The 57,671-nt window shown below is 43.3% G+C and carries 49 protein-coding genes, 3 tRNA genes and 1 pseudogene (1 of these 53 cut by a window edge); 28 read left to right on the top strand and 25 right to left on the bottom strand.

The features are described from left to right. The 11 genes from ACJJIQ_RS04480 to ACJJIQ_RS04430 form a co-directional block, all read left to right on the top strand. Positions 1-356, top strand: the 3' portion of a protein-coding gene (locus ACJJIQ_RS04480; protein ID WP_445363821.1) for an outer membrane beta-barrel protein. It extends 286 nt beyond the left edge of the window; only the last 356 of its 642 coding nucleotides appear in the window; its start codon lies beyond the left edge, outside the window; its stop codon occupies positions 354-356. Between the two features lie 313 nt (positions 357-669). After that, a tRNA-Arg gene (locus ACJJIQ_RS04475) sits at positions 670-746 on the top strand. Positions 747-1,552: 806 nt separating this feature from the next. Continuing rightward, the gene (locus tag ACJJIQ_RS04470; RefSeq protein WP_445363820.1) at positions 1,553-2,350 is read left to right on the top strand and encodes a potassium channel family protein; all 798 of its coding nucleotides are present in this window, start codon (positions 1,553-1,555) and stop codon (positions 2,348-2,350) included. A gap of 70 nt (positions 2,351-2,420) precedes the next feature. Beyond that, on the top strand, positions 2,421-2,690 hold the full coding sequence (locus ACJJIQ_RS04465; RefSeq protein ID WP_445363819.1) for a hypothetical protein: 270 nt from the start codon (positions 2,421-2,423) through the stop codon (positions 2,688-2,690). Positions 2,691-2,792: 102 nt separating this feature from the next. Beyond that, entirely contained in the window at positions 2,793-2,939 is a 147-nt protein-coding gene (locus ACJJIQ_RS04460) for a hypothetical protein (RefSeq protein WP_445363818.1), read from the top strand. A 202-nt stretch (positions 2,940-3,141) separates the two neighbouring features. Continuing rightward, positions 3,142-3,218, top strand: a tRNA-Arg gene (locus tag ACJJIQ_RS04455). A 119-nt stretch (positions 3,219-3,337) separates the two neighbouring features. Continuing rightward, positions 3,338-4,321: a right-handed parallel beta-helix repeat-containing protein gene (locus tag ACJJIQ_RS04450; RefSeq protein WP_445363817.1), complete on the top strand. Its 984-nt coding sequence runs from the start codon at positions 3,338-3,340 to the stop codon at positions 4,319-4,321. Positions 4,322-4,478: 157 nt separating this feature from the next. Then, positions 4,479-4,793, top strand: coding sequence for a hypothetical protein (locus tag ACJJIQ_RS04445; RefSeq protein ID WP_413662626.1), 315 nt, complete (start codon positions 4,479-4,481; stop codon positions 4,791-4,793). After that, complete coding sequence (locus tag ACJJIQ_RS04440) at positions 4,793-5,335, top strand: hypothetical protein (protein ID WP_413662627.1); 543 nt, start codon at positions 4,793-4,795, stop codon at positions 5,333-5,335. The genes ACJJIQ_RS04445 and ACJJIQ_RS04440 overlap by 1 nt, the downstream gene beginning before the upstream one ends. A 621-nt stretch (positions 5,336-5,956) precedes the next feature. After that, complete coding sequence (locus ACJJIQ_RS04435; RefSeq protein WP_445363816.1) at positions 5,957-7,117, top strand: patatin-like phospholipase family protein; 1,161 nt, start codon at positions 5,957-5,959, stop codon at positions 7,115-7,117. Positions 7,118-7,701: 584 nt separating this feature from the next. Further along, entirely contained in the window at positions 7,702-8,349 is a 648-nt protein-coding gene (locus tag ACJJIQ_RS04430) for an MOSC domain-containing protein (protein WP_444941292.1), read from the top strand. Positions 8,350-8,750: 401 nt separating this feature from the next. Here the strand turns inward: ACJJIQ_RS04430 and ACJJIQ_RS04425 are convergent, their stop codons facing one another. The 3 genes from ACJJIQ_RS04425 to ACJJIQ_RS04415 form a co-directional block, all read right to left on the bottom strand. Next, positions 8,751-10,235: an APC family permease gene (locus ACJJIQ_RS04425; RefSeq protein ID WP_444941291.1), complete on the bottom strand. Its 1,485-nt coding sequence runs from the start codon at positions 10,233-10,235 to the stop codon at positions 8,751-8,753. Positions 10,236-10,518: 283 nt separating this feature from the next. Next, complete coding sequence (locus ACJJIQ_RS04420) at positions 10,519-11,682, bottom strand: serine hydrolase domain-containing protein (protein WP_445363815.1); 1,164 nt, start codon at positions 11,680-11,682, stop codon at positions 10,519-10,521. Positions 11,683-11,966: 284 nt separating this feature from the next. Next, the gene (locus ACJJIQ_RS04415; RefSeq protein WP_445363814.1) at positions 11,967-12,674 is read right to left on the bottom strand and encodes an alpha/beta hydrolase; all 708 of its coding nucleotides are present in this window, start codon (positions 12,672-12,674) and stop codon (positions 11,967-11,969) included. A 174-nt stretch (positions 12,675-12,848) separates the two neighbouring features. Between ACJJIQ_RS04415 and ACJJIQ_RS04410 the strand changes: the two genes are divergently transcribed. The 4 genes from ACJJIQ_RS04410 to ACJJIQ_RS04395 are packed head-to-tail and all read left to right on the top strand — an operon-like array spanning position 12,849 to position 15,464. Then, positions 12,849-13,934 (top strand): alkene reductase, encoded by a 1,086-nt coding sequence (locus ACJJIQ_RS04410; RefSeq protein WP_445363813.1) that lies wholly within the window; start codon positions 12,849-12,851, stop codon positions 13,932-13,934. A gap of 10 nt (positions 13,935-13,944) precedes the next feature. Then, complete coding sequence (locus ACJJIQ_RS04405) at positions 13,945-14,517, top strand: TetR/AcrR family transcriptional regulator (protein WP_444925391.1); 573 nt, start codon at positions 13,945-13,947, stop codon at positions 14,515-14,517. Positions 14,518-14,543: 26 nt separating this feature from the next. Further along, on the top strand, positions 14,544-14,846 hold the full coding sequence (locus ACJJIQ_RS04400; RefSeq protein ID WP_444941288.1) for a YciI family protein: 303 nt from the start codon (positions 14,544-14,546) through the stop codon (positions 14,844-14,846). Positions 14,847-14,855: 9 nt separating this feature from the next. Further along, positions 14,856-15,464 carry a DNA-3-methyladenine glycosylase I gene (locus ACJJIQ_RS04395; RefSeq protein WP_445363812.1) on the top strand — a complete coding sequence of 203 codons (609 nt, stop codon included), beginning with the start codon at positions 14,856-14,858 and terminating at the stop codon, positions 15,462-15,464. Positions 15,465-15,572: 108 nt separating this feature from the next. On the opposite strand, the gene ACJJIQ_RS04390 is transcribed toward ACJJIQ_RS04395, so the two are convergent. Further along, the gene (locus tag ACJJIQ_RS04390) at positions 15,573-16,262 is read right to left on the bottom strand and encodes a substrate binding domain-containing protein (RefSeq protein WP_445364788.1); all 690 of its coding nucleotides are present in this window, start codon (positions 16,260-16,262) and stop codon (positions 15,573-15,575) included. A 69-nt stretch (positions 16,263-16,331) separates the two neighbouring features. Next, a pseudogene (locus ACJJIQ_RS04385) lies at positions 16,332-16,469 on the bottom strand (helix-turn-helix domain-containing protein); the annotation flags it as partial. 100 nt (positions 16,470-16,569) lie between these two features. Here ACJJIQ_RS04385 and ACJJIQ_RS04380 point away from each other — a divergent pair. Further along, positions 16,570-17,679: an NADH:flavin oxidoreductase gene (locus ACJJIQ_RS04380; RefSeq protein WP_445363811.1), complete on the top strand. Its 1,110-nt coding sequence runs from the start codon at positions 16,570-16,572 to the stop codon at positions 17,677-17,679. A gap of 127 nt (positions 17,680-17,806) precedes the next feature. On the opposite strand, the gene ACJJIQ_RS04375 is transcribed toward ACJJIQ_RS04380, so the two are convergent. Next, positions 17,807-18,943: a serine hydrolase domain-containing protein gene (locus ACJJIQ_RS04375; protein WP_445363810.1), complete on the bottom strand. Its 1,137-nt coding sequence runs from the start codon at positions 18,941-18,943 to the stop codon at positions 17,807-17,809. Positions 18,944-19,028: 85 nt separating this feature from the next. Here ACJJIQ_RS04375 and ACJJIQ_RS04370 point away from each other — a divergent pair, with 85 nt between their 5' ends. The 5 genes from ACJJIQ_RS04370 (at position 19,029) to ACJJIQ_RS04350 (ending at position 25,251) form a co-directional block, all read left to right on the top strand. Continuing rightward, entirely contained in the window at positions 19,029-19,970 is a 942-nt protein-coding gene (locus tag ACJJIQ_RS04370) for an IS1595 family transposase (protein ID WP_445363808.1), read from the top strand. A gap of 588 nt (positions 19,971-20,558) precedes the next feature. Further along, positions 20,559-22,136 carry a phytoene desaturase family protein gene (locus tag ACJJIQ_RS04365; RefSeq protein ID WP_445363809.1) on the top strand — a complete coding sequence of 526 codons (1,578 nt, stop codon included), beginning with the start codon at positions 20,559-20,561 and terminating at the stop codon, positions 22,134-22,136. A 669-nt stretch (positions 22,137-22,805) separates the two neighbouring features. After that, positions 22,806-23,747: an IS1595 family transposase gene (locus ACJJIQ_RS04360; protein ID WP_445363808.1), complete on the top strand. Its 942-nt coding sequence runs from the start codon at positions 22,806-22,808 to the stop codon at positions 23,745-23,747. Between the two features lie 200 nt (positions 23,748-23,947). Next, on the top strand, positions 23,948-24,925 hold the full coding sequence (locus ACJJIQ_RS04355; protein WP_445363807.1) for a trypsin-like serine peptidase: 978 nt from the start codon (positions 23,948-23,950) through the stop codon (positions 24,923-24,925). A gap of 104 nt (positions 24,926-25,029) precedes the next feature. After that, the gene (locus ACJJIQ_RS04350) at positions 25,030-25,251 is read left to right on the top strand and encodes a hypothetical protein (RefSeq protein ID WP_413662641.1); all 222 of its coding nucleotides are present in this window, start codon (positions 25,030-25,032) and stop codon (positions 25,249-25,251) included. A 105-nt stretch (positions 25,252-25,356) separates the two neighbouring features. On the opposite strand, the gene ACJJIQ_RS04345 is transcribed toward ACJJIQ_RS04350, so the two are convergent. Then, entirely contained in the window at positions 25,357-26,472 is a 1,116-nt protein-coding gene (locus tag ACJJIQ_RS04345; protein WP_445363806.1) for a manganese-dependent inorganic pyrophosphatase, read from the bottom strand. A gap of 1,043 nt (positions 26,473-27,515) precedes the next feature. On the opposite strand from ACJJIQ_RS04345, the gene ACJJIQ_RS04340 reads away from it, so the two are divergent. After that, complete coding sequence (locus ACJJIQ_RS04340; RefSeq protein ID WP_413662643.1) at positions 27,516-28,103, top strand: hypothetical protein; 588 nt, start codon at positions 27,516-27,518, stop codon at positions 28,101-28,103. Between the two features lie 539 nt (positions 28,104-28,642). On the opposite strand, the gene ACJJIQ_RS04335 is transcribed toward ACJJIQ_RS04340, so the two are convergent. From ACJJIQ_RS04335 to ACJJIQ_RS04320, 4 genes are all read right to left on the bottom strand, one after another. Continuing rightward, complete coding sequence (locus tag ACJJIQ_RS04335; protein ID WP_445363805.1) at positions 28,643-29,512, bottom strand: hypothetical protein; 870 nt, start codon at positions 29,510-29,512, stop codon at positions 28,643-28,645. 260 nt (positions 29,513-29,772) lie between these two features. After that, a complete protein-coding gene (locus ACJJIQ_RS04330; RefSeq protein ID WP_445363804.1) occupies positions 29,773-31,095 on the bottom strand; it encodes a phenylacetate--CoA ligase family protein in 1,323 nt (440 codons plus the stop codon). Positions 31,096-31,114: 19 nt separating this feature from the next. Then, positions 31,115-31,972, bottom strand: a complete 858-nt coding sequence (locus ACJJIQ_RS04325; protein ID WP_444941278.1) for a TauD/TfdA dioxygenase family protein — start codon at positions 31,970-31,972, stop codon at positions 31,115-31,117. Next, positions 31,969-33,438, bottom strand: a complete 1,470-nt coding sequence (locus ACJJIQ_RS04320) for an aromatic amino acid lyase (protein ID WP_445363803.1) — start codon at positions 33,436-33,438, stop codon at positions 31,969-31,971. Before ACJJIQ_RS04320 ends, ACJJIQ_RS04325 begins: the two co-directional genes overlap by 4 nt. Positions 33,439-33,565: 127 nt before the next feature. Here ACJJIQ_RS04320 and ACJJIQ_RS04315 point away from each other — a divergent pair, with 127 nt between their 5' ends. After that, positions 33,566-34,429, top strand: a complete 864-nt coding sequence (locus ACJJIQ_RS04315) for a LysR family transcriptional regulator (protein ID WP_413662648.1) — start codon at positions 33,566-33,568, stop codon at positions 34,427-34,429. Positions 34,430-34,912: 483 nt separating this feature from the next. Here ACJJIQ_RS04315 and ACJJIQ_RS04310 read toward each other — a convergent pair whose 3' ends face one another. Together ACJJIQ_RS04310 and ACJJIQ_RS04305 are read right to left on the bottom strand one after the other, a co-directional pair. Then, positions 34,913-36,277, bottom strand: a complete 1,365-nt coding sequence (locus ACJJIQ_RS04310; protein WP_445363802.1) for an IS4 family transposase — start codon at positions 36,275-36,277, stop codon at positions 34,913-34,915. A gap of 195 nt (positions 36,278-36,472) precedes the next feature. Beyond that, complete coding sequence (locus tag ACJJIQ_RS04305; protein ID WP_445363801.1) at positions 36,473-36,856, bottom strand: hypothetical protein; 384 nt, start codon at positions 36,854-36,856, stop codon at positions 36,473-36,475. On the opposite strand from ACJJIQ_RS04305, the gene ACJJIQ_RS04300 reads away from it, so the two are divergent. After that, entirely contained in the window at positions 36,855-37,880 is a 1,026-nt protein-coding gene (locus ACJJIQ_RS04300; RefSeq protein WP_445362554.1) for an IS630 family transposase, read from the top strand. The genes ACJJIQ_RS04305 and ACJJIQ_RS04300 overlap by 2 nt on opposite strands. A gap of 115 nt (positions 37,881-37,995) precedes the next feature. Here the strand turns inward: ACJJIQ_RS04300 and ACJJIQ_RS04295 are convergent, their stop codons facing one another. From ACJJIQ_RS04295 to ACJJIQ_RS04270, 6 genes are all read right to left on the bottom strand, one after another. Beyond that, on the bottom strand, positions 37,996-38,442 hold the full coding sequence (locus tag ACJJIQ_RS04295) for a GNAT family N-acetyltransferase (RefSeq protein ID WP_444941274.1): 447 nt from the start codon (positions 38,440-38,442) through the stop codon (positions 37,996-37,998). 97 nt (positions 38,443-38,539) lie between these two features. Continuing rightward, positions 38,540-38,953 carry a DUF6882 domain-containing protein gene (locus ACJJIQ_RS04290; RefSeq protein ID WP_445363800.1) on the bottom strand — a complete coding sequence of 138 codons (414 nt, stop codon included), beginning with the start codon at positions 38,951-38,953 and terminating at the stop codon, positions 38,540-38,542. Between the two features lie 1,470 nt (positions 38,954-40,423). Beyond that, positions 40,424-40,831 carry a hypothetical protein gene (locus ACJJIQ_RS04285; RefSeq protein WP_445363799.1) on the bottom strand — a complete coding sequence of 136 codons (408 nt, stop codon included), beginning with the start codon at positions 40,829-40,831 and terminating at the stop codon, positions 40,424-40,426. Positions 40,832-42,655: 1,824 nt separating this feature from the next. Beyond that, positions 42,656-43,597: an IS110 family RNA-guided transposase gene (locus ACJJIQ_RS04280; RefSeq protein ID WP_413662913.1), complete on the bottom strand. Its 942-nt coding sequence runs from the start codon at positions 43,595-43,597 to the stop codon at positions 42,656-42,658. A 502-nt stretch (positions 43,598-44,099) separates the two neighbouring features. Then, complete coding sequence (csrA, locus tag ACJJIQ_RS04275) at positions 44,100-44,279, bottom strand: carbon storage regulator CsrA (protein ID WP_444893306.1); 180 nt, start codon at positions 44,277-44,279, stop codon at positions 44,100-44,102. A 1,352-nt stretch (positions 44,280-45,631) separates the two neighbouring features. After that, positions 45,632-46,255, bottom strand: a complete 624-nt coding sequence (locus ACJJIQ_RS04270) for an IQM protein middle domain-containing protein (protein ID WP_444893301.1) — start codon at positions 46,253-46,255, stop codon at positions 45,632-45,634. Positions 46,256-46,472: 217 nt separating this feature from the next. On the opposite strand from ACJJIQ_RS04270, the gene ACJJIQ_RS04265 reads away from it, so the two are divergent. The 4 genes from ACJJIQ_RS04265 (at position 46,473) to ACJJIQ_RS04250 (ending at position 52,338) form a co-directional block, all read left to right on the top strand. Beyond that, a complete protein-coding gene (locus ACJJIQ_RS04265) occupies positions 46,473-46,607 on the top strand; it encodes a hypothetical protein (RefSeq protein ID WP_444936263.1) in 135 nt (44 codons plus the stop codon). Between the two features lie 136 nt (positions 46,608-46,743). Next, positions 46,744-47,067, top strand: coding sequence for a hypothetical protein (locus tag ACJJIQ_RS04260; RefSeq protein WP_413662658.1), 324 nt, complete (start codon positions 46,744-46,746; stop codon positions 47,065-47,067). Between the two features lie 1,231 nt (positions 47,068-48,298). Next, positions 48,299-50,422: an ATP-dependent nuclease gene (locus ACJJIQ_RS04255; RefSeq protein ID WP_445363798.1), complete on the top strand. Its 2,124-nt coding sequence runs from the start codon at positions 48,299-48,301 to the stop codon at positions 50,420-50,422. Next, positions 50,404-52,338 carry a UvrD-helicase domain-containing protein gene (locus tag ACJJIQ_RS04250; protein WP_444897882.1) on the top strand — a complete coding sequence of 645 codons (1,935 nt, stop codon included), beginning with the start codon at positions 50,404-50,406 and terminating at the stop codon, positions 52,336-52,338. Before ACJJIQ_RS04255 ends, ACJJIQ_RS04250 begins: the two co-directional genes overlap by 19 nt. A 275-nt stretch (positions 52,339-52,613) precedes the next feature. Here the strand turns inward: ACJJIQ_RS04250 and ACJJIQ_RS04245 are convergent. The 6 genes from ACJJIQ_RS04245 to rplT form a co-directional block, all read right to left on the bottom strand. Next, positions 52,614-52,690, bottom strand: a tRNA-Pro gene (locus ACJJIQ_RS04245). A 114-nt stretch (positions 52,691-52,804) separates the two neighbouring features. Then, a complete protein-coding gene (locus tag ACJJIQ_RS04240) occupies positions 52,805-53,173 on the bottom strand; it encodes a MerR family transcriptional regulator (RefSeq protein ID WP_108733836.1) in 369 nt (122 codons plus the stop codon). Then, on the bottom strand, positions 53,154-53,459 hold the full coding sequence (ihfA, locus tag ACJJIQ_RS04235) for an integration host factor subunit alpha (protein WP_226648095.1): 306 nt from the start codon (positions 53,457-53,459) through the stop codon (positions 53,154-53,156). Before ihfA ends, ACJJIQ_RS04240 begins: the two co-directional genes overlap by 20 nt. Before the next feature lie 129 nt (positions 53,460-53,588). After that, entirely contained in the window at positions 53,589-55,964 is a 2,376-nt protein-coding gene (pheT, locus tag ACJJIQ_RS04230) for a phenylalanine--tRNA ligase subunit beta (RefSeq protein ID WP_445363797.1), read from the bottom strand. A gap of 129 nt (positions 55,965-56,093) precedes the next feature. Next, positions 56,094-57,107, bottom strand: coding sequence for a phenylalanine--tRNA ligase subunit alpha (gene pheS / locus ACJJIQ_RS04225; protein ID WP_282932052.1), 1,014 nt, complete (start codon positions 57,105-57,107; stop codon positions 56,094-56,096). Between the two features lie 193 nt (positions 57,108-57,300). After that, the gene (rplT, locus tag ACJJIQ_RS04220) at positions 57,301-57,660 is read right to left on the bottom strand and encodes a 50S ribosomal protein L20 (RefSeq protein ID WP_108733840.1); all 360 of its coding nucleotides are present in this window, start codon (positions 57,658-57,660) and stop codon (positions 57,301-57,303) included. Between the last annotated feature and the right edge of the window lie 11 nt (positions 57,661-57,671).

Genomic DNA, 57,671 nt, shown 5'->3' with positions numbered 1-57,671 from the left:
AAATTGATGAATATCGCGATGCCTATATCACCGATGATGAAACGGTTACAGTAGAAAGTTATCATCTGCATGTTATTGCCCAATATCCAATCCTTAACAAGACGACTGTAAATGCTCTTGTTGGCCTCTCCCATAACAAAATCGACAGCGAGTTCATACCAAGATCCAGCTGGATACCAGATAGCCCATTAAGCCCAACCTACTCCCAAAGCAAAAATGAAACGGACTTAGTCTACGGCATTGGAATAAAGTACGCTTTCACTGATAACTTTGCATGCAGGCTCCAATGGAAAACAATTGATAATGATACCCTGAGGATAAGCGGATTTGACTTGTCATTGGAGACGCGCTTTTAGGCGCTGAGATCGAAACCTGATAAGCCGGATGAGATTGACTGCCCCCTACTTTGTCATTGATCGGTACATTTCCTTTCAAGAGCCTCCAAGAGCCACGCAAGCGGGCCTTGCCCTCACTCTGTAAAACCACTTATCTACTCTTGATGGTGGGGTCTTATCATCCTCTTGGCCCGCTAGCCCTGGCAGCGAATTTACAACTAGTCAAAACTCACTCAAAGTGCCTAACATTTACCCAAGACAATGTTTTTTAAGGGTTTTTTTATTCTTTAGGTTGACTTGCACCAGGTGCATCTATAATATCCGCACCCGTAACGCGCTCGTAGCTCAGCTGGATAGAGTACCTGGCTACGAACCAGGCGGTCGGAGGTTCGAATCCTCCCGAGCGCGCCATACAAACAAAGGGCTTATGCTTAACGGCATAAGCCCTTTTTTGTTATAGCGCGGTAAAACCCGCATGTATATATCACCGCCAGCATTACCTTTATGCCTGAGTCGGCCCCACCGCCATCAACTCCCCCAGAACTCCACTGCTAGACATCTGTCACCAGGCCGTAATACAAGAACTTCTAGGAAGTATTCCTCACCTTGAACCCATTGCTGGGAGCTAGTGATGGAATTGGCGGTTCACTGCCAGAAACATAAATTGCCAGTGATACAGATAAATTTATATAAGCAGGGGCTGAGCCAGCTCCTCTTTCCCAAGAAGAAAGCCAGCGATTGGGCAAGCACTAGATTTTAACTGAGCTCCACCGGCAACAATTAAGTGGGCGAACCCCAGTCGACAAACTGTCAACGGAAAGCCATTATCAGGTGTAATAGAATTACGCATCAGCACTCTCTGCTGAAGAGCAATAATCATACCCCCTCGCGTACAGACTATTTTCGGTGTTAGATAAATTGAGGGGCGAGTTTCTCGATGATATAACCTACCTCCTCCACATCAACTCATGAATGCAAATGATACTCTCAACATCACCACCAACCCATAAGCAATACACCTTATAGTATCGACTCAATAATTCACAACTTAGCTAACGTTACTATGCTAATAGAAACGTAAGATCAAAACAGTCACCATAATCCAGATTGACTGATTGCAAGCAGCCCTCTTTTACACTTGCTGGCGCGATCATAATTATCCCAAAAGGAATGACGCAGGCATAAATTACATCGCTTATAGTTAATGAGCACAGAACATGACACGTTTCCTATCTTTTCTGACATGGAAAAAAATACTTGTCGGTTATTTTTCAGTAATCTTCATCTTTGCTGCAATATATAGTGAATGTGACTCCTGTATAAATGAAAAGCTCGATTTCACAAAAAGTATCTACTTCAGCATTGTAACAATAACAACTTTGGGCTATGGAGAAATTTACCCTGTCAATGAGCTCGGTTACCTACTAACCTCCATTGAAACACTGACGGGAATTGCAACATTTGGGTTACTATTGAATGAATTTACAAAATACCAATCAAACCGACAAGAAAAATTAAGACAAGAAAAAAGAGTCGAACAATTAAAAAATGCATACCATTATTTTCGAGTTCACATGGCCGATTTTTGTGCCGCGGCTATCAGCACTATAACTCACAAAGAACAAGCCCCGGCATCCTATGACATGATGGGTTTTAGAGCATACTTAGAGAACAACAATAATAGAAACGCAAATATCCTTAAGGAAGCCCTTCCTCGAGACTACAAGTTCAGAGCAATGGTCATGACGGAATACAAAATATATGCCCGACAAATAGAACTGGCTTGCTCAACGATAAATCTCCACGATACAAGGCTATTGGACTTCTTCTATACCCATATAAGCCAGTCTGTCCGACTTGAAGCTGTGAGTGAAGCATCAGAGACCTTATCAGAAACTCTATTCAATCTAATCAATGACATTATGGCAGGAGTCGATGCAAATGGAGGCAGGCGTGACCGAGACATATATATGGGTTATATCAATTCACTAGAGTCGCACGTTAACCAAAGCTAACAGACCACCAAAAGGTGATTCTAATACTACCTTGCTCACCCAAATAGATAGCACCGATGATTTCATAAATATGACTCAGGATGGCACTAACAATGTCGGAGTATCTATACAGATTGAAAGCTCACTGAGTACCGTTCAAATTTTACAAATCGGGGATCAAAATGAGAGTGGAATATCTCACAGCTTAAGCATTTCTGATTTTGCTAGCTCTACACAATTTGGTACTGGAAATATATCCAGACTTGGTCAGGGTGCAGGCGGTAATAATTTTGCTATTGGAGATCAAGTTAGTGAGCTAAATACCGTATCAGCCAATCAATCTAACAGTTCCTTTAACTAATTAAATATAAGCCAGCAAGGCATGCAAAATTCACAAACAGTGTTTCAGGCAGGCTCACAAATTAGCTCATGGACCACCCAAAGCGGCATGGAGAACTCTGCAATGTCGAATCAGCGCGGAATGAACCACGCTTTAACATCCCTTCAAAACGGGACCCTGAACAGCCTCACAGCTAACCAAAGTGGAACCTCACAACTTGCCAATGTAACCCAGCTGGGAACAAGCAATAGCGGAACGATCAGTCAGTAGTCGCCGCAGAGCCTCACAAGCCCTTTGTAACCTATAGAAAGCCCTACACAGCTTTCTACCCACGCCTCGGGAGCTGAATCCCTTTGTGAGAAAGCAGAAACAGACAAACAGGTTTTACGGTCACGAAACACCAAAAAAGCACTTCATGTGAAAAAAATGCTTGACTCTACCTACGCCAATCTATATTGTGCGCCTCCTCGACGCGCTCGTAGCTCAGCTGGATAGAGTACCTGGCTACGAACCAGGCGGTCGGAGGTTCGAATCCTCCCGAGCGCGCCATTTTCAAGGGGCTTACGTTTTTTGACGTAAGCCCCTTTTTTATTGCGACAACCTCAACACCAAAACACAGCTAGGCTTTGGATTATGGAAACAAGGAGAAGTTTTCAGGGGGTAGCGCCATGGATATCACGACTCTGAATGTACTTAAGCAGCTAGGTTTGTTAGCCGCAGTCTTTACCCTATCTACGGCCGCACTGGCCATTGAATGCGGCGACACTATATCTGAGCCCACCACTCTATCTCAGGACCTGAATTGCGAGTTGAGTATCGCCAATCCTGTAGCACTCACCATTGTAGGTCCATCAGGGAGCCTGAATATGGCGGGGTTTGAGCTTAGCTGCGTATCGCTGGACCCAACCCAAACAGATTTCTACGCAATAGACCTCCAGGGCACCGCAGCATATCTCAGCAACGGCCAACTAACCAACTGCACCAATGGTGTCATCACCTCCAGCTCAGGCTTCCACTCCATCTCCAATATGGAAATAAATAGCGCTGTAAGAAATGCAATTTTGCTATTCGGCAACGGCAATACCATCACCAACGTCGATATTACAGGTCCTGCTACTTCAACCATCTCTGATGGTATTGAGGTTTTTGGCGATTACAACACCATTAGTCGCAGTTCGGTACTAGGAGGCGGAGACGAAGGCATTGAAATCCTGGGAGACTATAACAATATCTCCTTTACTACCGTTTCTGGGTTTAGCGAGGACGGCTTCGAGATTGACGGCAACTTCACATTTGTATCTAACAGCATCATTGAGAATAACGGTGAAGCTGGAATCCTGATAAACGGTAATTTCAACAACATAGCAAGTAACAATGTGCCGGATAATGGGCAGGTGGGCATTAATCTAAGTGGCGGCTCAAGCAATTCGATTGCAAGCAACACGGTATCCAATAATGGGCTATCGATACTATCAAGCAATGGCGGTATTATCGTTACTGACTCGAATAGCTTAAACAACCGGATTACCGGGAATACCCTAAACGGCAACCAGCAATTTGACCTCGCAGATCCCTTTGACCCCGACTGCAATGAAAGAAATCTTTGGAGTGGAAACCAGTTCACTACTTCAGACCCCACATGCTTAGACTAACTACCCAAACTAGAGAAGTGGCTTGCGCTGCAAGGCCGGACACCTCCAGTCTCACGAAGGCTATATCCGGGATTTAAACAGAAGCAAATAAGACTCAAGTACCAAAATTACTGTTCAAAGTTAAACCAAGTTGAATCAAGAGTCTCAATAGTTAAAAATGCATGAGGAGCTGTCAAAATCAGAAGTAAGGGACTACATGACTGATATCCTCAAAGATATACTTCAGTTCGTACAGAATGTGGGGCTTAAGAATGGCCTCTTTGTCATATTTTTCATCTTTGCGCATTACCTCCTCTTCTGGATGTACAGTGGGCGCCTGAAGGACCGACAAGTTGAAATTGACCGGCTTGCAGCAGATAATAAAGAATATAGGGACAGGTTTTTAAAGTTGATGGACAACGCCTTCTCTTATTCACCTCCCACTAGGAAAAACGCGCCCAAGAAGCCAATTAATGAAAAGGAGTTTGAGTAGTGCTCTATCTATTGCCGGCAATTGCTCTTGTCTTCATTTTCGCGAAAATATATCAGCTTCTGGAAGTAAAGAAGCATGATCAACACTTATTTGAGTTTTGTCAGCTACGGAGAGATACGATCGGCTATCTCTCCGATTCTTATACCGACCTATCAAGAAATGATTACATAGCCTTACGCAAGATCAATGATGCACTCAGCACCATCATTGCCGGATATAAAGAGCACAGAACGGTTGTGTTTAATCTCAGGTTATTTTCAGAGTATGTCAATCAGCTAAAAGCCTTTGAGAAAAAGGCCGAGAAGATATCAACCAGCAATCCAGATATACAAGAGTTACTAAACAGAGTTCATCAGTCTATATTTAATGCCTTTCTGGCATTTACCCCCTACCTAAAATCAGAACTCGCGTTCAATGTAGTGATGAAATTGATCTCTCTGGGAGTAAATGCCGGGGCCAATTCATTCAGGGCACATTTGCTAAGCCTTAAAGAAGCCAAAACCCTGCTCAATACATTTAAAAAGCATTCCTCCCCTTGCTGAGCCCCTCTTTTTCAGCCACCGAGAGCTTTTTGGCTATTTGCATGGCAAGCGCTATCAAGGGCAAATTTGATACCAGCCAGTACGCCAAGCGCTGATATCAATCCTGCTGGGAGTCAGCCAATAAGGCTGGACTCTGTGGACACTCAAGATTCTATGCGTGAAAAGTAACTAAAGGCGGAATTTTCAGTCAAGCAAAAAGCACTGAAAAATTAATGGGTTAATACAGAAATACACTTATTTTTTGGAATGTTTAATATCCCAAATTAGGACAGCACTCCATCCAGCATCAAACTATTGATATTTAACTAAATAGTCATCTTCAGCTCATATTAAACCATTCGGTCATCATCGATATATCGATAATTTCGAAAAAATCGATATACGAAATAATCATTACCAGAAAACTGAAAATAAGGCGCACAGACCTAGAAATCGCACTTTTTTCTCACCGAAAGCCCTTACAACCGAGAAAAAACTACGGACCGCTCAACCCATAAAAAGTAATATCATACGTTTTTTCCGCCCCCGTTCTTACCCGGCAAAACCCGCTCTCTCCATTTAGTCAATATCAAAGATTCGGTGTCTATATCCTTGCGACGTAAATACCTTATAGGTGCAGAAATGGAACTCAGTTATTTCCTTATTATATGTACAGTGATCATTGTGATTTTCACTGCCTGCGCCTATCTGTACAACTATATCCTTACAGCAAGCGCAACATTTTATCGCTCACCAGTGCAAGAGGATGAGACTGCGATACGCAATCACCTCAATGATAAAGATACGATCAATATACTTGTCATTGACGGTGGTGGTATTCGTGGACTCATACCGCTATATGTCATTAAGCACTTGGAAAAAGCACTGGGGCAACCAGTTGACGAGCTTTTCGATGTGTTTAGTGGTGTCTCGACGGGCGCTGTCATTGTTACCGGGTTGAATGTCCGCTCATCTCACCTGGCTAAAAACTATGCCAATGTCGACTCAAAAACAGACTTGCTTATTAACCTATACAAGTCGAAAAGTAATTATCTGTTTTCAACCCCTTGGTATCATAAACTGCTTACAGCATCCGGCCTTTTTTCTCCAAAATATTTGGGTCGCCGTCTTCACAAAGTGATGGAGAAGCACTATACACCAGAGCTTAACTTCACCGATTTGAAAAATTATGTGATTATCCCCTCACTCAGTGTAAATACTGGTGAACTTCACCTCTTCAAAAACCGAGGAGGAGATACCAGTGAGCTTCCTACCAACAGCCTATACCAACTGGTCACAGCTGCAGTAAGTGGGGTTTCACTGTTTCCCCCAGTTGGCTTTATGGCTGACAGCAAAGAAGTGGGCCATAAATACTTTGCCGACGCAGGTATTTCTGCCAACAACCCTGCAAGTGTTGCGCTCCTGGATATCATCAAAGAGTTCCCTCACAAGAACTACTATGTGCTGATTCTTGGGTCTGGCACCTCCCCGCTAACCAGTTCGCAGGTGAAATATAAAGACCTGAAAAACTGGGGCATACTACAGTGGGCACGAGATGCTATCTCAAGTGTTCAAAGATCAATGGATGAGCAGCAATTGCACGCCCTGGAAATTGCTTCATTACTCTCCAACAATGTAAAGATCAAATATGACTATCTCAATGTAGAGGTAACTGAACCCCATGTCGGTCTATTCGAATACGACAATATCGACTCACTCAAGATTCACTCAGATCGACTCATTAAGAACAATAAACAGAAAATACAACAGGTAATTGACCAATTGGCCACTGCCAACGGATAAAAAGCTCATCACAATCTAAGGCGGCAACTCAAAAAAAGTTGCCGCCTAGCCTAAGGACAGAGGCATTCACTCTATCAAAAAATACACGCTTAGCACCCATCATCCGCTCACCCGCATGCCAGCAAACCAACCAACAAATATTTTACTGATTTATCGTTAGTGACATTACTCTTCAGAAGCAAAATCAAACGGCGTTTAACCATGCCAAAGTTTCGCTATCTAATCACAATTCTAATTACACTGACCTCTTGCCTCTTTGTGAATGTTAGAGCTGGAGAACTTCATGATCGTGAAGCTCGAAACAGGTGTATAAAAACCTGTAAGAATAGCTACTATGACTGCATTAGAGATAATGAAAATCAAGACTTGTGCGTAGAGAAGAAGATCCACTGCGATAATATATGCTATGAATACGAAGAAGATCGCTGGCGCTGGTATCGAGATGAATCTTCCAACCATTAACCAATAAGCAGATATGTGTTAGCCGTCCTATAGGATATCAAGACAACATTGGATAGCTGTGCAATAAGCGTATATTTTGCTAAGATCCAGGTCCTACATAAATTATCTACCAATAAGAAAATATGAAACTCCTTTCTATAAACGTATCCAAAAAAGTAGATTATGAATACAAAGGTAAGACTGTAACAACGGGGATCTTCAAGAAACCAGCCCAAGGAAAAGTTTTTGTTGGTAAGAATAATTTGGAAGGAGATGAGCAGGCAGACTTAAAAAATCATGGCGGCAAAGATATGGCCATATATGCGTTTTCTAATGACCACTACCCTTGCTGGGAGGACCTGTTAGGCAGAAAGGGCCTTAAGTATGGCGCATTTGGTGAGAATCTAACGGTAGAAGGGCTTCGAGAAGAAAATATCTTTGTTGGAGACCAATTCCGCATAGGCAGTTGTATCCTTGAGGTAAGTCAACCCAGAATACCCTGCTTTAAGCTAAGCATGGCCCTAGATAATGACGCTGCAGCCAAGATTCTCACTAGCAGCTTTAATTGCGGTGTATATTTTAGGGTTGTTAAAGAGGGGCATATAAAAGAAGGGGATTCGATTTGTAAGATAGCTAAAGCTCCAAACTCAATCGACATACGATCTATGTTCAGAGCTTTTTTTGATAAGCAATTTCCCAATACCAAGCAAGTACTCCAGGCTGCAAGTCAGCTACAACCCTTATCCAAAGAATGGAGAGAGAAAGCTGTAAGGCGGCTCTCTAAACTCTGACAATTGAGTAATTTATCACATCAGCCTACTAACTATGTTCCCTCCGAAAGTGAGCCTCCAGGAGGGCTATATAGTAAAAGTTAAAACCCGGCATTACCCCGGATTTAAATGTGTTAATCGTAGTTTTTTAGCGAAAAGTACTAACTTATTAAACAGACAAGAATTAATAGGCTTCCTCAAGTTGATATTACTGCGCGAGCTATGCTCGAACACCCCCTATTGCCATCTACCAATATATTTGCGGATAAAATGATAGCTATTATCAAGCATTCAATAACTTAAACGGATCCTGTCAGAATTGGCCTTGGCAAAAGGGTTTATTCATATACTTGGATGCGCCCAACACCCAAGAATCTTTTGCTAACATCACAGACACCAACCATTTAAAACCTTACATCAAGCTACAGCTTATTATACAACCTGCAAAATTTAACATAGGGCTTCGAAGATATTAACAAATAAAAAGCAACTGAAAAAATAATTACCGCCCCAGCGTACTGAATAAAATATAAAATCCATAAATATATAATAAACGGCAGAACTAACACAGATAATTTCTTAACCCCAATACTGGCAATATGCAACGATGCATAAATACAGATAAGTACTGACAAAGAGGCGCACACCAACAAAAGGGATGATGAAGTTATGGTAATCATGAGCACCCCCAGTACAGCAAAAACAGCAGCCCCAAAGTATCTCGTGCCAGGTTCAAGTGCTCCCATGCTAATGGGGGCGGCCATATATCCAACTATATGATAGCCAGATACGATCACCATAAGTGCTGCCCAACTATCAGCATGAGCAAGTACAACTGCTGCTATCAACCAATTAGTAAGCATCGAGCGCCTTGATAAATTATGTACAGGATCTAAAACAGCTAACCATCGCGGCATTTGCCCTACAGAGGCCATTGCAAATAGAATTCTTGACGAGGCCCCCAAATAAGTATATCCAGATGCCGAGGGACTTATCACACTGTCTGCAAGTAGTATCATTGCAAGGAAGTGCAAGCCAAGCAGTGTCGCCAAGTCCAAAAGCGGCGAGTCAAAATTAATCCCTTGCCAACCACCATTTTCCACCAGAAGATCGTTCGGCACTGAGGCCATAAAAGCATATTGCAATGCAAGATAAACAAGCGTCATTATTGTAATTGATAAAGTAACGGCCAAAGGAATATTACGCTTGGGATGTTTTATCTCACTGGCAAAGGCAACACTGATCTGAAAGCCATTAAACGAATATATTAGACCTGCCCCAATAACAGCGGAAAAAGCGCTTCCAAACCCAAACTCCTGATTAGAGTCAATTGAAAAATTTGACCCACTTGTATCACTACTAAATACAACTATAAGCAATACAACTATTGCAAAGGTGGGAGTAAATATCTTTAGAACAGTGACAACATTATTGATCTTGGCAAGAAACCGTATTCCATAATAGTTAATCAGCAAATATACAAAAAGAATACTTAACGCGAGAACCTTCCCCCACGGGGTCAAGGTGTGATTGTCAATTAACAAAGAGGAATCTATAGCAGATGAGAGATATTGGGTAGTTGCCTGCGCCTCGGTCGCAACAACCATTAATGTGCCAAACCAGTTAGCAAACGCAAATGGCATTCCAAAAATACTATTGTGCGACAATGCACTGGATTGAGCGAGGGCTCCTCGGACTGGGTAGAATGCAACGACACGGCTTAGGCACAAGCCAACCATCAAGACCAAAAGCGCCGCTAATATCCAGGCTCCAAAAGCCCAATTACCTGCATAGTTTGCCGTAAGCTGCGCACTAAACAACCAGCCCGAACCTATCATACAGGTGGCACTAAGCAGCGTAGCACTCAACAGAGAAACGCGTTTTTTTCCGCCTTTGGCACAACCCATATCGACTGTTTTCTATAGTGTTATGCAGGCGTCTTCTCTATTTAATCTGATAGCTCCTGCTACTAGTATCTTTAGTTTAGCCAGCCCAGTTCATTTCAACCAAAAACAGTAAGTTATCTCTTTCTACTTCAGGTATAAGTCAAAATTAAAAATGGAGATATTGTATAGAAGCCTTTAAAGGCCTAATAGAAATTTGACATGAGCATCAACTCGCCTTTCCAAAAGCTTAGGGCTGCCTGCCGGGAGGCACGTTCAACATATGCAGCAACGAAAGTTAACGCAACTATACAGAGGGCTGAAGGAAATCCCAGCGGTTGCATCTTTCAACATCGAGGTATTCTTTCAAGATTGACGCCATACGCCCCCGCATCCGCCAGAATTTTTCTGGCACATAGTTAGTCGCAAAAGCTATAGAGGCCTTACATTCAGGAACAACTAAAAGGTAAGCCGTAGCCGCATCATCAGTCACGCCACCGTGATGCAGTACCAACCATGGCTTATCTTGCTCCCCTAGATTTATGCCACCCACCCGCCAACCAAGGGAATATTTCTCCTTGTTTATTTCGCCATTGCGTAATTTCAATGGCACAGAAAGCGCTTGTAGGGCATCTGTAGACAAAAATCCATTTTCATAGGTAGCTTGAGCCATTCTTACCAGATCAGAGGGTGTTGATATAAATCCTCCACCTCCAAAAAGGAAACTCCTATCTCGCTTGGTCGTTGATTTAACATGCACACTCTCTTTACTGGTACTTGAATAATATGCCGCTTCATTTTCGTGCCCTGCAAAAGAAGTGTCCAACTCTGTGGCTTTCATTCCCAGGTAATCCCAGAATTCGGAACTGAGATAATCAACGTACCCTTTTTTCGAAGCCTGCTCTACAACAGCGGATAGCAAGATATAACCATTCGATGAATAACGATATTCTGTTCCAGGTTCAAATAGCAGAGGGTGTTTATCAAATACGTAAAATGCATCAAGTGGGTGTTGATGATCTTTTACATTGGAAAACTCAGCCAAATCTCTTTCCGGTGTATCATGTGGCACACCAGCGGTATGTGCGGCAAGTTCAGCAACACTGAATAGCCGAGTATAATGGGGCCTCTCTACATACTTACTTACCGGATATTGCAGATCGAGTTTACCTTTAGTAACTAGCCGAGCTACAGCTAATCCCGTCATCGGTTTAGCCAAACTACCAACTGAATACTGTGTACTTGTATCGGCTTCCAAACCCTTTTCAATATCAGCAAGACCTACCGCTTGCGCAAAAGCCACACGATTATCCAACCCTATCGCAACGGATAAAGATGGTAGATTGTACTCCTTCTTTAATTCTGCAACTTCAGTCATAACTTTAGAAAAATTATTCTCGGCTGCTGAGGCTTCCATAGGAAACCCTACGAAGAGCACCATTAAACCAAATAGCAAATAACTTCTTAACATTTTTCTCACTTCAAATTCACTATAATAATTCTGGGGATCATAAATTCGTAAATAATAGCTGATCTACTACCTAGTAAAGCCTCCATCTTCAGCCAAGAAAAGGGGGATCACACTTAATCAGCTACAGTTTAATTAGACGCAATCAATACTGAACTTGGATTCAATAGATCAATTATTTTTTATATCGACACGCACTTTAATTATACAGAGACATACTTGACCCATCTCTCATTGGAGCATTCATAAGGGGTGCCCCATATAAGTTGCTAAAGTAGCAACTATCGCTATATCGAGGCTATCAAAATTTGGGTGAGTTCTTTGGGCATATCTAGCATCACATCATGACCACAGGGAAGGTTTATCGTCTCCCAACCAAGTTCTCTCTGGGCTCTCTCAAAGAACGGCCTACCAATTCCTGGTGCCCAGCCTGACGCATAGATGTATCGGTGCCGAGCTACTTGCCTCCATAAGCCCTGTAGTTGAATCGGTTGCTCAAATGATCCCAGAGGATGGTCGACACAGCGCCGATCCACCCACGCCTGATCTTGAATGTTAACCCCGAAATCTATTGCAGGACTTGGCGCTACGCGAAATCCATCACCCTGAGTTCTGGCAATATCCTGAAAATTCAACCCGACCTCTACAGGCAAAAGATCTAAGACGTTTTGCCCATCCTCTGGAACTAAGGCATCAAGATAGACAAGGGATCGTATATGCTGGTGCACCTTATCAGCCACACCGGTTATTACCACTCCACCATAACTGTGGCCACACAAGACAATATCCGTTAACTCTTCACATGCGATAACACCCAGAATGTCTTGTATATGCGTATCCAGGTTGATTGTGCCATCTAAAAGGTGCGCCCTTTCTCCGAGCCCCGTCATAGTTGGGCTATAAACCTCATGGCCGTACCGCCTAAGAAACGCTGATACCCGCTTCCAACACCAGCCTCCCTGCCAAGCACCGTGTACCAGAACAAATGTTGCCATAAAGACTTAACCCCACGACCAGGCACTCCACCTGTATGAATTATCGCCACTTTTAGCTTCCACCCCCATCCCAAATGATAAACGGTTGACAGGTCTAGGACGCTTGACCTAGCATTATTGATCCTAGGTCAAGCGTCCTAGACCCTGTAATGCTAGTTAAAGAGGAAGTACAGCATGGCAAATCTATTTCAATCCTTCGATTTATCAGGTCTTCGACTTACAAACCGCATGGTTATGGCGCCGATGACGCGAAATCGAGCGGACAAAAATGGAGTCGTAACACCCATGATGGTTACGCACTACCAACAGCGGGCAAGCGCTGGCCTAATTATCGCTGAATCATCTCCTATCTCTACGCAAGGTGTGGGATACCCTTACACGCCAGGTATATACACCGCTGATCAAGTTGATGGTTGGAGGAAGTTAACCCATGCAGTACATCAAGCTGGTGGGAAAATTTTTATACAGCTGCAACATTGCGGGCGCATTTCCCATCCCGACCTACAACCAGATAAAAAGGCTCCCGTGAGCGCATCTGCAATTAAACCAATTGGGCAAGCGGTTACCTACGAGGGGCATAAGGACTTTGCTCTTCCCCGTGCACTAGAAACTAGTGAGATTCCAAAAATCGTGGAGCAATTTGGCTTTGCTGCACAAATGGCTAAAGAGGCCGGCTTTGATGGAGTTGAAGTTCACGGCGCTAACGGGTATCTGATTGATCAATTTCTGCGTGACGGGACTAATCATCGCAACGACCTCTATGGTGGAAATATAGAGAATCGCATGCGTCTTTTAAACGAAATAATTGATTCCGTGATGGAAACTTGGCCTTCAAACCGTATAGGCGTGCGTCTAACACCAGAGAATAGTTTTAACTCAATGTCTGACTCTAACCCACAAGAAAATTTCGAGTATGTTTTAGAGCAGCTAAGTAACCGGAATATTGCCTACGTTCATATTCTGGAAGGCGATATGATGAAAAAAGAGAGAGCCGTAAATTATCCAGCTTTACGCGAATGCTTTAAGGGTGTGTATATCGCGAATAATGGCTATAATCTCGAACTGGCCCAAAAATCCCTGAAAAGTAATAATGCCGATCTAATTGCATTTGGAACACCATTTTTAGCCAACCCTGATTTAGTTTACCGACTAAAACAAGGCATATCACTCAATCAAGCCGATCACTCAACTTTTTACGGTGGAGATGAAAAAGGCTACACTGACTACCCATTTGCCTCAACCCAAATAGAAAATCAGTAAAGTTATCGATATGGAAAAACTAGACACCCGCGACCGAATCATCGCAATAGCAGATGACTTATTTTATCAACAGGGTTTTGAGCATACCTCATTCAAGGATATCGCTAATCTTTTAAATATTTCTCGCGGAAACTTCTACCACCATTTCAAGACTAAAGATCAAATTCTATCTGGTGTTATAGAGAGAAGATTGCAAAAAACCCAAGCAATGCTGGAAGAATGGGAAGCACAAGGGAATACATCTGAGCAACGGATAAAATGTTATATCTGTATTGTCATTACCAACTGGGATAAGATCAGAGATTTCGGCTGTCCCGTAGGTACTCTCTCCAATGAACTTGCCAAGTTGAACCATGTAGGGCGAGAGGATGCCAATAAAATTTTCAGTCTGTTTCGGGAATGGCTAAAAACACAATTTACACAACTAAATCCCAACACTGATGCCGATAAACTAGCTCTACAGGTTCTCTCTTGGAGCCAGGGTGTTGCAACCTTAGCAAATGCTTTTCAGGACAAGGACTATGTTGAGTACGAAGTGAATAAAATGTGCTCTTGGGTTGACACATACAAGGAAAAAGCTTAGCGCTATTTACAAGGAACTGTGAGTATATGTTTATTATTTTGTTAAAATTTTCAGAAAAAAAATCACAAGCAGCAAAATATATGACTGGCCATAAGGAGTGGTTACAGAAAGGCTTCGATGATGGAGTTTTTATACTGTCTGGAAGTATAAAACCTGGAATTGGTGGAGGTATCCTAGCATTTAACACCACTTATGAAGAATTGCTAATACGCGTCGAACAAGACCCTTTCGTATCTGAAAAAGTGGTTAGTGCCGATGTCATAGAAATTGATTCATCCAAAGCTAGTCCGCAGCTTGAATTCTTATTAAGACCCGAGGCAAACGGTTAGGTAATTGGTATGGCCGCGCAACTTATTCAAAGCCATGATGGTAAATACCGTTGTAACTGGTGCGCTTCTGCACCAGATTTCCTGGAGTACCATGACAAAGAATGGGGCTTTCCAGTTAGTGACGATTTTCGCCTATTTGAAAAGCTATGCCTGGAAGGTTTTCAGTCTGGTTTAAGCTGGCGTACAATTCTTGCAAAAAGAGAAAACTTTCGGGAAGCTTTTTATGGATTTAACTTTAATAAAGTAGCCCGTTTTACCAATACAAATGTGGAAAAACTGCTATCAAATGAGGGAATAGTCCGACACCGAGGTAAAATCGAAGCCGTTATTAATAATGCCAAATGTGCCAGGGAAATCGTAAAGAAAGAAGGATCTCTTGCATCATTTCTCTGGAGATACGAACCTAAAAAAGAGATGCTTGGCAAGCCTCAGTCCATGTCTACCTCAAATGAATCGATCATATTATCGAAAGATTTGAAAAAGTTAGGCTGGAAATTTGTAGGGCCTACAACTGTCTATGCCTTTATGCAAGCAATGGGATTAATTAATGACCATCTAGAGGGATGTGTCACGCGATCTAAGATAGAGAGTGCAAGAAATAAGTTTGTAAAACCCTAATGCTTAACTAGAACTAATCCGCACGATCATAGGTAATCTATAAAAGGGTAGAGCTTGATAGGGGATGCACCCAAGGTAAAAGATATTACCTCTGATACATCCCCAATCTTACTCACCAAGCTGCTCACATATAAAATTGTATAGTAATTTTAATCGATAGGAGGACATACGGTCCCCAGGCCTAAGAGAATAGAGGTTTAATTCAGCAGTTTGAAAGCTTGTCAAAATCGGGACTAATCGCCCCTCTCTAAGATCATCTTCAATGATAAAATGGGGGATCAGTGCAATGCCCTTCCCCTCTAACAAAGCACAATGGAGTAATTTACTGTTATTAGAAGTCAACCTAGGTTCCAGATAAATATCGAGCCATTTACCTTTATCTTTAAACTGCCACACGCTGGGTTTACCCGGTAGGGTATATACCAAACAGCGATAGTCACTTAACTCACGGGGGTGGCCTGGCTCCCCATATTGTTTAAGGTACTCAGGCGCCGCACAGGCAACTCGATGATAACTGGTAATTTTTCGGCATAACAAGGCGCTATCAGCTAGCTCATTAGTTAGCCGTAGCACAAGATCAAACTTCTCTTCTAGCACATTCACATAATGATCTCCCATTTGAATATCTAGAAGGATTTCCGGGTACCGATCCATAAACATATTCAAAATGGAACCGAACTTGGATAACCCCCAAGACATCGGGACGCCAATCCGTAACTTTCCTCTAGGGCTTTCATTGGATTCACACAAGTCATCCTCTAAAGCATCCCACTTGCTGAGCACTTCAAGTGCCCGCATGTAACACCGTTCCCCGGAACTAGTCACCTGCATATGCCGAGTACTGCGGCGCAAAAGCGTGGTTCCCAGGCGAGACTCCAACCTCTCTACCGACTTAGAAACCCAAGCTGCAGATACACCTAAACGATTTGCAGCAGTAGTAAAGCTTCCACACTCCACGACCGCACTGAAAACCCTCAAGCTCTCTAATTGATTAATTCCTGCCATATTCAATAAATAGTTGAAACTGTAATTACCTAATGTCTGATTTACACAACAATTCGTTAATTGTCAAAATATTAAAAATCTTAATAGGTAAGAAATATTTATGGCCACCAAATATCACAATCTATTCAACACCATTGAAATCGGAAAATTACGTATTCCTAACAGGCTCGCAGTCGCACCCATGACACGGGTCAGCGCCGGGCTGGATGGTCGCGTTGGTCCATTGATGGAGGAGTACTATGAGGGATTTGCCCATGGAGGGTTTGGGCTGATTATTACCGAGGGATTATATACTGACAGACTTTATAGTCAGGGTTACAAGTATCAACCTGGTATGACCTGCCACGATCATGCACAGAGCTGGAAGCCGATTATCACAAGAGTTCATAAGCAAGGAGCCCGGATATATGCCCAATTGATGCATGCCGGCGCCCTTTCGCAATATAACCCTTATGCCAATCAAAATGCTGGCCCCTCTATGGTTCGTCCCCAGGGAAGGCAAATGCCCTTCTACTATGGAGAAGGCCCCTATCCCATGCCGGAAGCCATGACACAGCGAGATATTGCAATGGTTGTTAAGGGCTTCGCTCAGGCTGCCCGCCTGGCACAACTTGCCGGCTTTGACGGTGTTGAGATACACGGTGCCAATGGCTACTTGTTAGACCAATTTTTAACCACCTATACCAACAAACGAAAAGACTGTTATGGAGGAGTACTCACTAACCGTTTACGTATTTACAAGGAAACACTTAAATCAGTAAGGGCAGCGGTCGGAAAGGACTTTGTAGTAGGCGTTCGTTTCTCTCAGAAAAAAGTGAATGATACCAACTATATTTGGCCTGAAGGCGAAGCTGGAGCTGCCGAAGTTTTCGAGCTAATGAAGCAATGTGGTGCCGACTATATTCATACTACCGAACCAAAAATAGACAATCCCGCCTTTGAAAACAGTAACTCATTAGCAAGTCTGGCAAGGAAATATAGTACTCTACCGGTTATTGCCAACGGCGGAATTACAGACCCAAAACTCGCAGCTCAGGTCCTAAAAAACAATGAAGCAGATATCATCTCGCTTGGTAAAACGGCCCTAGCCAATCAGGACTGGCCCAATACCATAAAACGAAATCAGACCCCAAAGAACTTCACTTTTGATATGCTTTCACCCCATGCGACACTGGAATGTGCTCGTGATTATTTTCAAAGAAAAAGCTAAATAGTTACCTGAGGACGGCGGAGGGGTTTAATTACCCTTCCCCTCATTGTAGACCAGACAATGGCTCTAAGCGAGTGAAGGGTAATCTTAAAATTAGCAACTTTAGCTTTCTGACACCTTAAATTGATTAGTTTTTATTATGGAAAATATCTAATGTTTTCAGAGATAGCTCTACCAAGTCAGCCGTTTGATCACTATCTACATTCTTGACAACGCTTATAGAGCGGGCATGATCAGGGCAAAGCATTAGCATGGTACTTCCGCCAACTCCTTCACCACTCATCAATTTAATGTTTGGATGCTCCTCGATAATTCTAATCAGCTCCGCATCCTCCTCCGGATCATACCAATCGCTTAAACTGACAAAGTCAACAATCCAACCAATTCCGTAGCTTACTTCCTCACCACTTGTTAGAGTTCCTGGGCTAAAAAGCTCAGAAAGCGATTCATCACTCAGATAGCCACTATCAAGATGTGACATAGCAAACCTAACCAGGTCACTTGGTGTAGAGAGCATACCTCCGCCAGCATATTTATAGCTACTATTTACTTCTGGAGAGTTGATTAGACTTCCTCCCCAGTAAGAATAAGCTCTTTGCCTGTGGGAAATTATGGGAGAGTTTTCATCAAAAGTACTATTTTTGAGGTTCAAAGGATCAAATACTTCCTCTTGAACTAACTTCTTAAATTCAGTTCCTGATGCAGACTCCATTGCGGCAGCGAGCAATGTCCAAGCATAGGTCGAGTAATTAGAGTCTGTCCCGGGGTAGAAAAGTAAATCGTCATCCTTAAAAAGATCTAACGCATCTATTGTGGAACTATATTCCACATTGTAAAGAAATTCCCCCAAAGATTGGTAGTGGCGAATGCCGGAAGTATGATTTGTTATCTGTCTTAAACTAATATCAGCGTGTGAATCAGGCCAAGCCTCTACCAGCGAAGAGACATAGGTGTCCAACTCAATAATCCCCTGTTCTTTCAACCTCATGAGAGCAGCTGCAGTGATAACTTTCGAAACACTGGCGATTCTCAATTTGGTTTTTCTAGTCATTGGAACATGAGATTCGAGGTCAGCAAAACCATAACCTCTTGCCCATCGAACATGCCCATTTTCCCCTACAGCCACACTAATTCCAGGCACAGACGCCTCAGAAACCGCATTTACAAAAAGACTATCCAAGTCACCCGTATGCGCTACTGAACTTTCAGCCGGAAATACCGAACATAAAGAAAGTACAGCGCTTAAAGTTATACGTTTGTACATATTTTTACCTAATTACCACTCTTGCTAAGTTATGCGTAACTGTATATAAATACAGCTATCTCGTTGATCTGCAAGGGAATACGCCATGGCTCGCAACAAGGTACAGTTTCAGAAGGGTATTAGTTTGACCCAATTCCTCAAAATGTACGGCAGCGAGGAACAGTGCTTCGATGCACTGTCGCAGTGGCGTTGGCCCAATGGCTTTTGTTGTCCTCACTGCGGGCATGACAAGCATTGCGACCTCGCTTATCGCAAGCTTAAGCAATGTAACCATTGTCGGCGTCAGACATCGATTACCTCTCGTACAATTTTTGACTCCACGAAGCTCCCCCTCACCACCTGGTTTCTCGGTATTTTCCTGATTACTCAGGATAAGAAGGGCATTTCCTCTATGGAGCTATCTCGACATCTAGGTATCTCTTACAACGCAGCATGGCGTATGAAGCAGAAACTCATGCAAGTGATGATGGAGCGAGACCAACGATACAAACTGTCCGGTTTTATTGAACTAGATGATGCCTATCTCGGTGGTGAGCGTACTGGATGCAAGCCCGGGCGCGGAGCCAAGGGTAAAACTCCCTTTGTGGCGGCCGTTGAAACAACCAAGGAGGGACGCCCAACCCGTATTAAGCTCTCAATTATCAAGGGCTTCAAAAGCAGTGAAATTTCAACCTGGAGTAAAAAGTACCTTTGCAGTGGCAGCACAGTCATCTCAGATGGTCTTCCATGCTTCAATGCCATTAAGGAGGCCGGTTGTGTACATGACAAAATTGTTTGTGGTGGTGGCCGAGCTTCTGTTGAAGAGCCTGAGTTCTATTGGGTAAATACAGTACTTGGTAATTTAAAGAGTGCGCTACGTAGCACTTACCATGCTATTAGGCCGAAATATGCACAGCGCTATTTGGCAGAATTTCAATATCGCTTTAATCGGAGGTTTGATTTGTCGGCACTCATTCCAAGATTGATTTACGTCTCTCTTCGGACACCACCGATGCCAGAAAGGTTGCTAAAAATTGGCTTAGCATAAGTGGTAATTAGGTATTTTTAAATCCTTTTAATCTTCACACACCAAATAAAAACATTTACTAATTGACTTTATCACTCAAATATAACCCGGACAATTAAAAAATATCCATCAACTGCACTAGTTAGCTTTAAACACTCTACTCAATAATTGATATATAGGAGGTTTTACAAGAACACACATAAACAGACTTTTAATTTAAGGGATATCATTCTCCATCCATAAACAAGTAGTCGTTGGCGAAATTCGAAAGTACTACGTGACTGCAACCTGTGACAATATCTTTATCCGATCAAGATTAGAGAAACTTCAACATCCGGCACAACAATAATACTCAGAATTAAGCTGTCTTTTTAATTTATATCTAAATAACTTCAGCAATTACTTTTTCTTCAACTTCCGTTACTCTACACTTACTCAGACAACATTACCTGGAGTTAGGGCATTTAAATTCCGCTTCTCCAATACCCTAAAACAGATAAGTAATGACTAAAGTTATCGCTCCAAAACTGAAACCCAAAAAACACTCTTTATTTTTTGATAGTTTTCTGTAAATATTCATACTAGTCCTTATCCATATAGAGAATAATAATGAAGGATTATGTGATTATTGGTGGCGGTCATAACGGCCTGGTCTGCGCTTGTTATTTAGCAAAAGCAGGGAAAAAAGTAACGATCCTTGAACGCCGGTCTATAGTCGGGGGGGCAGCAGTAACTGAAGAGTTCTACCCAGGTTTTAGAAATTCTGTAGCAAGCTACACAGTAAGTTTGCTTAACCCGAAAATCATCGAAGATCTCAATCTCCGTGAACACGGCTTGGAAATCAAGTTACGGCCACAAGCTAACTTCTTTCCACTTTCAGATAGTGAAAGTCTCTCTTTCCATAAAAATATCTTGGATACACAAGCTGAGATTGCACGTTTCTCAGAAAAGGACGCAGCCACCTTACCTGACTTTTATGCCATGCTGGAAACCGTAGCAGATATTTTGCGCGAGGAATTACTCCGCTCCCCCCCTAATGTGGGCGGTGGCTTTGTGGATTTAGTCCGTGCTGGGGGCTTTGGCTTAAGAGCGAAAAAGTTGAGTATGTCATCTCGTCGCGATGCACTTGACCTGTTCACCAAGAGTGCTTCAAGTGTACTGGATGCCTGGTTTGAAAATGACCATGTCAAAGCTGCATTTGCTTTCGACTCTATAGTCGGAAATTATGCAGCTCCCAGCACTCCTGGCTCTGCCTACGTGCTGTTGCACCATGTATTTGGCGAGGCTAACGGTGATAAAGGCGCTTGGGGACATGCTATGGGCGGTATGGGCGCTATCACTCAAGCCATGCGAAAAGAAGCTGAGCGCCTTGGGGTCAATATTCGTACAGATGCTGAAGTCAAAGAAGTTCTGGTAGACCGCAGTCGTGCCAACGGCGTACGACTTAGCAGTGGAAAAACTATTACGGCCGACAAAGTAATCGCCAATGTTGGTCCCAAGCTGCTTTACTCCCGGATGATTGACGAACAACACCTAGAGCCAGAGTTCCGCCGCCGCGTACGTGGATTCAGGGTGGGTTCCGGTACTTTCCGTATGAATGTGGCGCTGTCTGAACTCCCAGACTTCATCTGTAAGCCTGGAACTCACCTACAACAGCATCATCAATCTGGGATAGTCATTGGTCCAACAATGACCTACTTGGAGCAGGCGTTTGTCGATGCAACTCAATACGGCTGGTCAACACACCCCATTGTAGAAATATTGATCCCCTCCACCATCGATCCTACTCTTGCTCCAGAAGGCAAACATGTCGCCAGCCTATTTTGCCAGCAATTCGCTCCAGAACTTCCGCAAGGAAAAAGCTGGGACGACTATCGTGACCAAGCTGCAAAAACAATTATCGATACCGTCACTAACTATGCCCCCAATTTTCGTGATGCGGTAATCGCCCAACAAATTCACTCACCGCTAGATTTAGAGCGCAAATTTGGCCTCATGGGAGGTGATATATTCCATGGTGCCCTAGGACTGGACCAACTATGGAGTAATCGCCCCTTTATGGGCTTTGCAGATTACCGCACGCCGATACAGGATCTGTATCTCTGTGGCTCGGGTAGCCACCCGGGAGGCGGAGTTACTGGAGTACCTGGGCATAATGCTGCTATGGAGATTCTCAGAGATAGATAAGAGTGGCCTGCAGTATGCGGGCCCTTTATCGCTTTACTACCAATTAGCTTTGATTCCAACTAGTAGCTCTAAAGATTCTGCTATTTTAAATAGTTGGAACACCTATTTCGAACACTTCACAGATTCCTCTGACGCTACAAAATATATGAGTGCCAAACAGTTATTTCCTTTGAGGATGATTGAATATCTAGTGCCCAGCGCCACAAAAACCTTTATTTTGATTATCGCCCTCTACCATTTATAGCCATCAAGGTTCTTCACGATTTTAACGGGTATCTGCCGCCGCAGCTGATTTAGAAAATAGCACTTCTATAACAGTTTATTTATCTTGTTGGTTCCTACACTTATGACCTCTATACCTCTTACATAAACATTCCATATTTAAATAATAACCAAGATCATATGCAACCATAAGCTGAGCAAGTGATAATCTTCAGCTGCGAGAAACATTGGATAAATGACATAGACCTCACTATGAACCAATTAATTTAATATTCGCATACTAAAAAATCTTAGCTTATTCACTCAATACTTTAACAAATATTAGCAACCACAAAACCCTCAACACCTAAAGCAATTAATATAATCTTTCCTAATTACCACTCTTGCTAAGTTATGCGTAACTGTATATAAATACAGCTATCTCGTTGATCTGCAAGGGAATACGCCATGGCTCGCAACAAGGTACAGTTTCAGAAGGGTATTAGTTTGACCCAATTCCTCAAAATGTACGGCAGCGAGGAACAGTGCTTCGATGCACTGTCGCAGTGGCGTTGGCCCAATGGCTTTTGTTGTCCTCACTGCGGGCATGACAAGCATTGCGACCTCGCTTATCGCAAGCTTAAGCAATGTAACCATTGTCGGCGTCAGACATCGATTACCTCTCGTACAATTTTTGACTCCACGAAGCTCCCCCTCACCACCTGGTTTCTCGGTATTTTCCTGATTACTCAGGATAAGAAGGGCATTTCCTCTATGGAGCTATCTCGACATCTAGGTATCTCTTACAACGCAGCATGGCGTATGAAGCAGAAACTCATGCAAGTGATGATGGAGCGAGACCAACGATACAAACTGTCCGGTTTTATTGAACTAGATGATGCCTATCTCGGTGGTGAGCGTACTGGATGCAAGCCCGGGCGCGGAGCCAAGGGTAAAACTCCCTTTGTGGCGGCCGTTGAAACAACCAAGGAGGGACGCCCAACCCGTATTAAGCTCTCAATTATCAAGGGCTTCAAAAGCAGTGAAATTTCAACCTGGAGTAAAAAGTACCTTTGCAGTGGCAGCACAGTCATCTCAGATGGTCTTCCATGCTTCAATGCCATTAAGGAGGCCGGTTGTGTACATGACAAAATTGTTTGTGGTGGTGGCCGAGCTTCTGTTGAAGAGCCTGAGTTCTATTGGGTAAATACAGTACTTGGTAATTTAAAGAGTGCGCTACGTAGCACTTACCATGCTATTAGGCCGAAATATGCACAGCGCTATTTGGCAGAATTTCAATATCGCTTTAATCGGAGGTTTGATTTGTCGGCACTCATTCCAAGATTGATTTACGTCTCTCTTCGGACACCACCGATGCCAGAAAGGTTGCTAAAAATTGGCTTAGCATAAGTGGTAATTAGGTAATCTTTTAGACAAATATTTCCTGCTTTCTCTCGCATAAAAACTGGCGCCGGTTATTTTCTAATTAACTATCATCGAGTTGTAAACATGTACGGCGGTACTATATTATGCGCCCGCACATAAATTAAGTGCGAAAACAAAAATGGCTGTACCACTACTTAAAACCTATTAATTTAGAGGGATCAGATATGAACAGAAGTCATATTTTTCTTTCATTGGTAGTGCTCTCAGGGGCATCCCATGCAGCCCCCCTTTATAACTTTGTTGAGATAGACCAAACCGCAAGTTTTATAAGCGGTCATAATGTTGCAAAACAACCGGTAGTCAATGATGCCGCAGTAAGTAAAGAATATACGTTAATGGAACGCACCGCTTCTTTAAGTGCTGTTTCGGTTACTCCAGACGGTAGGCAATATACTGCAGAAGTAGATCAAGAATCCTTATCGCTATTGGAGCAAGCGATAGCAATTATTGAATCTCATGGTTTGGATTCAAGGATTTATTCATCAAAAGGACAGGCGCCCACCATGATTCGTGGTGAGGAACAACTGCTCCCCACAGTTGTAATTGGTACCGACGACAGAGTTCAAATTACTAATACCGTGCAAAATCCTCACTGGTACAATGGCCGCATTGATGTAGGCTGTACCGGTACATTGATTACCGCAAAGCATGTGCTAACGGCAGGACATTGTGTTTCTGATGGCTCCGGCAACTGGTATAGTTCTCTTGATTTTACAGTGGCTCAATCTGGTAATTATGAGCCCTGGGGGAGTGAATCCTGGACAAATGCTGTGACTACCAGTGCTTGGCATAATAATTCAGATACGAACTATGACTATGCAATTATTGTGTTAGCGGAACCACCACACAATGGATATTCCGGATGGGGTGTCTATTCTGGCGGCACTCATAGTGTTACTGGATACCCAGGAGATAAGCCATTTGCTACTATGTGGACAGATTCCGGTAGCACATCTTCAAGTACATACAGAGTGTGTTACACATTAGATACAGCTGGCGGTCAGAGTGGCAGTGGGATTAAAGACACGTCCAACAGTGTTCGCGGAGTCCACACAACTGGATCATCCTCGCAAAACTGTGGAACGCGTATAACCAGCTCCGTCTATAACACTTTGCAGGATTGGATTGAGAATTACCCATAAAGTAAAATTACTTCACCCAAGCTTAGGATAAGGCGCCCTTGGGCGCCTTTTTTAGAATTATGAGAACGCTAATTTCTTTAATATTTTTTCTAAGTGCATGTGGAATGATGGCAGATGATGAACCCGAATGGCAGCGTATAATGGTGAGAGGCAGTCTAAATACACCTGATCCAGTTTTACAGGAAGTACAGCGTCTGGAAGAATTAGGAAAGGTAAAAGATGTGGTTATTCTTGAGTCCTATCCATTACAGATATGGTTTAGTTCCGATTTTGAGACAGCCGAGAAGCTGAAGTCCCTGTCAAATAAATATAGTTCATCTCGCTAGTTTTCTCTTTACCTACGCGCGAATGATAATTTTTTATAGGAGGGATAGTAGTGAAGCCGCGCAACTGACACAGGCCCAGCCACTCTCATTTCTCTTATCTCCCTTTTACTTCTCTAGGACTCGTTGAATCGCAGGACCAATTTGGCGCTTCCGTGAGATCATCCCCTCAGCAACAACCATGTCATCGACTACATGATCTCCAAATGCCGAGATAACAACAGCCTTATCTTGGTCATCACTCCAAAGCATGTAAGATCGATTTTCACGAGTGTCAACGATTGCGAAGATCAAATGATCGATGCCTTTCTCTTTCTTTATCTCGCCCATAGCAGACTTCAGTTCGTATCTCCTATTAATCAACGGCTGGGCCATCAGCGTTTCAGCAACACCGATACCAACTTCTTTTCCCCCAAATTCAAAATCCTTATAGTCAAGTAAAATAATATCCCTGGCCGAAAAACCACCCAAATCAGATTTTGCCATCAACATACGCTCTGCGAATTTATCGATATCATCTATGCCAGCTCTCTTGGCCAGCATTTGAACATAAGCTCTGTCGTATTCAGTTGTGGTAGGTGATGTCAGGTTAACCGTATCCGAAAGAACTGCGGCCAACCCCATACAAGCCAGATATGTCGGCAATTCAATGTCAAACATGCGTGCATGGTCAGTCAAAATCGTGGCGGTCGATCCCCAGGGCCTTATCTCTATACTAATTACATTCGGAATATTAATTGGTGATCCACCAATCGCATGATGGTCGATTATTGCTACAATCGAGTCTGGGTCAATTCCACTTGGCAATTGTGTGCTTTGATTAAAATCAACTAAGCCAACAGTCTTTCCAGAGAAATCTTCGATTATTTTTGGCTCATCAGCACCACATTGATCAATTGCAAAACGAGTTTCAGGATTAACTTTACTGGGTGTCCCAGGCTTACCACCATAAATAAAGGCTGCTAGTAAGCTCCCGCTAACAGAATCAGTATCGGGGACTGTATGCCCGATCCAAACTAAATTCTGGCTGCTTTTTAACTCCTTCCTCAAGTAGTCAACAGTAGATAACTTATCGCCCACCAGTTCTGAGGAGCTGGATTCCTGCGCGTTTGATGTGACACCCACAGCTAAGCTAAATGAAAATATGACTCTCAAAAGCAGATTGGGAAAATCCTTTGGTCCGTGCTTACATAATGTTGCCAGACATAAAATCAGAAATCCCATTGGCATCCCCCACAATCATCTACCGGCAGTGAAATAGAAACTTTGATAGATAGCCAGTGTCGCAACCAACCTCCAGTCATACCAAATCCTCACCCGGCCACATATTAAGTGGATCACAAAATTGTTAATCCTTTCTAAATGAACAGGTAGGCAGTTCGTAATATAGACAAGGTGCAAGTACTTAACGGGCGGACCAGCTATATGTCTGCTATACCGCTGCAATTTGTCGCATGCGACTACAACTAAGCATATTCCTTCACAAGCTTTGCCTAATAATTCGATTCTACTCTTAACTAAATACGCGCTAAGGACATCAGTTACCTATGAATATAAAGTATAAGCCGCCAGTCCTATTGACAAATGAAAAGAATCTTGCAGAGCGCTAGGTGGTTATGCAAATAAATATGATTTACTAAAACCCTACCGTGAACCCCCCAGAATTCTCTTGATGCAATATCTCTGAACGACCTTCTTATCAGCAAAGGGTTATATATCTCGCTAACGCGCCGCCTCTATCTAAAGTCATCTACTTTAACAGGGCAAAAATACTCTTGTTCAAAATCTGACTTTTTACTATCGAAGCTCAGAGTTGTTCCGCTCTCTAGGTTGATTCAGGATTTATCTTTCGGCGACTTTTGATTCATACATAAACTTCTTTACCATGAATTAGGAGTGACTTGAGTTCGCTGAAACTTATCATCACTTGGCTCTCCTTAACCCCCAACATTACGACTGTGACCACGGCACCACCCCTCAAGTATTCCCCTACCCGTCTATTTACAACCGACATGCTCGCTTTCTTAAATGATCAAAGTTTGACCGTTATCGGTGCTGGTAGCTTGGACCTTAAAGTTCAAAGCGAATATGGGGCCGCTTCCCGGCATTTCACGGCCCTAACCTCCAAATCGGGGATGGAGAGCCTTCATGACCGATGCCTGTCCAATGCTGTTACTTCTCTCTAATCTTTGGATGTCCTTAATAATTCTTTCTGAAAGGCGCTTAGTGTTATAATTTTCGTATTGTGATAATAACAAGGTGTAAAAATGGCAAAGTATATTTACCTCCCCGTAAACAGTGAAGAAATGCTAGAGTTTGCGGAGAATATGGCGAGCGCATGGAGTATTCCGAAGAATCATATTCTTGCCAACAAGGTGACATCCGGTATTGGTAAGTCTATGTACCGCTGGATAGATAAGTGTCTCAGTAGCCTCAAATCTGGTGATACTCTTTATATTGTTTCTCATGGTACTGGCGCTGGTGACGGCGAGCAAATTGGTGCTCAGCGCAATAACGGTAAGAATAAACAAACCAAAGTTTTCGAGAGGGGCGTAGAGTCGTGGCAGGGTGGAGAATGGAAAACCTATACTCCGACGCAGCTAGCAGCTACCCTGGTTAAAGAAGGTTTGCCTGGTAGTTTTGTTGACCTGCATCTCTGTGCTTGTGGGTCAGGTTATGACGGTGAGAGGTTAAGGCCCTGGGCGCAGCGTTTACGTGAGGCGATGGCCACTACCCATAAAAGCCTAGAGGTTACTGGGTACCTTGGCTGGTTTGACGCTACTGGCAGCTCTGTCAAGATTAAGGTTAATACCAAGTATTATGATTTGAATGAGCGTGCAGTGACCTTTTCTTAAGAGTTATTAGCTAAAGGTTACTGTAGACACCTGCAAGGGTGTTCAAAGCTCTGTATCAGCCTAACACCTATAGACTTTTGTATTTCTCCAGGCGATCTGGAACGCGGATCGCCTGCTGCCATAGTGCTAGATTCTAATTTTGAGTTGGGCTCGTCCAGCATCCGAGACTTTTAGTTCATAGACGTAAAGAAGCCTCTGTAAACTATAGTCTTGGCGAAACACTTTCGGTCTTAACAAGCTCCAAATCAATATATTTTGGGTGTACAGCAAAGGCGACTTTCGGCGCTTCCTCTCACTAATCTAGCCCTACTCCAAACACCTCACGCCACAATCGCCTTATTTCCATCCAACAACAAAGTTTTCCAGAATCTGAACACAAACTCTGATTATTTTACACTCCTTGATTCCAAATTAGAGTAAAGATTCAACAGAAGTGATTCTTGTCGCATAACTAACTTCTACCTTCAGTCTTTGGCTGTTCTGAATCATCTCTGCACCTGTATTTGGTAATGAGCAGGAACTGCTTAATTAAATACCCTTTATAAAAAGTTTTCTGCCCAATAGTTATTACTTGAATATTTTACGTTATCAAGAATGTGTACAAGGGCCTTAGTAGTATTTTGAGGCAAATGTGAATCGCGATGGTAGATAAAGGCTTTGTAAACCCATTTTTGATTACGTTGCCGTACACCAATCACTGTAGCTCTATTTCTTTCATAACCAAAGTAAGCGTAACCATATGAATTGTTATCATCTCCTCCTATAGATAATCTGCGTATTTTCAATTTTTTATCACTATTATTTGTTAACACAGAATTCTCTGCAACATTTCGCGTGTTAGAGGTTGGATTTTGATACAGTGACGTTCCTACATCGAAAGCAACATGGCATACAGATTGATCAGTCATAGTGAATCGGCACCCGGAAAGCTCCATGGTTAAAAAGAAGTTGACATCTGGTAAAGACTCATAAACTCTGCGATTTGTATGCGTGACTTTATTAGCTTCGTAAGGAAGCCAGTACACCCCAATTCGGTATTCATCGCACTGGTCATCTCTTCCTTCTAAAGTAAATCTCTTTCCGTCATTTGTTGTTGCTTTAAAATATTTCACACCGGCTACTCGATAAGAGAACCCAGAGGTTGAGATACGAATACTTTTTATCTCACTGTTGTCTGTTTGTTTAGCTTCATTAACCCTATCCCAAAATACATCTCCAATATTGAAGAAATATCTTATTGCCTCTAGACCAGCCTTAGAATAACCTCCATGTACCTCTAAGAAAGAGGAAATTCTGTCAAGATCATAACGTGTTATATGTTTTTCCCTATTTATCCCCAAGCGAAGCCCTGCATAGTCAAGTGCGCCCTCTGGGAGTTTAAGTTGGCTGCAAATCGCATCAAGTTTCATAATCATCCTTTTTAATTGAACTTATACTTCTTTCACAGTGACTTTTAATGCTTTTAAAATCTCCCATTTAATTCTATTCAAATAACATTCAAGGTAATGCTATTTTTTTGATATCGGCATAGTGGGATACGAATTCCTTTTACCCCTCAATAGGCCAGCTATAAAAATCTAAACATTAATACAACTCTCACAACCACAATCAGTTAAACTAACAGGAGTCTTCATAACCACCTACAAGCCTTGCTCAGTAGTCGGAATACCTATCTGCGATCAATAATTTTTTTTACTTTACCAGATTTGTTACTTATTTCCCCAGGTTGCAAAATTTCTATAGTGATTCTTGAGGCCGCTTCGAGTCCAAGGAAAATCATACGAAGGGTTACATCTGAACTGGTGAGATTCTTATAACACTGTCGTGATAAATGATCTTTATCTCGATTATCGACAGATTCTCTTGCTTCAATTTCAAATGCCAAGTGATCGTGTCCATCAACTTTTTCGATGATACAATGGTAAAATGAGCTAAGACCCGCGACGGCAGTGATAGCTTTTTCTAGCGCAATTGGATAGACATTCCCACCATTGATTGTGAACATATTATCAATACGCCCCTTGATGGGACCCAAATAGGCTCCGGGGTGGCCACATTCGCACGGGCCTTTGTGCATCTCCACCAGATCATGAGTGTTATAGCGAATCAGTGGAAGGGCTTCACGTTGCAGAGCGGTTATAACTAATTCTCCAGTCGCACCATCTTCACATGGTTCTCCTGTATCAGGGTCAATAACTTCTGCATGAAAGAAGTCTTCCCACACATGTAAATTATGATGTTGGCATTCACTTGCTATCAGCCCAAGCTCAGTGTTTGCATACATATTAATCAACCTGGCGTTGAATAGAATCTCATAGTGGCTCCGAAATTCTTCAGAGAATAGTTCACCCACTATAAATATATTGCGTATATTTAAGGACGCTAGAGATATATCCTTCTCCAGACAGTGGCGTTCGAGCCTAGGTAATAAGGAAGGAAGGCAGACCATATAATCCAGCTGATACCTTTGAAGGCTCTGGAGCTGATGGTCTACCCCAAGAAATGAATCTGCAGGAATAGTGAGGCCAAATATTTCTGCGGCAGCATGACAAATCATACCACTGGGCCAGGGACCATAAGTCATTGCGCACAAACACTTATGGGACGGCTCGACACCTGTAAATAGGAAACTGCGTGCTTGTAAGATTATTGCATTATTAATATCTTTGCGGGTATAAGGTACATGTTTGGGAGTACCAGTGCTACCCGATGTGTGGCAGTAGCGTATGATATCGTCAAAAGCCATACTCACTGTCGGCATAGGCTTTAAAAATATTTCTGAGCTTATAATCGGCAGTTGTTGTAAATCTTTATAGCTTTGAATTGCCTCTATATCAACTTTGTTTTGTTCAAGTAATTCACGATAGTAGTTAGACTTTGCAAAAGCCTCATTGAGCAGCCACCTGAGTTGATTATTTTTAAATGCCTGCTGTTCAGTTCTAGACTGACTATTTTGGTGCAAAAAATCTGCCAGTAGTTCACTATAGTTCATAAATACACTAGTAATCTATTTATAGATATTTAATTGGTCGTTCTGCAGAAAAATGCACACGGTGTAATTCCCGTCGTTGATTGTAGTCATTTACTGCATAGTGTAAGACTTGGTGATTATTCCAAAGCACTAGGGTGCCGGGACGCCATTGCACTCGGCAATTAAACTCAGGTTTTTCGATGTGTTTAAATAGATAATTTAGCAGCCCCGAACTTTCATCAAGTGTCATACCATCAAAATGCGAGGTCGTAGTCCGATTCAAGTAGAGAAAAGGCTTACCAGTTACAGGGTTTCTACAAACTGCCGGGTGTACTACAGATTCCAGTGGCATTAATTTTAGTGCCCGCTCTATACCAGAGCTACTCTCACCTGAACTTTCCATTAACTTTGATAATGGTTGTTTCTTGAGCATTAGCTCTGTGGTATGTATCACATTGAGGGATTTAACTACTTGCTGCATTGCAGTTGAAAGGCTCTCGTAAGCAAGTGTTGAACTTGTAAAAAGGGTATCGCCTCCTCTGTTGGGAATATCAATACCATACAAAGCTATACCTTTTACCGGCTTGGAATAATATCCCTGATCATGATGCCAGATCCCACCAGTATTTTTCTTTTCACCGATCTCTTTGATAATCCTAGCAACTTGTGGGTACTCCTCAGAGTGACCTTGAAAGAAGAAATAATTTTTTTGAAGTTCTCCAAATAAGCCGCAGAAATTGACAAATGCTTTTGTATCCAGGTTCATATCCCTGATAACCAATAGCTCATGCTCATGCCATAGGTTTTGCAATGTTAGTCCTGTACTTTGATCCAAATCCGCCAGCTCTTTAGCTGGAATCTCAATCCCGAAATTACCAGTTAAATAGTTAAAATTCATAAAATGCTCTCGATCTCAGTTGTTGTGAATTGTGACCAGTTCGACAATTTTAATGCTTCGGGTAAACCACCCGTTGAGCGCATCATTGCGGCTCTAGCTGAACAAAAAGTTGCTGCGCGAACAATTTCTTTTAACGTATCCAGCTGATCGTTAACATTGTTAAGAGCGGCCATTCCACAAGGCACGAGGTCCTGATTATTGCCTTCACATGAGAAACTCATCTGACGCACCGGTGTCGACCTGGCCTTTATTTCCTGGAACAAAGCCGACGTTAACTGGTGAATTCCTTTACAGTGATTGAAAGATTCAACACTTAAATTATCTGGCAAGCCTCCGTTAAGGCGATGATCCATTAAAATCAATATTTGTCGATCAAGCATTTCAGATAGACGATGGATAATTTCCAGCATAAATTCAGCGGAAGCTGCCAGCCCAATCGCATAAAAGAGTCCGCCATGCCAGGGACCAGACTCAAGAATTAGGGGGTTGTCAGCGACAGCTAGAGCTTCGGAACGAATTTTAGCTTCGGAGTAATCCAATAAATCAAGGCAGTGCCCAAGTATCTGAGGAGCACAGCGAACAGAATAACGAGCTTGTAACAAAGTTTTCTTGCCTTCGACAATCTTCGGCGATTTTAAATAGTCACGTCGTAGTTGTGTCAGCAGGTTACCTGCCCGAGCGTAGCTGGTGTGTACCTCCCCATAATGCAAACCTTCCGAGAAATGTTCATCTCCGGTGCCTATCGCCAGGGACATAAGCGCAACAGATTTAAAACAATCCCTTAATACCTTCCTTAATTGATAATCATGTTCGATAGCCCATGAAGCCATCATGGCATTGGTATTTACTAGACCAATTACGTCGCGAGGGCCCTTTGGTCCATCCTCGAATAGAGGAGATATGGCATGGGCCATAGAAATTAAGTCACCACTGGCTCCCAAGCTACCTTTTCGGGGAACTCTGGGAAGAGTTTCACTGTTTGCCAGGTTAAGAAGTGCTTGATAAGTAGAAGGATGGATGCCAGATAAGCCATGGGCCGTTTTCCGAGCTTGTAGTTTCAAAGCGCGTCTGACAACCGACTTCGGCAGAGGAGTACCGATACCAACTTGTAAATATTCCAATAGGTTGACTTGGGTATTTTTCCATTGATTTGGATCTAGGGTATTTCGCTCATTCTCACCATAGCTAGTGTGTAGCCCATAAATGGGGTTATCAGTATCATCGATCTGATCTTGAAGTAATGCATAGGAGCGTTTAACTCTGGAAATGTCTTTGTCACTCGCGAGAATTGGGTTGTGTAGATATCCCCACTCATACCAAGTCTGCAAAGGAAAAGTTAAAGCTAAACTAAAATTAGCTTCAGAGGATACTGCATTACTATTCGCTGGTACGGGATAGCTGAGAGATGACGTAGACACTCTAACTCCAAAACTTTTTGAATAAATAGGGAGTAAAGAAATTAACATGAGTATAAAAACATGAAAAATAGAAGTCGGCGCTGGTTGCCATAGACAATATCTATGGCAACCAAGAGTATGTCGATGTAGACTCGATAGCTGCTTTTAAATTAAGTCGCTAAATAAGTTAGGCTCTATGTTCCCGCACGCTGATGAACTTAATTACTTTATTGAAGTTGCAAAAACAAAAAACATATCCAGGGCAGCAGAAAGATTGGGGATTAGGCAGCCGAGTCTGAGTGCTGCTATCAAGAGGCTAGAAAGACAGCTAGGTACTGAAATAATAATACGAGAAAAAACTGGTGTTCAGCTTTCACGTGCTGGTCTTAGGCTGCTAAAGAGCGCTCAGCAGCTATTAGATGATTGGGATGAGGTTAAGTATTCTGCGCTGCGAGAAAATAAAGAGGCCGTTGGTCATTTCACCATTGGATGTCACAGCTCGATTTCACTACATATGCTACCTGATAGCCTTCCTGCTTTTATCGCACAAAACCCAGGTATTGAATTGAGCTTCCAGCATGCACTTTCTCGCGAGATTGTAGAGGCCGTGATCAGCTGGAAAATCGATATCGGTATTGTCGTAAATCCTGTATCTCATCCTGATTTAGTAATCAAGCACCTTTGTCACGATGTGGTTAGTTTTTGGCATAATCCTAAGAAAATTCAATCTAGAGACGTACTAATATATGATCCAGCACTGATGCAGACGAACTGGCTGCTGAAAACCATATCTGAAAGCAATAGATATAAGCAATATATAAGGTCTTCAAGTCACGAGCTAATCACAAAAATGACATTAGAGGGATTTGGGGTTGGTATTATTCCTGGTCGAGTTGCACAGACACATGGAAGAAATCAGCTCGAATGGGTTAGTAAAGACCAACCAGGCTTTAAAGATGAAATATGTCTGGTATATCGGCGAGAGATAACTCATAGCATGGGTGCAAAGAAATTAATTGAAGAATTTAAACTTACCAACTATGAAAAAAATTTCTATTAGATACAATTAAAATAAAACTCAAAAACCATAAAATTATCAATAATATTTTGAGCTGCAGAGCACTACTGGTTAAAATTCATGTAATTTAAGCGGCCTTTCAATTGTAAAAATATCAAGATCTTTATCCATTTAACACAAGATTAGTTTACGCTCGCGAGTGAGATATTCCCGAGATGATATTAATCATCCCAAGCCACAACACGAGCAGCCAGAGGGTAGCCTAGGCCGTCCGAATGGAAGTAGCAACGTGCCTGTGATTGTTAGCTGCCTTTACGTAATTACTCATTATATTTTTCCTGTATCTCAGTATAACCAACTACTCTTGAGCCTTCTCGAACCTGTAGATTGGCACCTACCTCTAGGCATTTTGGATATGCTTCTAGTTTAATGAGGACGTTATCATTCCCCAGCCTACTAATATTGACTTACTATCTAATCTTTCAAACTTCATACATATAACGGCTTAGCTGTGTTTTATACACATCATTTAAGTCCATTTAAAGCCTCTGCTGCCTCCATATAATGGAGAAGTTTAGTGTACCCCTGCCAAACGGTTTTAACTCCAGGCTCACCATCGCCGCTCCGCCCCAGAAAGCCTCCAAGTCCTGCCAGCATACGCGTTATAGCTCTCATACTTGGAGCTTCATTTGGTGGGGAGGTTTTAGCTTGCATTATCCATATCATACGCCACTCTTTTTCAGAGTAGACTTTCGTACACGACGTATCAGGAAGCGTTCGTGCCCGTGTTGTCATGGAGTGTAGACGCCACCCAATAATCATATAGATTGCAATACAGTTCAGCATTCGCTGCTCGGTTCTAAAGCGATTACTTTCTATCTGGCATCCGCCTTTCACCACTCGGAAATAGGTTTCAATTTCCCATCGACTTCGATACCACTCAATAATGATCCTCGCTTGCTTAAAGTCCTCAACTGCAAGATCGGTCAGCAGCATCCATTCAATACCTTTTTCCCCTTCTGGTGGGCTTAATTCCTTAGCAAAGACTGCGTAGAGAGAAAGAGGTCGCTTTGATTTTCCTTTTCCCTGCAATCTTACTTCTGCAATGGATACACTGACCTTAGCTTCCCTTTCTGGCTGTCCATTCCTTTTGGGGATACCTACTGAGTATTTCCCGATGGACTTCTGCTTGGTCATATAGTCCCAAAGTAAAGTCGTATCTTCTCCTTCGATCTCTAAACTACGATTAGCCTTGGCTCGAACAATATAGCTTGCACGCCGCTGTTCATTTTGATCTTCAGCTAATTGAAACCACTCATGAATATCCCCCTCTCTATCCGCGATGCTCACAATCGTGGTTTCAGGGCAGCGCTCTTGTATCTCACAAGCTGATTCATAATGGTCTAACCAGCGTCGACTCTCTTTATCTTGTATCGACTTGGTATAGCGAGAATTAGCACTAGATTCTTTATCTCGCTGCCACATGCTACCCTCAATAATGCCCAGATTATCTCTGGATGGTGTTATAGCGATAGACGTATGTAGGAGCTGCTGATTAGTCTCTTTGCGTCGGAGTGTTCCCATTTCTTTGCTTTCTAAATCGGTAGCAAAATTTAGGAAAGTGGTATCCTGAGGGATAAGAACAACTGGCTGAACCTTGATTCTTTCAAGAGTGGCTGATTTATGGCCACTCATAATGGAGTCAAAGCTGACTTTATCATTTTCGATAAATCGATAGGCTGCAAAGGTTTCTGCCCAAGACTTGTTTGCACAGGGAATGCTACCCTTTGGGTCGGAACTTAAATTACTGAGAATATTGGACAAGCGCTTATTCAATCGTGTATCACCCATAACCTGATTTTTCACTTCGTCCCTGACCCAGTCCTGCATAATTATCCAGCCAAATTTGTAGCCCCTATAACGTACAAACTGTAACTCATTGATTTTTATAATAAAACTGAAAAAACTTGTGTATAAAACTTAGCGGCTTAGTCAGCAGTATTTTGGTACTATTAGAACTTTAACGTAAGGTGGCGCAGCCATGACAAAACGGAGCGTAGACCAAAACATCAGGCGCGATAACTATTATGTATTTTTAGCTCTTCGCTTAATTATCTCTTTCAAGTTCCACACATTGACATATTTTACCCCGGCAGGATCATCAGCCTTAACCCAATACCGCCCACGAGGCCACTCGAACACATCTCCGTGTTTTACAACCACTGGTTCCATATTAGAAAATGTTAATTCACAGCTACCAGATATAATAAAGCATATGCAATTTTCAGAAGAGCCTGAAAATTTGCTACCGGCATCATACTCGTACGGACTCACGCGAAACTCACTTTTGCCTGGGTACAATGTACGAATTTCTTCAATGTTTTCTTTATAGACTTCACTTACAGGAAACTTTCGTATATTACTAGCGGGGCAGAAATAATCAGTACACCCTGGTAATATAAACTGCATGAAATACGATGCCAGAAAACTTAGTACTGAGGAGCAGCACCTCATACGTAAAATTGCTGTTCAGCGAGTATTTGATGGAGAATCTGCGGCGGAGGTTAGTCGTAGCTTAGGGCTGGGGAGCAGAACTATTTTCCCATGGTTAAGGACTGCTCGGGAGAAAGGTATTGAAGCGCTATCTCCAAAAATTAGACCTGGACGCGGTAGAAAACTGTCAGCTATTGAAGAAGAGGAAGTCAAACGATGGATTATTGGTGGCGATCCAAGGCAATATGGCTTTGATTTCGGATTGTGGACACGTCAGATCGTATCGGATTTGATTTTTGAGAGATTCAAAATTGAACTTAGCGTTTCTAGTGTCGGCACACTTCTACATCGACTGGGCCTGACGCCACAAAAGCCTCTACGAAGAGCTTACGAGAGAGATGAGAAGGCGGTGAATAAATGGGTAAAGGAAGTCTATCCAAAGATTAAATCTTATGCGAAAAAAACTGGTGCAGAAATATTTTGGCTGGACGAGGCTAGTATCAGATCAGACGATCCACTCCAAAGGACATGGGGAGAAAAAGGAAAAACTCCAGTGGTAAAAACGAGTGGTCAAAGACAGTCAATCAATGCGATCTCAGCTTTATCGAATAGAGGTGGCTTCTGGTATCATATTTATAGTGGAAAGTTCACGGCAGAAAAGTGCGTAGAATGCTTCAAAAATTTCCAGAGAAGTCAGAAAAGACCAGTGATTCTCATTGTTGATGGGCACCCAGTACACAAATCGAAAAAGGTATTGGAGTATGTCGATTCACAGGATGGAAAGCTTGAAATGGTGTTCTTACCGCCATATGCACCAAACCTAAATCCAGATGAGTTGGTCTGGAATCATATGAGAAATATAGGGACTTCAAAGAGGCCGCTGAAAAAAGGTGAGACACTACTGAGTCGTGCAAATGCAGATTTGCAGAGCATCAAGAAAAATAGAAAACTTGTGAAATCATTTTTTCAAGAGTCGACTGTATTCTTTGCTGCTGCCTAGGTAGTAATACTCATTGCTCATCTACCACACATAGCATCAGGTACAACGGCCACGACAAACGAAGCTTGACGGGATCCGCTGGAAGCCGAAGTCCAAAACATTGTGCAACAATTTGTTATGTATTTTCAGCTATTTTCTTTATAAAAATTATTTTACTTTGCAGGGGGTTGCCTTTATTTTCATACCCACACACTTGATATTCGTGAGAGATAAGAAGATGCAGCATTGAAGGAAATCTATTCATCGATTTAACGCTAATAGACTTAAACCCTTTGTTCATCACCCACTGCTCTTGAAGCTCAAGCAGAGACTTTCCTATGCCTCGGCCTCGGTAATCTGGGAGGACTGCACCAGACCAACTATAAAACTCTGTTTCGGATACTTTATAACCAATTTTGTAGCCTACTTTCTTATTACCAACTGAAGCTACCAGTAATAGGTAAAGGCGCCCCTCTAACCTCTTCTCTATTTTATCTTTGCTATTTTTAGCGTCGAACTCTGGAATCTCAGAATTGATCTGTATGACATCTTCTATCGTGCCTTCGCTGAAGGAAATGTTCATATCGCTACCTAGGTTTATGCATAATGTTCGGCTCTGCGTTAACCAAAAGCGAAGGCCGCTTTTGGCTGGAACTTTTACACCTGACAGCATCCGATTGTTAGGGCTGCTGATTTCTTAGCTCAATTTCACCAAATGTCATATAAACAAGAGATCCACCCGCATCAGCTCTGTAAGCTCCATTTGCTGCAGCCAAACGGCTGGCAACGGCTGAAAATTCCCATGCTTGATCTTCGGAAACATGGACCTTTCTTGAGGTAAAGAGCTTTACTCCGTGCTTTTCACCATACTCTTTAACTAAACGTGAATGTTGCTGAAGAGGTTTTAGCACTGAAGGGTGATCCCACCCCCATAGAAAGCTTCTATCCTTCGGATTGTAAGTACCTATTATTTGAACTGGAGCTACAGCGATCCGACCATCCTCAAGCGACCAAAATATAATGCCTTTGTCTTGGTCGACATTCCATGTTTTAGCAGACCCCAGACCCCAGACCCCATGTCTTATCGTGAGCATCAGTTTGAATTCTTAAACCTTCAATGCTCCCTTCAATAAACTTTTCGACCTCCACAGAGTAACCTCCAGCATGCGTGTTAATTGATATGAATAGTACAAATATAACTGATACTAAATTTTTCATAACTCTCTGATACTTGATTGCCTTAACGACTGGTTTTTGAGCTGAATTAGAGCAGCTAAAGGATTGTGATTGTCAAACGCAGAGCTAAGCAAGAATCCCAGAACTGAAAACCCAATAGTAAATTGGACCGCAAACAGCCCACCCTGCGACTGCAAATTTGAAAAAACTATCCCGCCTTGGCGCCCCTATACTTGCAAGGCCCGTAAGATCTTTCTCTTGAATTGGTTTTATAAGTCTGTAGGTTTTTACCAGCAGCCATCCAACTAGAAGTGGAAGTAATGTCAACAGAATGATAGTGCCGATTGTAAGTAAAGCTTCAGGCGATGATTTTCTCATTTATCTTATCAACTATTTAGAGTATTGGGGGTAAATATACCGAGCGCACGCCAGTGCGTCCGGTGCTTTTACTAGTTAGGCATAGTACCGAATCGCCTACCAAAAGGCGGCAGTAGCTACCATACCCACATAACACATGAAAACAGCAGGCCTATGACATGTACATAGCTGGACAAGCTCGTCCGGCCTGATTATGTGTAGCTTTGTTATCCATGGCTTCTAGTCTTCAACATAGATTCAAATAAAAGTATTAAAAAAGCGCCACTTATAACTGGTAAAATTATTCCGAAAATGAAAAAAATAGCAGCCAATGAGCGACTACCTGTCTTATAGCGTCTATAGCCCTCTATGAACGGATACAAGAAGAATCCTATCAGTACGCTATATATGATGAACTCCGGAACCCTCAGTAAAGCTCCGCCCCCTAACCTTTCCAGGCCGAGGAGGTAGATTACCGGATAAAGAAGACCGGCCAGTACAAAAATAACTAAAAGATAAAGCCACTTACTCAAAATTCATATCTCTTCATTGGAACACATAACACTAAGTTTAGGGGTGGGCCACGCAGTGAGCCGCCCCAGTAGCCAAAGGCTGTGACAACAGTGCTCTATTATGTATTTATACGCGCCTTTATTGATTTGTAGGTAAATATTATTGCACTGAGAGCAGCACTGTAAATAAACGAGAAAATACCAAACACTATTACCCCTGTTATTAAACCACCCTCAAATTCAACCTTTAGGGCAAATGCACTAATGACAGCCAAAACTAAACATATGAATGTGGCAAGATACGGATTGATAGAAAAGATATTTGGCCAGAACTTCTTGCATAAAGCCCAGATCAGTAATGACGGACCTAGAAACACTATCTGTAGGATGATACCAATCACTAAGAACATTAATTCTATCAACCTCTACCTAGATATATAACAACTACAACGGGGGCTGCTGCGTAGTGTAGGCAGTCCCGCGAAGGGCCAAAGCCCCTTAACAACCTGCTTGTATTTGTTAACTTTGACCATATTCCGATAACAGTTCCAGAGCTATAAAAGCAGGCGTTTTCCCAATGCCTTTAGAATGAGCAGACACTTCATGGTAAACTCTAGACCAACCATCAATTTCCAATAACTCTTTATTGGCTCGATCTGTCATTACATCAAACTCGTAGAACTCTTTTTTCTTCGTTAGCCATGTGCCCATCCATTGAGTTCCATACTGCTCAAAGATTTCGGAACAATTCAATAGAATTCCCTCATTCGCGGACATCCCCTTTTGGGACAACAGCAAGGTCAACCATGGGTACATACTTTCATCATTTATAAATTTGTCCACGCACTCTTTCATTTCAAGGAACGAGAGTTCATTTTGTTGTTCAGTATTCTTGTTCCGAATTCGGCGAAGCTTTTCGATATCCATGATAAAGTTAACTCTCTAAAACCGGCAGCCGGAGCGCAGACTCTCCGGCACACGTCCTTCGCGCGTAAAGTTAATTAGTTTGTTATGAATTTCCCTCACGCAGCTCCCCGATAAAACTATCTACTAATGACTTGCGAACCGACATTGGCCAGCCCACTGAAAATGTAAAGGGTATTCGCCAGGTAACCAGAAAGCAGGTGACATATTCATCTTTACGCTTTATAAGTACTAATTTTCTATTCAAAGAAAGCTGGCGAAACACGATATTGGGTAGTTGGCCCATTGAATCGGATGTGAAAAAGAATGAAGCTAACCTACTTTTTTTCGAAAGCTTAGTCTCTAGAACCTCAACCCACTGTTTTCCATTACTTCTGAATATAGCCATTGTGTTGTTTTTTGAAAGGACTTCAAACTCTACGTCCAAATTCAAAAAAATGAATGTATACCTCATACCATTTCTCATAATGCCCTATTAAGTGGCCAAAGTAATCGTGGTAAAGTGAGCGAAAGCGAACCACGCTTACTTTGGTCCGATACAACAGTTTGTTATGCTTGCGTTCATATTAATACTGGTAACACCCATAAAAATAAAATAAAACAGAAATTTACCGAACACAAAAGCCCCCTATAAGATGGCTTAAAACTCATTAGCTTCAGCTGATAAATTGAATGTAAGCCCCAAATTATAGAGTGAATAATAACCACCACAAACAGACTTGATAACGTCCAAAGTAACATTTCTACAGGACCAACTACAGCATCAGTTCTCGGCCAGTAATGACTATGATCATATAACCTCATGAGGCCATATACATAGAAAAATGCAGTAACAACAAAACCTACAAAATATTTCATTAGGATTTAAAATTTTGGACTAGAAAGCATAACAGTTAATTCAAAAGAAGCTTCTTTATATCACCCTGTTTTATATTTCTACGCCCGATTTTCTTTCAAATCTCAATAAAATCAATAAGTTACCTTATTTTTGTGTAAATACGCAAGAATATATACAAAGCAGCGCCTTTATAATTCTGTATTTTCTCAGCTTTACATCACCTTTGGCACCCTTTAAGTATCAATGAGTTACTGAGTTTCAACTAGAAGTAGGTGCAGCTTCTGCTGGCTTTTGTTATTGAAAGTACAACTGTACATTTTTCGATCAGCGTCAACTAATTTACATGGCCCAAAACTGATAATCTGAGGGTTATGGCTTGCTAGCCACTTGTGCCGTCTAAGCAACCCCATCACTGATATGTGTTTGCACGCGGTGTGCTCCATATCATCAGGCATAGGCTCCCATCCAAGCTGTAAGCCTAAACTTCACTGTGCTGTAAATACAGGTCGATCCCCTCTTCCTCGACCTTATTGATATCCTGATTTTTGTCATACGGCGTCAACAGGTTCTCCGTTGCTACCATTCTTATACGTGGCGGTAACGAATCTGAGGGGTTGGTTACATAGGTTCGGAAGGGCGTGACGAATTGAAATCTAGCGATGTGGAGGGGCACCTTGTATGTTAGGCGAGCCGCTTGATGCTCCATTCAGGAAAGGATGAGCTGCGAGGAGCAGAAAAACCAAAGCATAGATTCCTTCAAAAGTGGAACCTCCATTGCTGGCAGCTGGATTGATCACTGACTCAGCAGGCAAGAGCTAGGGAGCATTGACGGGAATATACCTCCCTCATCAAAAGGCTAGGCATCTTCACTTAGCCTAGTCTCTGTCTTCAGTGCAATCCCGGAGGTTGCTTGAAGCAGCTGGTGGGCTCGGCGACATTCATGTGGAGGATCTTTGTATAGCAAGTGACTATGGTTGTTCGTCAAGTTATTAAGCCATACTTTCATCCCAGTAGGTGTTGTTTTTCACCATTGTATTCAGGATCGTAATCTGCTTTCTCATGCAGGCAACCAGAGCAACCTTTTTAGGTTTGCCAGCGTCGACTAATCGCTTATACATGGGCTTTAGTTTGGGATGATGTTGTATGGCCGACATGATGGAAACAAAAAGAACCGTGCGTACGCGATGCCTTCCACCTCGAATATATCGTTTGCCCTGGAAGTTGCCGCTATCACGGTTCATCGGGGCGATACCGACAAGTGCAGCGATTTCTTTACGGTTCAATTGTCCTAGCTCAGGAAGTTCACTCATTAACGTATAGGCCAATACATTTCCGACCCCTTTGGCACTCAACAATAGGTCACGCCTTTGCCGCCACTCAGACACACTGTTAACCAGTTTATCCAGTTGCTTGTCGATACCTTGTAGCTCTTTCTTGATGGTGTTTAGAATGGTCTGTATAGGTTTGTGTACTGATTTCGGCATTCTCTGAAGCCGATTCTTTTGCATTGTACTCATCTCTAAACACTGACTTCTTACCGCCAGTAAGTCACTGATCTCCCTAAGCTTTTCTGGTTTTAGCACCGACAGCCCTGGCTTCATGGCCTCACCAAAATGTGCAATATCCATTGCATCTAGCTTGTCAGTTTTGGCGAGGCGCCCTGCGGATTTAGCGAAGCTCCTTATCTGCGAAGGATTGCAAACAACAATAGGTAATCCGGCTTTGTCGGCGGCGCAAACAAACTCTAACTCGAGCCTTCCCGTAGACTCTATTAATACTCTTTGAGGTTTAAGAGGTTGTAGTTGTTTAATGGCATCTTTAATGCCATTTTTATCATTGGCAACACTAAAGAACTGGCCAGTAGGTCTCACATAAATATCGAGTTGTTTACTGCTGGTATCGATACCGACATTGATCTCTTGAGGTTCCATAAGATAAGCTATCTCCGCCTTGCTATTCGGGCTCGAGGCCCACATGACTATCCGAGTTATGCCTAGTGAGTGCTTATCACGTTCATACTTGTTATCGGTCTTTTACGAACCAGCCAAGCAGCGAACTGTGATAAACAAGGCCTTCGGTGGCCGCCGAAGGTGGGTCTCAATTTACCCGTTAACGAAAAGGATTTTCAACATCAGAATCGGGCAAGAACAACCATACAAGCCAAGCATTAAGTACACGTCTTATGGCGCTGGCAAGGCTTGCCTACCCTCTCTTCCTGTCGGATAAGAGGGTCTGCTTGTTAAACACCTCCAAGACACCAACATGGCCACTCCGAATTCACTACCTAATCACCTTTAGCACCCAAGAAGCATTCGAATCAGAGCGCGTATATTCCCTACCGAACAGAGGCGCAATGATTCATCTTGGAGTCCCGTTTTTTAATTATTGGGTGCCTCAAGTTGCCCTACCCTTTTTAGGATCTTTTTAGGATATTCAGGCCTTTGCTCTCTGCTGCTTTTTGATCCGCACATAGATTTCTTCACGGTGGATGGGGAGTGATTTGGGTGCGCTTATGCCTATCTTCACTTGATTGCCTTTAACCTCCAGCACTGTGACTGAGACATTTGCTCCAATCCTTAGAAGTTCACCTGTCCGTCGCTTTAAGATCAACATACTTATTTCCTTCAGTGGTCAAAGTTTGGGCGCTTCCGGGATGGGGAAGCTTGGGCTTAACGTTTGGAGGAAATGTGGGGTGGTGCGCGGGGGCGGTAGGCAGAGAAGAGGAAAAGGCGGGCGCTAGGCTTCCAGAGCTTGGGAACAGGCCCCAAGCCGCTGAATGTACTCCACTTTATTGAAGACGAGCGGGTTTCTAGCGTATTATCCATATAGCCATTTTGATACTTAGGTTATCAATTTGGTCAGCTGGCCCCGGGTGTTCCTAGCACCTTGGGTCAGCGCCTTTTACTTACTCTTACGTCACGCTACCGTTCTCCCTTGAGGAATGGGTCTTTTAGAAAATTCTCGACTCTCTCGAAGCTTTCAAAACTATTCAAACTTCTGAAGCCTTTTTAATCGGCTCGCTCAATTACGGCCAAAATACCAAAAATGTCTATCGATTTTACGCAGCTTTGAGGTTGAAACAAACTGAATAAATTTCAATAGGATTATTTTCGCGCCTATATTTTTGGTTATTTTCGGTTAAGGAAATCTCAATCAACCATTGGAAAACTCAATTCATATTGAAATGCACTCCATACTTTCCTTAAAAGATTAAAGAGTAATGCTCTCAATCATACAGCTAACTAAAGGCAAAGCCGGGGAATGTGAAAGTTCACTAATAATTAAATTGGCTCACTAGTTTTATACTCGTATCCACACTCCTTTGCTAAATACTGGAAGAGCAGGATTCCGTTGTAGGGGTAAATATTGAGATCAGCATGGAGTTACCATCTTGCAAGTCACCTCTCCACATTAGTGCTATTGCTTGGCTATTTTGGGTTAAAAACAATCGTACAAGTAGCCGCTGGTAAGGTCATTTTAAATTCCAGGCTTAGCTCTATTCTTACCAGTATTGCCAAGATATTGAAGACTCTGATTACACTTGTACTCAACAGCGCATTCGCACGGTCGTATCTAGTGAGCAACCCAAAGCTCTACTTTATTACTGGTAGTGAGCGCTTAAAAGGACCTAAAGCACTCCCTTTTCAGTTGGAACACTATTTCGAGCCAGTGACTGGAGTGGCCGGTATTTAGATCCTTAAAACGTGGTGGTATGTACGGAATCACCCCTCCTATCCGAGAGACTTGATATCTCACCTCTCCACTGGCTATATAGCAACCGAATTTTGAAAGCAGATTTAAAGTCTGTAGCTGACTGCCGGCAGCTTCCTCTCAGCGTTCGTTATAATCTGGCCTAACCCCAAATCAGCCTTCCCAAAGCCTGAACAGCAATTTCTGGTATTCCACTTCCCCTGCCTCTATGTCAGAGATGGAGGGCCTGCAGAAAGCTTTTATGGCTATTTACATCAGAGCCACTGCCATCTGGGGCCATCAGGATAAAGCCTTAACCTTTGCCCTTGAATATGTGTACGGCCGGTATAAGTATCCTCGCTCCCATCGACAGTCTCTTTAACAACAGTACCGCGAAAACGTTGATACCATTTGCCTCTATAATTATGATCTTGAAAATTTTTTAAGCGCAACTTACAGGTTTTTGACGAAATCCCAAAATCCATTTCAGTTTCACTTAAGTCAACATTATTTTTTTCCAGTTCTTCTTTAAACTGCTCCATATAATCGCTAGTGGGCTGATAGTGGCCACTGAAATTATTAATATGCTCTATTATTCCACCTACCACCGAGATATGCCCAGCCGCAGCAACTGGTCGCCCCGAGAAAAATGCTGAATGGTGCTGAATGTCACCATTTTTGTTACCACAAAAGATACGCCCATTCTTATCCATAACGAATGCCCAAGATCCGCCAGGATTGGTATTAAGTCTCTCTCCGCGCCAAAACAGAAGCCCATCTTGTATCGTAACCTGATATTTTTCTCTTTCAGCTTCACTCATATAGGGCACAACAACTCCACTATAAGTATCTTTACTTAAACCGCTATCTTTTAGCATTCCAAGTTCTTTGTATGGCATGGCAGTTATCTCCTTTATAAATGCGCTTAATAGGTAGCCATCAATAATAGCTAGTCATATTGATAACTATTTCAAGAGTATTTCTATCTCCACTCGTAAGTTTGACTCCAATGTAAATCATTGCGCTTCTGGTTACATACGCAGGGCCTTTCTTTGTGGGAAAGATACCCAACCCGGAGAGGATTTTGAGAGTCGGCATCAGTGTATTGAGGGTAGAATGCAAAAGCTAGTCGCCATCTTTGCGTTCGATGTTGCAGCCTATGCTGTGGTGAGCAACCACTACTATATTGTGTTCTATATCAGCGCAGAAGCCGCCAAAACTTGGTCCGATACCGAGATCCTTACTCCCTGATGAGGGCTTTTAAGAACTTCCGTACTAATTCAGCGCTATCTTCAAGGGAACACTCTCGATTCTAGCGAAATAGAAAAGCTCCATGAGCTTAAAGAGTGGCCATAATGAGTGACTTGCCACTAGAGACCTATAAAGCATGATAAATTTCAATGAATATAATCAACCAGCAAAGACATTGGTTCTGTATTATGCGAAACAACTAAACTCTGAAATCGCTCGATCGGTTGTTTCTGGAAACTCCAATTTAGATAGTAAAGAGGAGGCAGAGTCTTTGGCTTACTTTTTCTGGAAAATGACGGATCAAGCGGTTGATGACGAAAAAGATTGCAAGATGATTGAGGGTATTTCAGATATTCAGTCTTGGCTAGAAAAAGCACTTCATATATTTAGAGGTTACTTCAAAAAGCAAGGCTATCAGCAAGAGTGGTCAGAGGGCTATGGCAAATACCATAGTGAGTAGAGTTTTATAACAAACTTCCGCCTGACTGCTATGAGGAGAGGTAGGGTCGCCACTTTTGGAAGGAGGCATTCAAATCTCAAGCTTGCTTGGATAAGCGGGCTCTATCAGGCTAAGTGGTATCTCACCCAGGCACTGGCTCTATCTCAACCGGAATTTTGAAAGTCGCTTTAAAGGCTTGGTAGGATCAGTGAAGGTGGTACAGCAAGCCTGTAGCCAGCTCAATAAACGCTGGGTACACGGTATTGGTGACTGCCGGCGCTTCCTCTCAGCTACCCCCCACTAATCTAGCCCTACTCCAAACATTCGATAGCACGACTGCCGGTTTTATATCCAAAAATTGCGCTACCTACAGACTGAACACAACCCCCCCCTGTATTCCACCCCCCTTACCCCTAAATCAGAGAGGAAGAACCACCAGAGCTGGTGCTTGCCACGTAACTGACACTACCCTCCAATCTTTGGGTGTTCCGGATTCGATTGCCGGTTCTGAATCAAGGAATCCTCGCCGCCTGTATAGCCTAAGCAGATCTCAGAAACAAGGTTGTATTTCCGAAAGCGCGCTTTCTTTTCTAAAGCGGCTTGGTATTTCATCCAGACACAGGCTATATTCCAACCAGAAATTTAAGGATCACCTAAGGACAAGGCTTGAAGGAGTCAGTCTGGGTAATATAACAAGTTTGTAACTAGCTCAATAAACGTTGGGTACACAACATAGGCAGTTGCCAGTGCCTTTTATCTGATGATTTCTACTAATTTTGCCCTGCTGCAAGCACTCGACGCTAAAATTGTCGACAATATGTTCAAATAAAATTCACTAATCTCGAACTCAAACGCCCAGTATTTCACGTCCCTTACCTCTAAATTAGATATGAAGAGCCTCAAAACTCATGCTTGCCGCATAACTTATACCTCTCTCAAGTCTTCGGATATCTAGAATTACTTCAGATTAAAGGTTCGGACGTACCAGTTGAGATATTAAAATCAAATGATGGCTTTCTTAGGCCCTAAAAGCCTTTGCTTAGCCGATAGAATCAAAAATAAGTTGAGAACTCGGTTGAGTAGTGCCATACGCTAGGGACCATTCCATACATTTAGGATTTCTTTATTCAAGAAAAATAAGTGCACCTCTATCGTAAATAATATATCTGTATCTTTACGTCCAATACATCTAGCAATTAAGATGGAGGTCGATTAAGAATTATCTCTTATGAACTTCAAATAGGCGATTCCGGTGAAAGTAGCCAACATAAAAATCAGTAACTATAGATTGCTAAAAGATTTTTCACTTGATCTCGAAGACAATCTCTCTCTTATAATTGGGAAGAACAATACAGGAAAGACATCTATTTTAACGGCAATTGATAAGTTTATAAATCCATCAGAAAAAAATCCCATAACGATAGATGACTTTAATGTCAACCTAAAAAAGAAATTATCCTCTATCTTAGTAGACCCAGAAAGCATTGGTACTGAAGAAGAGTACAAGCCTCTCGGAATCACCTTGAGAGTCATTATTGATTATGATGAAAATGACGATCTTTCAGCAGTTCGCAACCTAATAATGAACTTAGACATTAGCCATAATTCAATCGTATTGGGCTTTGAGTATCAAGCAACTTGGAATAAGCTACATCTGATGGTGAACACTTACGATGAGCAAAAAGAAAAATATAACAACGATCCAAATTTATTCCTAAAAGAAAATATTCAAAACTACTTCGGCCCAATTAAAAGAAAAAGTATTGACCCTGCGGATGACGCAAATTTTGTAGACTTAGCAAAGGAAGGCATTAGTTTACGAGAGGTAATTTGCTTTAAATATATCAGCGCCAAAAGAAGTGTAACAAACAAAAACAATGACAAGACGCTTTCAACTCAAACCTCACAAATATATAAAAAATCTCCAGCTTCTGACGAACATCAGTCATCTACTAACGCATTCAAAGATAAGCTAAGAAGCACAGATTTAGAACTAACTGACATATATAGATCTATGTTTAGCGAAGTTCTACAAAAAGTTGCTAAATTTGGTGGTATAGAGCAAAACGAAACCGATATAAAAATAGCTTCTACTTTACAAGACCGAGAGCTACTTGAAGGAAACACCACAGTTTTTTACGCTCACGATGATCACAACTTCCCTGAACATTACAATGGTTTGGGGTATATGAACCTCATAAGCATGATCTTCGAAATTGAAGTTGTCATGAGTGAATTCAAAAGAACTCTCACAGAAAGCCCTTCAGCAATAAACGTGCTTTTCATCGAAGAGCCGGAAGCTCATACTCACCCGCAAATGCAATATATATTCATTAAGAACATAAAAAACTTACTCAGCGACAGTAGGGAAAGAACCGACGGCATATCCATTAATCTACAGACTTTAATCAGCACACACTCTTCGCACATTGTATCAGAATCCGACTTTAACGATATAAAATATCTAAGAAAAAGTATCGACAAAAACAGCGTGGAGTCAAAAAATCTAAAAGACTTACAAAAAGAATACCGATCTTCAGAAGTGACCCAAGATGCAGCATACAAGAGGCAATTCAAGTTCTTAAAACAATACTTAACACTCAATAGATCTGAAATATTCTTCGCTGAAAAAGTAATTTTGATAGAAGGAGACACAGAAAGAGTATTGCTTCCCGCCATGATGAGAAAGATCGACCAAGAAGAATCAGAAGGGATTTCCTACACTCCGCTACTCTCACAAAACATTTCAATTATTGAAGTAGGAGCACATTCGAAAACATTCGAGAAATTTATTAGATTCATTGGAGCCAAAACATTAGTAATAACTGACATAGACAGCTATTATGAAAAAATAACCATGGACGATAATGGAAAAGAGAAACAAGAAACTATCGTTTGCTCCCCCAATGATCCAAACGCTGAAAAAACGTCGAACAGCTCTCTACTATTTTTTCATGACAAGAACAAAGAAGACTTGGAATATTTTAAATCACTCACCCTCCCCCAAAAAATCCTCTCTTTTAAAAATGGCAAATGGGAAAAAGATGAAAATGGCAGCCTATTAACCGCCTATCAAATGGAAGAAAAAAGCTACCACCCCCGAAGCTTTGAAGATGCTTTCTTTAGTATAAACAAAGAATTTTTAGGGGATGATTCTTACAGATTTCCATCACTAACAAAAAAATGGTTCGACAAATATATCGATGATCAAGACCCTACCGATGTGTTCACCTTCTCAAACAAAGCTATTGGAAGCAAACCCTCTTTAGCAATTGAAATCCTCATTAACAGCAAGGGCACCCAAAACTCTGAGTTCAGCAACTGGAAGATTCCCAGCTACATTAAGGAGGGTCTCACATGGCTCCGCAAAAATTAAATGATTTCATTACGAGCGATGAGACATCAAAAATCATAGATAAGATCATGGAGGGAAAAAATTTTCTTCTAAGTGGTGGCGCAGGCTCTGGGAAAACTCATACATTAGTAGAAGTAATAAGAGAAATTCGAAAAAAATTTCCAACCGACAGAATTGCCTGTATCACATACACGAATGTTGCGGCTGAAGAAATATCGGAGCGGGCAGACGATGAAAAAGTACATGTATCAACAATACATGAGTTTTTATGGCTCAACATAAAACATTTCCAAAATGAAATCAAATCATTATTAGTTGAGCTCATTAACAGTGACGATCATTCACTATTCAGACAATTTTCTGATAAAAAACTAGAGCACAACCATTTTAAAAACCTAGAAAAAGGAGTTCAATACAAAGAATTTGTCAAATTATCAGAAGGGATAATATCTCATGATGAGCTTTTGATCGTTGCAAAAAAAATGTATGAAAAAAATCCAAGACTATCCGCGATTACGAAAAGTTCATTCCCATTTATTTTCATCGATGAATATCAAGACTCTAACAAAGCCATAATTGATATCTTCTTGGATCACTTCAAAAGCTCACCTCAAAAACATGTGATAGGTTTTTTTGGAGACTCAATGCAGTCCATTTATGAAAAAAGCATTGAGAACATTGATGCCTATACACAGAATGGATCAAATGAAGTCTTCGAAGTAAGAAAACAACAAAATCGACGAAATCCATCTGCGATAATTTCTCTAGCAAATAAACTTAGAAATGATGGATTGGTTCAACACCCATCACAAGACCCTTCCGCACCAAACATATGTGAAGATGGAAACGTTAGAGCTGGGTGTGCTTATTTTCTTTATTCTGAGAACTCAAACCTTAAAAGGGTTAGAGAATTTCTTGGCTGGGATTTTGAAGATACACGGTCAATCAAAGAACTTAATCTCACCCACAATCTAATCGCCAATAAAGCTGGATTCTCGAATCTAATGAGAATATACGCCAGTGATCAAGTTCTGAAATTCGTCAGCCGAATAAAGAATCACATAAAAGACAACAATATCAACATTAACACCAATGGTAAAAAATTCTCAGAAGTATTGAATGAACTAGCCCAAGGTAAAGCTGGAAGCGATCTTTCAAAAGTTCAACCAACTCCAGGGATGCAAGCTTATATTAATAAGCATAGTCAGGAATTTGAATCAGCCCTTGAAACCACCTACGATTTAATCTCATCAATATATATAGATAAAGACCAGCTAGTCGATGACAAAAAAAATCATGTGGAGGATGAAGGCAAACCAGGCTCAAACAGGGATGACCTCATAAAACATCTTTTTAAAATCCAAAATAATGTACGACTCTATAATGAGAAAAAGTATAACAAATTTATTAAATACACAGATTATAAAATCACTCGAGTCTCTGACAAAATTAAATTACATGAAAGCATAGAAAAATTATCTGAAGTGGACGGCAAAACAATAGAAGAAGTTATAGAAATTGCTGATAAAGCTGGAATCGTTGAAATTGATGACCGGCTCAAAAATTTCATTTCTAAGAAGAGGTATATTTATGATCAAGTTGTAAAGCTTAACTTCAGTGAATTTCAAAATTTGTATGCATATCTGGAAGGCTTTACGCCATTTTCAACTCAACATAAAACCAAAGGCTCAGAATTTCCAAATGTGCTGGTGGTGTTAGACAATGGCGGATGGAACAGTTATAACTTCGAATATTTATTCACTGAGCGTGCCGACAAAGCCTCAATAGTCAAGAGGACCCGAAAACTTTTTTATGTCTGTTGCACTCGAGCCAAAAGGAATTTGGCAGTATTTTTCCACCAGCCGAGCCAGGCTGTAGTGAATCAGGCTATAGGATGGTTTGGTGAAGAGAATGTTATCAATTTAGATGGGCTCTAACGCCAAATTTAGACATTGATGATCAAGGGGTTACTCTAGTATGGTGCCTTGAGACCCCTTTTAGGCTCGTAGATTTCCTGCCCCCGCAGCCCACACGACCACCCCTTCCAGATAGCTCAAAACCAATGCTCAACCTTATAAGCTCAAGCTTGAGCCATGTGCAAGATAATCACTATGTGAGCCAACATATTCAGATTTAGCTGGTATCAATTCCAATCCACAAAAAAACCCGCTAAAAAGCGGGTTTCTTGGCCGTTGCTAGGCAACGATATATATGGTCGGAGCGGCCGGATTTGAACCGACGACCACCACACCCCCAGTGTGGTGCGCTACCAGGCTGCGCTACGCTCCGATTTTGAAAAATCGCTCACTTCGCTAAGTGATTGATTTTTAAAGACATCGTGTCTCGATGTGGCGTGAATCATACCTGAGTGCGGCTGGATTGCAAGCCCAGGTTTACAGTTTTTTATAAATTATTTTTCCCCTCCAGCAGGGCCACCACGTCCTTTAGTTCTGCGATCACTTCGGGCAGTACTTGTTGAAGCTGTACCACCTCTGCCCTCTCGCTGCCAGTTTCGATCTGCTGGCGGGCTCCACCAATGGTATAGCCCTCTTCGTACAGAAGCGCACGGATCTGGCGGATCATGATGACATCTTGGTGCTGGTAGTAACGGCGGTTGCCGCGACGCTTGACGGGTTTCAGCTGGGGGAATTCCTGCTCCCAATAACGCAGGACATGGGGTTTAACGGCGCATAGTTCGCTCACTTCACCAATGGTGAAATATCGCTTACCGGGGATTGCAGGTAGCTGAGCGTTATTGCTCGGTTCCAGCATGCTCTTCTACTCGTGTCTTGAGTTTTTGCCCAGGTTTGAAGGTAACTACTCTGCGGGCCGAGATAGGGATTTCTTCGCCGGTCTTGGGGTTGCGACCGGGACGCTGGCTTTTATCGCGCAGGTCGAAATTGCCAAAGCCCGAGAGCTTGACCTGCTCGTTGGTTTCCAACGCATTGCGGATCTCCTCGAAGAAATATTCGACGATCTCTTTCGCTTCGCGCTTGTTAAAGCCCAGCTCTTCGTACAGTTTCTCGGCGAGCCCGGCCTTGGTCAGTGCCTCTGTCATTGGATCCTACCAATTGATTCAGAGGCGTCGACTCCAGATCGGAAGCGGCCCAAACCGCGGCGGCTTTCAACCCGGTAGCAGACGCTCTCGGGGTGCAATTCAGCCTGCACCCGAGAGCATCATGCTCTACTAGCGCAGACTAGCGTTATATTTTTCTTCTAGTTTTCCGACCACCGCATCTACAGCGGCATTGATTTCGTCGTCATTAAGGGTGCGTGACGAATGCTGAAACGTCAACCCCAAAGCGACACTTTTTCTATTTAAATCAATACCTTTGCCCTGGTAGACATCAAATATCTTGAGGTCCGTCAAGGTTTCACCTGCAACTTCGACAGCAGTTTCCACCAGGCTGGCGGCAGGAACCTCTGCATCAATCAGCAGGGCCAGATCGCGGCGCACTTCCGGGAACTTGGACAGCGGACGGAATGCGGGGGTTTTACCCTCGCCGATCGCTTCCAGGCTCAGTTCAAATACGAACGCGGGCTTGGACAGGTCCAACTTCTTCTGCAACTGCGGGTGCAGGGCTCCGATAACCCCTACTTCGCGGTCGCCGCGCATAATCTTGGCGGTTTGGCCGGGGTGCAGCGCGGGGTGTTGGCCAGCGACAAAGCGGAACTCATCGGCTACACCGGTGCGAGCCAACAGGGCTTCTACATCGGCTTTCACGTCGAAGAAGTCCACGGCGTCTTTGCTGCCAGTCCAGTTTTCTGCGTAACGGCTGCCGTAGGCGAGACCGGCAATCATTTGCTCCTGGTGCAATTCGGCACCCGGTACAAAGCGCAGGCCGGTTTCAAACAGGCGCACGCGGTTTTGCTGGCGATTCAGGTTGTACTGCAACGCTTTGCACAGGCCCGGCAATAAGGTGGTGCGCATAACCGCCAGCTCAGCGCTGATCGGGTTTTGCAGGGCCACCGGATCGGCTTTCGGATCAAACAGCGCGGCGCTGTCGCTATCGATAAAGCTGAAGGTAATCGCTTCGTAGTAGCCACGGCTCAGCAGGGTTTGCTCCAGGTTGTCCTGGGCAATAGTGCTCTCCGGGCGCGGGGCAATTTCCAACTCGGCGGTAAAGCTTTCGCTGGGAATACGGTTATAGCCGTATACACGGGCCAGCTCTTCCAGCAGATCTGCTTCGATGGCGATATCGAAACGGAAGCTGGGGGCGAGGAAGGTCCAACCTTCGTCGTTCTGGTCGATTTTTTCCAGGCCCAGGCGGGTGAGGATATCGACGATTTCGTCATCGGCCAGCTTGATGCCCAAGCCTAACTCGACCTTGGCACGGCGCAGGGTGATGTGGCGCTCGGCGGGCATAATTTCAGTCAGCTCGCGCACGTGTACCGGGCCGGGCTCACCGCCAACGATATCCAGCAGCAGCTGGGTAGCGCGCTCTACCGCTTTCTCTTGCAGGTGGTAGTCCACGCCGCGTTCGAAGCGGTGGGAGGAATCGGTGTGCAGGCCGTAAGAGCGAGCCTTGCCGGCAATGGCCAGCGGGCTAAAGAAGGCGCTCTCCAGGAAGATATGCTGTGTGCCTGCGGTCACGGAGGAATCCAGCCCCCCCATAATACCGGCCATCGCCAGAGGTTTTTCCTCATCGGCAATTACCAGGGTGCCCTCTTTCAGTTTGACTTCCTGGCCGTCCAGCAGGGTCAGCTCTTCACCGGCTTCTGCCATACGCACTTTGATGCCGCCGGAGAGTTTCTCCAGGTCGAAGGCGTGCATGGGCTGGCCCAGTTCCAGCAAAACATAGTTGGTAACATCTACTACCGGGTCGATACTGCGCAGGCCGCTGCGACGCAGGCGCTCTTGCATCCACAGAGGTGTTACCGCTTTGATATCGATATTGCGAATAACACGACCTACGTAGCGCGGGCAGGCGGCTTCGGCCAGCAGGGATACGGGCATGCTTTCGTCGATCTGCTGGGGTACCGGAGCAACTTCCGGCCCCTGAACGGCGCAGCGATTCAGTACACCCACTTCGCGAGCGATACCGGCAACACCGAGGCAGTCGGAACGGTTCGGGGTGAGATCCACTTCGATGGTCTCGTCGTCCAGCTGCAAGTATTCGCGCAGATCGGTACCGGTGGGTGCGTCTTCTGGCAGCTCCCAGATACCGTCATTGTCTTCGCCCAGTTCCAGTTCGGTCTGTGCGCAGAGCATACCGAAGCTCTCTACACCACGGAGCTTGGCTTTCTTGATTTTAAAATCGCCCGGCAGCTTGGCGCCTACCAGGGCAAAAGGAATTTTGATTCCGGTGCGCGCATTGGGAGCACCGCATACAACCTGCATTTCACCGTCGGGGTGGCCAGCGACTTTGCACACGCGCAGCTTGTCCGCATCCGGGTGCTGTTCACAGGCAACAATCTCACCGACAACCACTCCGGAGAAATCGCCCGCAACTTTTTCTATACCGTCCACTTCCAGGCCGGCCATGGTGATTTGATCGGCCAGTTCCTGCGTGGTGAGTTCCGGGTTTACCCATTCCCGCAACCAGGAGTTGCTGATTTTCATAGTTGATCTCTTTCTGTATTCCGTCAGCGCAACTTGGTGCGCATTTCGCCTGGGGCTATTTCGCCTCCCAGGCCTCCACAATTCGACTGCTGTTGCGAAGGGCCATTGCCATTCGCGCTGCCACTTGGCTTAGAACTGTTTCAAGAAGCGCAGATCGTTATCGAAGAACAAGCGCAGGTCGTTTACGCCGTAGCGCAGCATGGCGAGGCGCTCGATACCGATACCGAAGGCAAAGCCGGAGTATTTTTCGCTGTCGATATCGCAGGCGGCGAAGACGTTCGGGTGCACCATGCCGCAGCCGAGAATCTCCAGCCAGCCGGTGCCGGAACATACGCGGCAGCCTTCACCGGAACAGGCGGTACACTGGATGTCCGCTTCTGCGGAAGGCTCGGTGAACGGGAAGTAAGACGGACGGAAACGCACCGGTACTTCCGCTTCGAAGAAGGCGCGCAGGAATTGGTCGATAGTGCCTTTCAGGTGGGCGAAGCTGATGTTCTCGCCGATTACCAGGCCTTCTACCTGGTGGAACATGGGCGAGTGGGTGACATCGGAGTCGCAGCGGTATACGCGGCCCGGGCAGATAATGCGCAGCGGTGGAGATTTTTTCTCCATGGTGCGGATCTGCACTGAGGAGGTGTGGGTTCTCAGTACGGTGGTGGGGTCCACGTAGAAGGTGTCATGCATCGCGCGCGCGGGGTGGTGCGCGGGAATATTCAACGCTTCGAAGTTGTAGTAGTCCTGTTCGACTTCCGGGCCGTTTTCAACGGAGAAGCCAATGCTCGCAAAGAATTCTTCCACGCGCTTTAAGGTGCGCGTAATGGGGTGGGCATTGCCCTGCTCTTCGCCGCGCCCCGGCAGAGTGACATCAATGGTCTCTTCGGCCAACTTCGCATTGATGGCGGCCTGCTCCAGCATAGTGCGGCGCGCGTTAATTTTTTCCTGAACCTGCTGCTTGGCTTCGTTGATCTTGGCACCCGCCGCCGGACGCTCCTCAGCCGACAGCTTGCCAAGGCCTTTCAGCAGTGCCGTCAGCTGGCCCTTTTTGCCCAGGTAATCAACACGCACCTGATCCAGTGCGGCGAGGCCATCGGCCTTCTCCACCAGCTCCATAGCCTGCTCGGTGAGGGACTGCAAATCTTGCATCGAACTGTTCCCGTTTGAATCCAACTTCGATTAATTTTTTCTGCTTTGTTCGGCCGGTACTTTCTGTACCGGAGGGAATTTCCCCAGGCACCGCCACCGGTAAAAAATAGCGGAAACTCCATAAAAAAATAGGGAAGGGCCACTACAGCCCTTCCCTATTTTGAGTATTCAGTTTTACAACTGAAGTGACAGCTTACGCTGCCAGGGCTGCCTTAGCTTTTTCAACTACGGCAGCAAAAGCGACTTTATCGTAAACAGCCAGATCAGCCAGTACACGGCGATCCAGTGCGATGTCCGCTTTTTTCAGACCTGCGATCAGGCGGCTGTAGCTCAGGCCTTCAGCACGGGACTGGGCGTTAATACGAGTAATCCACAGAGCGCGGAAGTTACGCTTTTTAACGCGACGGTCACGGTATGCGTACTGACCAGCTTTAATTACTGCCTGCTTGGCAACGCGGAATACGCGTGAACGCGCACCGTAGTAACCTTTAGCCTGCTTCAGAATCTTCTTGTGACGACGACGCGCCTCTACACCACGTTTTACACGGGCCATACTTCTATCCT

It is taken from the genome of Microbulbifer maximicatervae (SeqCode), from assembly GCF_052468295.1.
The sequence above is the reverse complement of the archived record's forward strand: the minus strand, read 5'-3'. Positions and strand labels throughout refer to the sequence as shown.

What these genes read in the sequence shown, in the direction of transcription:
- ACJJIQ_RS04470 (WP_445363820.1), top strand. Translation starts at nt 1,553, where the DNA reads ATGACACGTTTCCTATCTTTTCTGACATGGAAAAAAATACTTGTCGGT.
- ACJJIQ_RS04465 (WP_445363819.1), top strand. Translation starts at nt 2,421, where the DNA reads ATGACTCAGGATGGCACTAACAATGTCGGAGTATCTATACAGATTGAA.
- ACJJIQ_RS04460 (WP_445363818.1), top strand. Translation starts at nt 2,793, where the DNA reads ATGTCGAATCAGCGCGGAATGAACCACGCTTTAACATCCCTTCAAAAC.
- ACJJIQ_RS04450 (WP_445363817.1), top strand. Translation starts at nt 3,338, where the DNA reads ATGGATATCACGACTCTGAATGTACTTAAGCAGCTAGGTTTGTTAGCC.
- ACJJIQ_RS04445 (WP_413662626.1), top strand. Translation starts at nt 4,479, where the DNA reads ATGCATGAGGAGCTGTCAAAATCAGAAGTAAGGGACTACATGACTGAT.
- ACJJIQ_RS04435 (WP_445363816.1), top strand. Translation starts at nt 5,957, where the DNA reads ATGGAACTCAGTTATTTCCTTATTATATGTACAGTGATCATTGTGATT.
- ACJJIQ_RS04430 (WP_444941292.1), top strand. Translation starts at nt 7,702, where the DNA reads ATGAAACTCCTTTCTATAAACGTATCCAAAAAAGTAGATTATGAATAC.
- ACJJIQ_RS04425 (WP_444941291.1), bottom strand. Translation starts at nt 10,235, where the DNA reads ATGGGTTGTGCCAAAGGCGGAAAAAAACGCGTTTCTCTGTTGAGTGCT.
- ACJJIQ_RS04420 (WP_445363815.1), bottom strand. Translation starts at nt 11,682, where the DNA reads ATGTTAAGAAGTTATTTGCTATTTGGTTTAATGGTGCTCTTCGTAGGG.
- ACJJIQ_RS04415 (WP_445363814.1), bottom strand. Translation starts at nt 12,674, where the DNA reads ATGGCAACATTTGTTCTGGTACACGGTGCTTGGCAGGGAGGCTGGTGT.
- ACJJIQ_RS04410 (WP_445363813.1), top strand. Translation starts at nt 12,849, where the DNA reads ATGGCAAATCTATTTCAATCCTTCGATTTATCAGGTCTTCGACTTACA.
- ACJJIQ_RS04405 (WP_444925391.1), top strand. Translation starts at nt 13,945, where the DNA reads ATGGAAAAACTAGACACCCGCGACCGAATCATCGCAATAGCAGATGAC.
- ACJJIQ_RS04400 (WP_444941288.1), top strand. Translation starts at nt 14,544, where the DNA reads ATGTTTATTATTTTGTTAAAATTTTCAGAAAAAAAATCACAAGCAGCA.
- ACJJIQ_RS04395 (WP_445363812.1), top strand. Translation starts at nt 14,856, where the DNA reads ATGGCCGCGCAACTTATTCAAAGCCATGATGGTAAATACCGTTGTAAC.
- ACJJIQ_RS04390 (WP_445364788.1), bottom strand. Translation starts at nt 16,262, where the DNA reads ATGCGGGCACTTGAAGTGCTCAGCAAGTGGGATGCTTTAGAGGATGAC.
- ACJJIQ_RS04380 (WP_445363811.1), top strand. Translation starts at nt 16,570, where the DNA reads ATGGCCACCAAATATCACAATCTATTCAACACCATTGAAATCGGAAAA.
- ACJJIQ_RS04375 (WP_445363810.1), bottom strand. Translation starts at nt 18,943, where the DNA reads ATGTACAAACGTATAACTTTAAGCGCTGTACTTTCTTTATGTTCGGTA.
- ACJJIQ_RS04370 (WP_445363808.1), top strand. Translation starts at nt 19,029, where the DNA reads ATGGCTCGCAACAAGGTACAGTTTCAGAAGGGTATTAGTTTGACCCAA.
- ACJJIQ_RS04365 (WP_445363809.1), top strand. Translation starts at nt 20,559, where the DNA reads ATGAAGGATTATGTGATTATTGGTGGCGGTCATAACGGCCTGGTCTGC.
- ACJJIQ_RS04360 (WP_445363808.1), top strand. Translation starts at nt 22,806, where the DNA reads ATGGCTCGCAACAAGGTACAGTTTCAGAAGGGTATTAGTTTGACCCAA.
- ACJJIQ_RS04355 (WP_445363807.1), top strand. Translation starts at nt 23,948, where the DNA reads ATGAACAGAAGTCATATTTTTCTTTCATTGGTAGTGCTCTCAGGGGCA.
- ACJJIQ_RS04350 (WP_413662641.1), top strand. Translation starts at nt 25,030, where the DNA reads ATGATGGCAGATGATGAACCCGAATGGCAGCGTATAATGGTGAGAGGC.
- ACJJIQ_RS04345 (WP_445363806.1), bottom strand. Translation starts at nt 26,472, where the DNA reads ATGGGATTTCTGATTTTATGTCTGGCAACATTATGTAAGCACGGACCA.
- ACJJIQ_RS04340 (WP_413662643.1), top strand. Translation starts at nt 27,516, where the DNA reads ATGGCAAAGTATATTTACCTCCCCGTAAACAGTGAAGAAATGCTAGAG.
- ACJJIQ_RS04335 (WP_445363805.1), bottom strand. Translation starts at nt 29,512, where the DNA reads ATGAAACTTGATGCGATTTGCAGCCAACTTAAACTCCCAGAGGGCGCA.
- ACJJIQ_RS04330 (WP_445363804.1), bottom strand. Translation starts at nt 31,095, where the DNA reads ATGAACTATAGTGAACTACTGGCAGATTTTTTGCACCAAAATAGTCAG.
- ACJJIQ_RS04325 (WP_444941278.1), bottom strand. Translation starts at nt 31,972, where the DNA reads ATGAATTTTAACTATTTAACTGGTAATTTCGGGATTGAGATTCCAGCT.
- ACJJIQ_RS04320 (WP_445363803.1), bottom strand. Translation starts at nt 33,438, where the DNA reads ATGTTAATTTCTTTACTCCCTATTTATTCAAAAAGTTTTGGAGTTAGA.
- ACJJIQ_RS04315 (WP_413662648.1), top strand. Translation starts at nt 33,566, where the DNA reads ATGTTCCCGCACGCTGATGAACTTAATTACTTTATTGAAGTTGCAAAA.
- ACJJIQ_RS04310 (WP_445363802.1), bottom strand. Translation starts at nt 36,277, where the DNA reads ATGCAGGACTGGGTCAGGGACGAAGTGAAAAATCAGGTTATGGGTGAT.
- ACJJIQ_RS04300 (WP_445362554.1), top strand. Translation starts at nt 36,855, where the DNA reads ATGAAATACGATGCCAGAAAACTTAGTACTGAGGAGCAGCACCTCATA.
- ACJJIQ_RS04305 (WP_445363801.1), bottom strand. Translation starts at nt 36,856, where the DNA reads ATGCAGTTTATATTACCAGGGTGTACTGATTATTTCTGCCCCGCTAGT.
- ACJJIQ_RS04295 (WP_444941274.1), bottom strand. Translation starts at nt 38,442, where the DNA reads ATGAACATTTCCTTCAGCGAAGGCACGATAGAAGATGTCATACAGATC.
- ACJJIQ_RS04290 (WP_445363800.1), bottom strand. Translation starts at nt 38,953, where the DNA reads ATGCTCACGATAAGACATGGGGTCTGGGGTCTGGGGTCTGCTAAAACA.
- ACJJIQ_RS04285 (WP_445363799.1), bottom strand. Translation starts at nt 40,831, where the DNA reads ATGGATATCGAAAAGCTTCGCCGAATTCGGAACAAGAATACTGAACAA.
- ACJJIQ_RS04280 (WP_413662913.1), bottom strand. Translation starts at nt 43,597, where the DNA reads ATGGAACCTCAAGAGATCAATGTCGGTATCGATACCAGCAGTAAACAA.
- csrA (WP_444893306.1), bottom strand. Translation starts at nt 44,279, where the DNA reads ATGTTGATCTTAAAGCGACGGACAGGTGAACTTCTAAGGATTGGAGCA.
- ACJJIQ_RS04270 (WP_444893301.1), bottom strand. Translation starts at nt 46,255, where the DNA reads ATGCCATACAAAGAACTTGGAATGCTAAAAGATAGCGGTTTAAGTAAA.
- ACJJIQ_RS04265 (WP_444936263.1), top strand. Translation starts at nt 46,473, where the DNA reads ATGCAAAAGCTAGTCGCCATCTTTGCGTTCGATGTTGCAGCCTATGCT.
- ACJJIQ_RS04260 (WP_413662658.1), top strand. Translation starts at nt 46,744, where the DNA reads ATGATAAATTTCAATGAATATAATCAACCAGCAAAGACATTGGTTCTG.
- ACJJIQ_RS04250 (WP_444897882.1), top strand. Translation starts at nt 50,404, where the DNA reads ATGGCTCCGCAAAAATTAAATGATTTCATTACGAGCGATGAGACATCA.
- ACJJIQ_RS04240 (WP_108733836.1), bottom strand. Translation starts at nt 53,173, where the DNA reads ATGCTGGAACCGAGCAATAACGCTCAGCTACCTGCAATCCCCGGTAAG.
- ihfA (WP_226648095.1), bottom strand. Translation starts at nt 53,459, where the DNA reads ATGACAGAGGCACTGACCAAGGCCGGGCTCGCCGAGAAACTGTACGAA.
- pheT (WP_445363797.1), bottom strand. Translation starts at nt 55,964, where the DNA reads ATGAAAATCAGCAACTCCTGGTTGCGGGAATGGGTAAACCCGGAACTC.
- pheS (WP_282932052.1), bottom strand. Translation starts at nt 57,107, where the DNA reads ATGCAAGATTTGCAGTCCCTCACCGAGCAGGCTATGGAGCTGGTGGAG.
- rplT (WP_108733840.1), bottom strand. Translation starts at nt 57,660, where the DNA reads ATGGCCCGTGTAAAACGTGGTGTAGAGGCGCGTCGTCGTCACAAGAAG.